At 71.3% G+C, this 57,671-nt stretch carries 46 protein-coding genes and 2 pseudogenes (1 of these 48 running past the window's edge); 23 read left to right on the top strand and 25 right to left on the bottom strand.

Features of this window, described 5'->3' with window-relative positions; genetic code table 11:
* From ABZ342_RS21915 to ABZ342_RS21900, 4 genes are all read left to right on the top strand, one after another.
* On the top strand, positions 1-1,081 hold the 3' portion of the coding sequence (locus ABZ342_RS21915; protein ID WP_360475864.1) for a hypothetical protein. 173 nt of this gene lie to the left of the window's left edge; only the last 1,081 of its 1,254 coding nucleotides appear in the window; the start codon falls outside the window, past its left edge; it ends in the stop codon at positions 1,079-1,081.
* A 59-nt stretch (positions 1,082-1,140) separates the two neighbouring features.
* Positions 1,141-1,761 carry a DUF998 domain-containing protein gene (locus ABZ342_RS21910; RefSeq protein ID WP_360475861.1) on the top strand — a complete coding sequence of 207 codons (621 nt, stop codon included), beginning with the start codon at positions 1,141-1,143 and terminating at the stop codon, positions 1,759-1,761.
* A gap of 128 nt (positions 1,762-1,889) precedes the next feature.
* Positions 1,890-3,080: a thiolase family protein gene (locus ABZ342_RS21905; RefSeq protein ID WP_155544355.1), complete on the top strand. Its 1,191-nt coding sequence runs from the start codon at positions 1,890-1,892 to the stop codon at positions 3,078-3,080.
* On the top strand, positions 3,080-5,191 hold the full coding sequence (locus tag ABZ342_RS21900) for a 3-hydroxyacyl-CoA dehydrogenase NAD-binding domain-containing protein (RefSeq protein ID WP_360475858.1): 2,112 nt from the start codon (positions 3,080-3,082) through the stop codon (positions 5,189-5,191). Before ABZ342_RS21905 ends, ABZ342_RS21900 begins: the two co-directional genes overlap by 1 nt.
* On the opposite strand, the gene ABZ342_RS21895 is transcribed toward ABZ342_RS21900, so the two are convergent.
* The gene (locus tag ABZ342_RS21895) at positions 5,188-5,616 is read right to left on the bottom strand and encodes a hypothetical protein (RefSeq protein ID WP_230862406.1); all 429 of its coding nucleotides are present in this window, start codon (positions 5,614-5,616) and stop codon (positions 5,188-5,190) included. The two genes, ABZ342_RS21900 and ABZ342_RS21895, sit on opposite strands and share 4 nt — an antisense overlap.
* A 69-nt stretch (positions 5,617-5,685) precedes the next feature.
* Here ABZ342_RS21895 and ABZ342_RS21890 point away from each other — a divergent pair, with 69 nt between their 5' ends.
* Together ABZ342_RS21890 and ABZ342_RS21885 are read left to right on the top strand one after the other, a co-directional pair.
* Entirely contained in the window at positions 5,686-7,218 is a 1,533-nt protein-coding gene (locus tag ABZ342_RS21890; RefSeq protein ID WP_360475855.1) for a twin-arginine translocation signal domain-containing protein, read from the top strand.
* A gap of 29 nt (positions 7,219-7,247) precedes the next feature.
* Positions 7,248-8,279 (top strand): alpha/beta hydrolase, encoded by a 1,032-nt coding sequence (locus ABZ342_RS21885; protein WP_360475852.1) that lies wholly within the window; start codon positions 7,248-7,250, stop codon positions 8,277-8,279.
* Between the two features lie 257 nt (positions 8,280-8,536).
* Here ABZ342_RS21885 and ABZ342_RS21880 read toward each other — a convergent pair whose 3' ends face one another.
* The 3 genes from ABZ342_RS21880 to ABZ342_RS21870 are packed head-to-tail and all read right to left on the bottom strand — an operon-like array spanning position 8,537 to position 11,876.
* Positions 8,537-9,661, bottom strand: coding sequence for a HAMP domain-containing sensor histidine kinase (locus tag ABZ342_RS21880; protein WP_155542300.1), 1,125 nt, complete (start codon positions 9,659-9,661; stop codon positions 8,537-8,539).
* Positions 9,658-10,335 (bottom strand): response regulator transcription factor, encoded by a 678-nt coding sequence (locus tag ABZ342_RS21875; protein WP_196425264.1) that lies wholly within the window; start codon positions 10,333-10,335, stop codon positions 9,658-9,660. The genes ABZ342_RS21880 and ABZ342_RS21875 overlap by 4 nt, the downstream gene beginning before the upstream one ends.
* A gap of 35 nt (positions 10,336-10,370) precedes the next feature.
* Positions 10,371-11,876, bottom strand: coding sequence for a PucR family transcriptional regulator (locus tag ABZ342_RS21870; protein WP_360475848.1), 1,506 nt, complete (start codon positions 11,874-11,876; stop codon positions 10,371-10,373).
* A 98-nt stretch (positions 11,877-11,974) separates the two neighbouring features.
* Here ABZ342_RS21870 and ABZ342_RS21865 point away from each other — a divergent pair, with 98 nt between their 5' ends.
* From ABZ342_RS21865 to ABZ342_RS21845, 5 genes are read left to right on the top strand one after another with little or no spacing between them, the layout of a single operon-like run.
* Positions 11,975-13,420 carry a sodium:solute symporter gene (locus tag ABZ342_RS21865; protein WP_360475845.1) on the top strand — a complete coding sequence of 482 codons (1,446 nt, stop codon included), beginning with the start codon at positions 11,975-11,977 and terminating at the stop codon, positions 13,418-13,420.
* Positions 13,413-14,357, top strand: a complete 945-nt coding sequence (gene speB, locus ABZ342_RS21860; RefSeq protein ID WP_360475842.1) for an agmatinase — start codon at positions 13,413-13,415, stop codon at positions 14,355-14,357. Before ABZ342_RS21865 ends, speB begins: the two co-directional genes overlap by 8 nt.
* Positions 14,354-15,997, top strand: a complete 1,644-nt coding sequence (locus ABZ342_RS21855) for a thiamine pyrophosphate-binding protein (RefSeq protein ID WP_360475839.1) — start codon at positions 14,354-14,356, stop codon at positions 15,995-15,997. The genes speB and ABZ342_RS21855 overlap by 4 nt, the downstream gene beginning before the upstream one ends.
* A complete protein-coding gene (locus ABZ342_RS21850; RefSeq protein ID WP_360475836.1) occupies positions 15,994-17,352 on the top strand; it encodes an aminobutyraldehyde dehydrogenase in 1,359 nt (452 codons plus the stop codon). Before ABZ342_RS21855 ends, ABZ342_RS21850 begins: the two co-directional genes overlap by 4 nt.
* Complete coding sequence (locus ABZ342_RS21845; protein ID WP_360475833.1) at positions 17,349-18,800, top strand: cytosine permease; 1,452 nt, start codon at positions 17,349-17,351, stop codon at positions 18,798-18,800. Before ABZ342_RS21850 ends, ABZ342_RS21845 begins: the two co-directional genes overlap by 4 nt.
* A gap of 197 nt (positions 18,801-18,997) precedes the next feature.
* Here ABZ342_RS21845 and dxs read toward each other — a convergent pair whose 3' ends face one another.
* The gene (gene dxs, locus ABZ342_RS21840; RefSeq protein WP_360475830.1) at positions 18,998-20,911 is read right to left on the bottom strand and encodes a 1-deoxy-D-xylulose-5-phosphate synthase; all 1,914 of its coding nucleotides are present in this window, start codon (positions 20,909-20,911) and stop codon (positions 18,998-19,000) included.
* 184 nt (positions 20,912-21,095) lie between these two features.
* On the opposite strand from dxs, the gene ABZ342_RS21835 reads away from it, so the two are divergent.
* From ABZ342_RS21835 to ABZ342_RS21820, 4 genes are all read left to right on the top strand, one after another.
* Entirely contained in the window at positions 21,096-22,565 is a 1,470-nt protein-coding gene (locus ABZ342_RS21835) for an aldehyde dehydrogenase family protein (protein ID WP_360475827.1), read from the top strand.
* Between the two features lie 108 nt (positions 22,566-22,673).
* A complete protein-coding gene (locus ABZ342_RS21830; RefSeq protein ID WP_155542291.1) occupies positions 22,674-23,111 on the top strand; it encodes a hypothetical protein in 438 nt (145 codons plus the stop codon).
* 116 nt (positions 23,112-23,227) lie between these two features.
* Positions 23,228-23,716, top strand: coding sequence for a MarR family winged helix-turn-helix transcriptional regulator (locus tag ABZ342_RS21825; protein ID WP_360475824.1), 489 nt, complete (start codon positions 23,228-23,230; stop codon positions 23,714-23,716).
* A gap of 2 nt (positions 23,717-23,718) precedes the next feature.
* Positions 23,719-24,171 (top strand): hypothetical protein, encoded by a 453-nt coding sequence (locus ABZ342_RS21820; protein ID WP_360475821.1) that lies wholly within the window; start codon positions 23,719-23,721, stop codon positions 24,169-24,171.
* Here ABZ342_RS21820 and ABZ342_RS21815 read toward each other — a convergent pair.
* From ABZ342_RS21815 to ABZ342_RS21805, 3 genes are read right to left on the bottom strand one after another with little or no spacing between them, the layout of a single operon-like run.
* Entirely contained in the window at positions 24,168-24,728 is a 561-nt protein-coding gene (locus ABZ342_RS21815; RefSeq protein WP_360475818.1) for a TIGR03086 family metal-binding protein, read from the bottom strand. The genes ABZ342_RS21820 and ABZ342_RS21815 overlap by 4 nt on opposite strands.
* Before the next feature lie 33 nt (positions 24,729-24,761).
* Positions 24,762-25,949 carry a TRAM domain-containing protein gene (locus tag ABZ342_RS21810; RefSeq protein ID WP_155542287.1) on the bottom strand — a complete coding sequence of 396 codons (1,188 nt, stop codon included), beginning with the start codon at positions 25,947-25,949 and terminating at the stop codon, positions 24,762-24,764.
* Positions 25,946-27,985 (bottom strand): APC family permease, encoded by a 2,040-nt coding sequence (locus tag ABZ342_RS21805; RefSeq protein ID WP_196425262.1) that lies wholly within the window; start codon positions 27,983-27,985, stop codon positions 25,946-25,948. The genes ABZ342_RS21810 and ABZ342_RS21805 overlap by 4 nt, the downstream gene beginning before the upstream one ends.
* Before the next feature lie 84 nt (positions 27,986-28,069).
* Here ABZ342_RS21805 and ABZ342_RS21800 point away from each other — a divergent pair.
* Positions 28,070-28,744: pseudogene (locus tag ABZ342_RS21800) on the top strand (TrkA family potassium uptake protein); the annotation flags it as partial.
* Positions 28,741-29,397: a TrkA family potassium uptake protein gene (locus ABZ342_RS21795; RefSeq protein WP_086676743.1), complete on the top strand. Its 657-nt coding sequence runs from the start codon at positions 28,741-28,743 to the stop codon at positions 29,395-29,397. The pseudogene ABZ342_RS21800 and the gene ABZ342_RS21795, both read left to right, overlap by 4 nt.
* 215 nt (positions 29,398-29,612) lie before the next feature.
* Here the strand turns inward: ABZ342_RS21795 and ABZ342_RS21790 are convergent, their stop codons facing one another.
* Complete coding sequence (locus ABZ342_RS21790) at positions 29,613-29,852, bottom strand: hypothetical protein (protein ID WP_360475813.1); 240 nt, start codon at positions 29,850-29,852, stop codon at positions 29,613-29,615.
* 526 nt (positions 29,853-30,378) lie between these two features.
* Here ABZ342_RS21790 and ABZ342_RS21785 point away from each other — a divergent pair.
* The gene (locus ABZ342_RS21785; RefSeq protein WP_360475810.1) at positions 30,379-30,768 is read left to right on the top strand and encodes a hypothetical protein; all 390 of its coding nucleotides are present in this window, start codon (positions 30,379-30,381) and stop codon (positions 30,766-30,768) included.
* A gap of 1,362 nt (positions 30,769-32,130) precedes the next feature.
* Here ABZ342_RS21785 and ABZ342_RS21780 read toward each other — a convergent pair.
* Together ABZ342_RS21780 and ABZ342_RS21775 are read right to left on the bottom strand one after the other, a co-directional pair.
* Positions 32,131-32,856 carry a DUF3159 domain-containing protein gene (locus ABZ342_RS21780; RefSeq protein ID WP_155542284.1) on the bottom strand — a complete coding sequence of 242 codons (726 nt, stop codon included), beginning with the start codon at positions 32,854-32,856 and terminating at the stop codon, positions 32,131-32,133.
* Between the two features lie 9 nt (positions 32,857-32,865).
* The gene (locus ABZ342_RS21775; RefSeq protein WP_072480405.1) at positions 32,866-33,246 is read right to left on the bottom strand and encodes an OB-fold nucleic acid binding domain-containing protein; all 381 of its coding nucleotides are present in this window, start codon (positions 33,244-33,246) and stop codon (positions 32,866-32,868) included.
* 106 nt (positions 33,247-33,352) lie between these two features.
* On the opposite strand from ABZ342_RS21775, the gene ABZ342_RS21770 reads away from it, so the two are divergent.
* Positions 33,353-34,066 carry an alpha/beta hydrolase gene (locus ABZ342_RS21770; RefSeq protein ID WP_360475806.1) on the top strand — a complete coding sequence of 238 codons (714 nt, stop codon included), beginning with the start codon at positions 33,353-33,355 and terminating at the stop codon, positions 34,064-34,066.
* Between the two features lie 44 nt (positions 34,067-34,110).
* Here the strand turns inward: ABZ342_RS21770 and ABZ342_RS21765 are convergent, their stop codons facing one another.
* Positions 34,111-34,779 (bottom strand): DUF3710 domain-containing protein, encoded by a 669-nt coding sequence (locus tag ABZ342_RS21765; protein ID WP_155542283.1) that lies wholly within the window; start codon positions 34,777-34,779, stop codon positions 34,111-34,113.
* A complete protein-coding gene (gene dut / locus ABZ342_RS21760; RefSeq protein WP_155542282.1) occupies positions 34,779-35,285 on the bottom strand; it encodes a dUTP diphosphatase in 507 nt (168 codons plus the stop codon). Before dut ends, ABZ342_RS21765 begins: the two co-directional genes overlap by 1 nt.
* Before the next feature lie 24 nt (positions 35,286-35,309).
* Between dut and ABZ342_RS21755 the strand changes: the two genes are divergently transcribed.
* On the top strand, positions 35,310-35,792 hold the full coding sequence (locus ABZ342_RS21755) for a DUF3093 domain-containing protein (protein WP_360475802.1): 483 nt from the start codon (positions 35,310-35,312) through the stop codon (positions 35,790-35,792).
* A 167-nt stretch (positions 35,793-35,959) separates the two neighbouring features.
* On the opposite strand, the gene ABZ342_RS21750 is transcribed toward ABZ342_RS21755, so the two are convergent.
* On the bottom strand, positions 35,960-36,268 hold the full coding sequence (locus tag ABZ342_RS21750; RefSeq protein ID WP_086676737.1) for a DUF4193 domain-containing protein: 309 nt from the start codon (positions 36,266-36,268) through the stop codon (positions 35,960-35,962).
* A gap of 514 nt (positions 36,269-36,782) precedes the next feature.
* Between ABZ342_RS21750 and cei the strand changes: the two genes are divergently transcribed.
* A complete protein-coding gene (gene cei / locus ABZ342_RS21745; protein ID WP_360475799.1) occupies positions 36,783-37,466 on the top strand; it encodes an envelope integrity protein Cei in 684 nt (227 codons plus the stop codon).
* Between the two features lie 292 nt (positions 37,467-37,758).
* On the opposite strand, the gene ABZ342_RS21740 is transcribed toward cei, so the two are convergent.
* The gene (locus ABZ342_RS21740) at positions 37,759-38,577 is read right to left on the bottom strand and encodes an inositol monophosphatase family protein (protein WP_360475796.1); all 819 of its coding nucleotides are present in this window, start codon (positions 38,575-38,577) and stop codon (positions 37,759-37,761) included.
* 67 nt (positions 38,578-38,644) lie between these two features.
* Here ABZ342_RS21740 and ppgK point away from each other — a divergent pair, with 67 nt between their 5' ends.
* Positions 38,645-39,409 carry a polyphosphate--glucose phosphotransferase gene (ppgK, locus tag ABZ342_RS21735; protein ID WP_196425430.1) on the top strand — a complete coding sequence of 255 codons (765 nt, stop codon included), beginning with the start codon at positions 38,645-38,647 and terminating at the stop codon, positions 39,407-39,409.
* A gap of 186 nt (positions 39,410-39,595) precedes the next feature.
* On the top strand, positions 39,596-40,990 hold the full coding sequence (locus ABZ342_RS21730; protein ID WP_360475793.1) for an RNA polymerase sigma factor: 1,395 nt from the start codon (positions 39,596-39,598) through the stop codon (positions 40,988-40,990).
* A 51-nt stretch (positions 40,991-41,041) separates the two neighbouring features.
* Here the strand turns inward: ABZ342_RS21730 and ABZ342_RS21725 are convergent, their stop codons facing one another.
* The 10 genes and pseudogenes from ABZ342_RS21725 to ABZ342_RS21680 all read right to left on the bottom strand — a co-directional run.
* Positions 41,042-42,232, bottom strand: coding sequence for a hypothetical protein (locus tag ABZ342_RS21725; protein WP_360475790.1), 1,191 nt, complete (start codon positions 42,230-42,232; stop codon positions 41,042-41,044).
* Positions 42,233-42,272: 40 nt separating this feature from the next.
* Positions 42,273-42,665: a hypothetical protein gene (locus ABZ342_RS21720; protein ID WP_360475787.1), complete on the bottom strand. Its 393-nt coding sequence runs from the start codon at positions 42,663-42,665 to the stop codon at positions 42,273-42,275.
* 230 nt (positions 42,666-42,895) lie between these two features.
* On the bottom strand, positions 42,896-45,103 hold the full coding sequence (glgB, locus tag ABZ342_RS21715; RefSeq protein WP_360475784.1) for a 1,4-alpha-glucan branching protein GlgB: 2,208 nt from the start codon (positions 45,101-45,103) through the stop codon (positions 42,896-42,898).
* Positions 45,104-45,107: 4 nt separating this feature from the next.
* A complete protein-coding gene (locus tag ABZ342_RS21710; protein ID WP_360475781.1) occupies positions 45,108-46,481 on the bottom strand; it encodes an aminoglycoside phosphotransferase in 1,374 nt (457 codons plus the stop codon).
* A gap of 5 nt (positions 46,482-46,486) precedes the next feature.
* Entirely contained in the window at positions 46,487-48,295 is a 1,809-nt protein-coding gene (gene treS, locus ABZ342_RS21705) for a maltose alpha-D-glucosyltransferase (RefSeq protein ID WP_155542273.1), read from the bottom strand.
* A 38-nt stretch (positions 48,296-48,333) separates the two neighbouring features.
* On the bottom strand, positions 48,334-50,316 hold the full coding sequence (locus ABZ342_RS21700) for a maltotransferase domain-containing protein (RefSeq protein WP_360475777.1): 1,983 nt from the start codon (positions 50,314-50,316) through the stop codon (positions 48,334-48,336).
* A 398-nt stretch (positions 50,317-50,714) separates the two neighbouring features.
* Positions 50,715-52,862, bottom strand: coding sequence for a glycogen debranching protein GlgX (glgX, locus tag ABZ342_RS21695; RefSeq protein ID WP_360475774.1), 2,148 nt, complete (start codon positions 52,860-52,862; stop codon positions 50,715-50,717).
* 51 nt (positions 52,863-52,913) lie between these two features.
* On the bottom strand, positions 52,914-54,626 hold the full coding sequence (gene treZ, locus ABZ342_RS21690; RefSeq protein WP_360475771.1) for a malto-oligosyltrehalose trehalohydrolase: 1,713 nt from the start codon (positions 54,624-54,626) through the stop codon (positions 52,914-52,916).
* Positions 54,623-56,899, bottom strand: a complete 2,277-nt coding sequence (gene treY, locus ABZ342_RS21685) for a malto-oligosyltrehalose synthase (RefSeq protein ID WP_360475768.1) — start codon at positions 56,897-56,899, stop codon at positions 54,623-54,625. The genes treZ and treY overlap by 4 nt, the downstream gene beginning before the upstream one ends.
* Positions 56,896-57,671: pseudogene (locus ABZ342_RS21680) on the bottom strand (glycogen debranching enzyme); the annotation flags it as partial. The gene treY and the pseudogene ABZ342_RS21680, both read right to left, overlap by 4 nt.

The raw sequence follows: 57,671 nt of genomic DNA, 5'->3' as shown, positions 1-57,671 counted from the left end.
CTGCGCGGATCGGGCCGACCAGGAGAGCTTCCCCGCGGGCTGGCAGGGCGAGCCCGAAACCCTGCTGCGGGACGGGGAACTCGGCGGACGCTGGTCGACGCGCCCCTGCCCGGTGCGGCCGGTGAACGACGGCTGCCTGGCGCCGATGCCCGGCGGCTGGCTCGCCCTCACCGAAGAAGGCTTCGTCCGGATCGACGAAGACGACCAGTGGCTCCTCGGGCCGGTCGAGCTGCCCGCGGAAACCTACGAAGACATCCGGGACATCCCGGACCGCCCCCGCCGCGGCCTGCACACTTCGCGGGACGGCCGGTACGCGGCGGTCGTCTCGGACTACGGCCAGTTCGCCACGGTCGTCGACCTGCGCGAGTGGCTCACCGTGCTCGACCTCGACCGGGACTGGAACGACAACGAGCTCACCCGGTTCCCCTTGGCCTTCCTCGGCGAAGGCGACGCGACCAGGGTCGTCGCGGGGACGGACTGGAACCGGCTCGACGTGTTCGCGCTGCCCGGCGGAGAGCTGCTGACCGACCGCGAAACCGCGGCGCCGGACCGCGGCGAAAAGGCTCCTGAGCACTACCTCGACTACTTCCAGGGCGCGCTCCACGTGAGCCCGTCCGAACGGTCGCTGGTCGTGGACGGCTGGGCTTGGCACCCGGTCGGCATGCCGACGGTCGTCGACGTCGAAGCGTGGCTGGGCGGCGACATCCACGCGGCCGAGCGGGGGCGGACCATCACCCCCGGCCGCGACGACTGGGATCAGCCGATCGCGTGGCTCGACGACACCACGGTCGCCGTCCAGCGCATGGGGGTCTCCTCGGACGAGATGCTCGACGGCGTCGAGCTGTACGACGCGGGAACCGGCCGCCGGACCGGGATGTTCGCGGGTCCGACGGGACCGATGTGGGGCCACCGCGGCCTGCTCCACGTCGCCGCCGAAGCCGGCTTCGAGGTCTGGGACCCGGCCGCCGGCGCGCGGATCGGGTTCGCCGAAGGCTTCCGCCCGACCGCGCACGACCCCGCGACCGGCGCGTTCGCCGAACTCCGTAACGATCAGCTGAGGATCTGGGCCGCCGTCGGATAACGACGCTCGTTCCGGGGCGGGAAACCGCCGATGACCTCGGTGAGACCCCGGAGGCGGCCATGACCACCACTACCCAGACCCCCCTCGTCCACTCCTACCTCTACCTGCGGCGCGCGATCGGGCTCATCGGCCTGGCGCTGCCGATCGTCCTGATCGTGGGCAAGCAGGTCGTCCAGGGCGGCGATCTCATCGGGTCGCTCAGCGGCTACTACTACAGCGACCTCGGGAACGTCTTCGTCGGCGCGATGTGCGCCGTGGGTGTGTTCCTGCTCGCGTACTACGGCCACGACTTCATCGACAACGTCGCGAGCACGGTGGCGGGCCTCGGCGCGATCGGGCTGGCGCTGTTCCCGACGACCCCGGACCGGGACGTCTCGTCGTGGGACCGCACTTCCGGCGTGCTGCACCTCGTGTTCGCGGCGGTGTTCTTCCTGATGCTGGCGTACTTCTGCCTGCGCCTGTTCCCGCACGACGGCGAACAGCCGCCTGGCACCGGGGTCGTCTACCGCGTGTGCGGCGTGGTGATCCTCGCCGCGCTGGTGCTCATCGCGCTGACGAGCTGGCTGCGTCTCGTCCCGGAATGGCACCCCGCGCTGTGGCTGGAGAGCGCCGCGGTGTGGGCGTTCGGCGTCGCCTGGCTCGTGAAGGGGCAGACGTTGACGCCCAAGAGTGTGCCGTAGCCCACTCGACCGGGCCACAGCACTGGTTACCGACGGGTAACAAGGGCTATCGTGCGGCTATCACCGTCTACCTCCATGGAGCATTCGTGGCCGCACCAGCAACGCCGCTCGCGCCGACCGCGCGGGGCGTGCGCACCGTCGCCTTCGTCGAGGGGGTACGGACCCCCTTCGGCAAGGCCGGCGACAAGGGCATCTACGCCGGGACCCGCGCCGACGACCTCGTTGTCAACGCCATCCGTGAGCTGCTGCGGCGGCACCCCGAACTGCCGCCCGAGCGCGTCGACGAGGTGGCCATCGCGGCCACCACGCAGATCGGCGACCAGGGCCTGACCATCGGCCGCACCGCCGCGCTGCTCGCCGGCCTGCCGAAGTCGGTTCCCGGCTTCGCCATCGACCGCATGTGCGCCGGCGCGATGACCGCCGTCACGACCGCCGCGTCCGGCATCGGCTTCGGCGCCTACGACATCGCCATCGCCGGCGGCGTCGAGCACATGGGCCGCCACCCGATGGGTGAAGGCGTCGACCCGAACCCGCGGATCATCGCCGACAAGCTCGTCGACCCGACCGCGCTCGTCATGGGCCAGACCGCCGAGAACCTGCACGACCGGTTCCCGGCGATCACCAAGCAGCGCACCGACGCCTACGCCGCGCGCAGCCAGGAGCGCTACGCCGAGGCCGTCAAGACCGGCAAGATCGGCCCCGAGCTGGTTCCCGTCGCCACCCGCTCGAAGGAGCTGGGCTGGGGCCTGGCCACCGAGGACGAGCCGCCGCGTCCGGGCACCACGCTGGAAACGCTCGCCGGGCTGAAGACGCCGTTCCGCCCGCACGGCCGGATCACCGCGGGCAACGCGGCCGGCCTCAACGACGGCGCGACCGCGTCGCTGCTGGCCGACGAGGAGACCGCCCGCGAGCTGGGCCTGCCGGTCGCGATGCGGCTGGTCGGCTACTCCTTCGCCGGTGTCGAGCCGGAGGTCATGGGCATCGGCCCGGTGCCGGCCACCGAGAAGCTGTTCAAGCGCACTGGCCTGTCCATCGACGACATCGGCCTGTTCGAGATCAACGAGGCCTTCGCCGTGCAGGTGCTGGCCTTCCTCGACCACTTCGGCATCGACGACGAAGACCCGCGCGTCAACCAGTGGGGCGGCGCGATCGCGTGCGGCCACCCGCTGGCGTCGTCCGGTGTCCGGCTCATGACGCAGCTGGCGCGCCAGTTCGCCGAGCGGCCCGACGTCCGGTACGGCATGACGACGATGTGCATCGGCATCGGCATGGGTGGCACCGTGATCTGGGAGAACCCGGCGTTCGAGGGGGCGAAGTAATGACTTTCACCGCTGAAGAAGCGAAGGCCGCGTTCCCGGACGAGGTCGTCACCAACGCCGTGACGCGGCTGGTCAAGGTGCCGGGGCTCGAGAAGCCGGTCGCCCTGATCACGCTCGACAACGGCCACGACCACACCCGGCCGAACACCTTCGGCCCGCAGGGGCTCGTCTCCCTGAACGCCGCGCTGGACAAGGCCTTCGAGGCCGAGCCGGCCGCGATCGCCGTCACGGGCAAGCCGTTCATCTTCGCCGTCGGCGCGGACCTCTCCGGCGTCGAGTCCGTCAGCGACCCGGAGCTGGCGCGCGAGATCGCCCAGACCGGCCACGACGTCTTCCGCCGCCTCACCGAGACGAAGATCCCGACCTTCGGGTTCATCAACGGCGCGGTCATGGGCGGCGGCCTGGAGCTGGCGCTGTCCTGCCACTACCGGACGCTCTCGGAGAACACCGCCGCGATCGCGTTCCCCGAGGTCTTCCTCGGCCTGTTCCCGGGCTGGGGCGGCACGCAGCTGCTGCCGAACCTCATCGGGCCGGACGCCGCCGTCACGGTGATCATCGAGAACGCCCTGGCGCAGAACAAGATGCTCAACGTCAAGCAGACGGCGGAGCTCGGCATCGTCGACGCGGTCTTCGGGTCCGCCGACTACCTCGAGCAGTCGCTGCTGTGGCTGGCGAAGGTGGTGAACGGCGAGATCACCCCGGAGCGCCGGGAGATCAACCGCGGCTCCGAGTGGGACGCCGCGATCGCCCGCGCCAAGTCCCTTGTGGACGGACGCACGCACGGCGCCTCGCCGGGCGCCACCAAGGCCGTCGAGCTGCTGGAGCTGGCCCGCGAGAACGATCTGGACCGCGGGTACGCGGCCGAGACCGACGGCCTGGCCGAGCTGCTCATGTCCGACGTCCTGCGCGCCGGGCTGTACTCGTTCAACCTGGTCAACAAGCGCGCCAAGCGCCCGGCCGGCGCGCCGGACAAGAACCTGGCGCGCAAGGTGAACAAGGTCGGCATCGTCGGCGCCGGCCTGATGGCCAGCCAGCTCGCCCTGCTGTTCGTGCGCCGCCTGAAGGTGCCGGTCGTGCTGACCGACGTCGACCAGGAGCGCGTCGACAAGGGCGTCGGGTACGTCCACGCCGAGATCGACAAGCTCCTGGCCAAGAAGCGCGTCTCCCCCGACGGCGCCAACCGGCTCAAGGCGCTGGTCTCCGGCTCGCTCGACAAGGCCGCGTTCTCCGACGCCGACTTCGTCATCGAAGCCGTCTTCGAGGAGCTGGGCGTCAAGCAGCAGGTGTTCGCCGAGCTGGAGCAGCACGTCTCCCCCGAGGCGATCCTGGCGACGAACACCTCGTCGCTGTCGATCACCGCGATGGCGTCGAAGCTGCAGCACCCCGAGCGCGTGGTCGGCTTCCACTTCTTCAACCCGGTGGCCGTGCTGCCGCTGCTGGAGATCGTCCGCGGCGAGCGGACCGACGACGCCTCGCTCGCGACGGCGTTCTCGGTCGGCAAGCAGCTCAAGAAGTCCAGCGTGCTGGTGAAGGACGCGTCGGCGTTCGTCGTCAACCGGCTCCTGCTGCGCTTCCTGGGCGAGGTGCTGGTGGCCGTCGACGAGGGCACGCCGTTCGAGGTCGCCGACGGCGCGCTCGAGCCGCTCGGCCTGCCGATGTCGCCGCTGACGCTGATGCAGCTCGTCGGCCCGGCCATCGCGCTGCACGTCGGCGAGACGCTGCACGAGGCGTTCCCGGACCGCTTCACCGTGTCCGACAACCTCGCCAAGTTCGTCAAGGCGGGCAAGAAGGGCGTCTGGGTCTGGGACGACAAGGGCAACCAGTCGCCCGACCCCGAGGTCGTCGAGCTGTGGACGCAGGGAGACTCTCCGTCCACTTCGGAGCAGGTGCGCGACCGGGCGCTGTCCGCCATCGCCGAGGAGATCCGGATCATGCTCGACGAGGGCGTGGTCGCCGAGGCGCAGGACATCGACCTGTGCCTGATCCTCGGGGCCGGCTGGCCGTTCTGGAACGGCGGCATCACGCCGTACCTGGACCGCTCCGGCGTGTCCGAGCGCGTGAACGGCAAGCCGTTCCTCGCCCCGGGCGTCGCCTCGGTCCCGGCGCGCTAGTACTCGCCCTCACGAGGGCACTTCGGCGGCGGCGCGGTGAGTTTCAGCTGCGCCGCCGTCGTGTCGGAGTCGATGACCGTCACCCGCTCGGCCTCGCGGAAGCGGGCGTGCAGCTCCTGCGCCCAGGTCTTCAGGTCGGTGCCGGGGACGGCGAGCAGGGAGAGGGACGGCGGGTCGACGAACACCCGCCGCGCCTTCGGGTCGGCGCGGACGGACGGCACCGCCGCCCGCATTTCGGCGTCGGCGGGGAAGACCACGATGACCGCCGCGCACAGCGTGTGGCCGGCCAGCGGTGCCGGGTTCGTGTCCACCGGCAGGTCCGGTGGGCGCTTCAGGGCCGCGACGCCGAAGGCCAGCCCCACTCCCGCGGCCAAGGCGAGCGCGACGGCCGGGGCGACCACGCGGACCAGGGGCTTCTCCTCCACGCCCAAGATCACAGCACACGTTGGCCGCCGGGACACCGCCCGTTCACCCCGGCGGCTTAGCGTCCCGCCGTGACCACCGACAGACGCCGGTTCCTCAAGGGTGCCGGGCTCGCGGCCGCCGCCGCGGGCATCCCCCTCCCCGATCTCGACGCCGACGTCGACCTGAGCCGGCTGTGCGGCCGCTACCAGTGGCTGGTCGGCGACCACCACACGCACAGCCAGTACTCCTACGACGCGATGTACCGGATCGACCAGATCGCCCGGGGCGGGCGGGCGCACGGCGCCGACTGGATCGTCTTCACCGACCACGGCCACGCCGAGCACGAGAAGGTGTCGGTCGAGCCGACCGAAGCGGACTTCCTCGCGGCCCGGCGGAAGTACCCGGACCTGCTGCTCTGGCACGGCATGGAATGGAACGTCCCGGGCGCCGAGCACGCGACGGTGTTCTTCCAGGCCGGTGCGGAGCAGGCGGCCAAGCTGCGCGAGTTCGAGCGGACCTTCGACTGGCGGCTGACGAACTCCGAGGCGTCGAGCCCGGCGAACGAGGCACTGGCGCTGAGGGCGTTGCGCTGGCTGGCCGCGGAAGAACGCGCGAAGCGGATCCACGCTCCGGTCGTGCTGATCAACCACCCGCTGCGCAACGGCCGCGTCGCCCCGCACGAGCTGCGCGCCTACCGCGACGCGGCTCCGGACATCGTGATCGGCATGGAAGGCGCACCCGGCGCGCAGGCGGACGGCTTCCCGAAACCGCTCGGCAACGGCGGCGCGCGCGGCGGTTACGCCAACAGCCCCGGCCCGAACTCCTGGCCGGGCTTCCCGGCCGAGGCGTACCGGACGTACGGCGGCTGGGACTGGGCGACGGCGAAGGTCGGCGGCCTCTGGGACTCGATGCTCGCCGAGGGCAAGCCGTGGTGGATCACCACGAACTCCGACTCGCACTACAACCGCGGCGACACGCTCGTGCGGCCCCAGGTCGCCGACGGCTGGTACGACACGCACGGGAAGTTCCCGGACCCGGTCGACACCGGCTCGCCGCAGCTGCTCGCGCCGTACGCGGACTTCTACCCCGGGGAGTTCAGCCGCACGTACGTCGGCGTGACGCGGCGAAGCCTCGAAGGCGTCCTGGAAGGCCTGCGGGCCGGGCGGATCTGGCTGACGCACGGCGGGCTGGCGCAGGACCTGCGGGTCGGCGCCCACGGCGGGGGTTCCTCGGCGACGCTCGGTGGCCGCCTGCGGGTGCGCCGCGGTTCGGACGTCACGCTGGTGATTTCGGCGCGGCTCGCGTCGCGGCCGAACGGCGGCGGCTCGGTGCCGCGGCTGGCGCGCCTCGACGTCGTCGCGGGGCCGGTCACCGGCCCGGTGGCCGATCCCGACACGATGACGGCGCCGGGTACCCGGGTCGTCGAGTCGTTCGAGCCGCGGTGGGCGCCCGGGCGGCAGGTGGTCTTCCGGCACACCTTCTGGAACGTGCGCTCGCCGTTTTACGCGCGGGTGCGCGGGACGAACCGGGACACCGAGCCCACACCGGACGTTATCGGGCAGGCGAACCCGTTCGAGGACTTGTGGTTGTACGCGAATCCGATATTCGTGGACGTGTGCTGAACAGGAGAGTGCTGCTCGTACGAGCGGTCATGGCCGGGTTGCGATGGCTGCTGAGCCTGCCTTCGCCGGTGCTGCGCGTCATCGCGGGCCGTCCGGTGGTGGTGGAGGGACGGCAGCCGGTGCCCACCGCCCGCGTGCTGATGCGGGTGTCGCGCCTGGCGCCGTTCGACGCGCCGCACCAGAACGGGAGCCTCGCGCGGGCCCGCACCGAGCTGAACCTGGCGGGTGCGCTCGCCGGTGCCGGGATCTGCCGCGGCGTCCGGACCCGCGACGCTTCGTGGCCCGGGCCCGGCGGGCCGCTGCCGCTGCGGCTCTACGAACCGGCCGGCGTCCCGGCGCGCGGCCCGGCGATCGTGTACTTCCACGGCGGCGGGTTCGTGCTCGGCAGCCTGGACACGCACGAGGGCGCGTGCCGGCTGCTGGCCGAGGAGGCCGGCGTGCGGGTGGTGTCGATCGGCTACCGGCTGGCGCCGGAGGACCCGTTCCCGGCGGCGGCTTCGGACGCGGTGGCGGCTTTCGCTTTCGTCCACGCGCAGGCGGCCGGCTTCGGCGTCGATCCTTCGCGGCTCGCGGTGGGCGGCGACAGCAGCGGCGGCAACCTGGCGGCGGTGGTGGCCCACGCGGCGGCCCGCGGCGAGCTGCCGAAGCCGGCGTTCAGCCTGCTGCTGACCCCGGCGACGGACGCGCTCGGCGAGTCGGCGTCCCACCGGCAGTTCGGCTCGGGTTTCCGGCTCGACCGGGACGAATGGGCCTGGTACCGCGACCAGTACGTGCGCGACCCGGCGCGGTACACGGACCCGCGGGCGTCCGTGCTCTACGACGACGCCCTCGACGGTCTCCCGCCGACGTACGTGGCGACGTGCGGCTTCGACCTGCTCCGCGACGAAGGCGAGGCCTACGCGGCCCGGCTGGCCGCCGCGGGAGTCCCGCTGGTGCACCGACGTCACGAAGGACAGCTACACGGCTTCGCGAACCGAGTCGGCATAGACCCGGACGCCCGAGCGGCCATGGTCCACGCGGCCGGAGTCCTCCGAGCCGGCCTCGCCCTGGCCCGCCCGTGATCCGAGGGGAATCTCGCGTGATCAGAAGGGCATCACGCGTGATCAGAGGGTCGACACGCGTGATCAGAGGGTCGACACGCGTGATTGAAGGGACGACACGGCAAAGCCCGCCCGGCCCCTCGTGTCGACCCCCCAATCACGCGTGTCGACCCTTCAATCACGCGTGATGCCTCCTCAATCACGCGTGATGCCTGTTCAATCACGCGTGATGCCTGTTCAATCACGGGTGATGCCCGCTCAGTCACGGGTGATGCCGGTCAGCGCACCGGGAGGTGGACCGTGACGCCGAGGCCGCCGCCCACGATCGGTTCCGCCGCCACGCTTCCGCCGTGGGCCGCGACCGCCGCGCGGACGATCGACAAGCCCAGGCCCGCGCCGTGGCGGGCCGTGCGGGCCACGCCCGCCCGGCGGAACGGTTCGAACAGCTCCGGCACCGCCGCCGGGTCGACCAGCCCACCCGACGAGCGCACCCGCAGCACCGACCACTGCGGGCCGGGCTGCGTCACGACCTCCAGCCAGCCGCCTTCGACGTTGTGGCGGACGGCGTTCTCCAGCAGGTTGCCCGCGATCCGCTCCAGCAGCGCCGGGTCGCCGAACGCCGGCGCCGGCACCACCGCGAACGTCGCCCGGATCCCGCGTTTCTCGGCTTCGAGACGCGCCGCGCGCCACGCCCGGTCGACGACGTTCGCCAAGTCGACCGGCTCGCGGACACCGAGCCCGGCGCCGTCGGTGCGGGCCAGCAGCAGCAGCGAGTTCACCAGCTGACCGGCACGCTCGGTCGCGTCGCGGACCACCCCGCCCATCCGGCGCAGCTCGGCCACGTCGGCGTCGTCGTCGGCGAGGGTGACGTCGAGCTCCGTGCGGATGACCGACAACGGCGTCCGCAGCTCGTGGCTCGCGTTCGCGACGAAGTGCCGCTGCGCGTCGAACGCGGACTGGAGCCGGTCGAGCATGTCGTCGAACGTGCCGGCCAGCTCGGCCAGCTCGTCGCGCGAGCGCACCTCGCCGATCCGCTCCCCCAGCGACTCGACCGACAGCCGCCGCGCGGTGCCGGTGATCTCGCGCAGCGGCAGCAGCACCCGCGAGGTGAACGTCCAGGCGAGGATCGCCGCGGCCGCGACCACCAGCAGGAACGCCAGCGACCCGAACAGCAGCATCCGGTTGCGGGCGTGCACGCGCAGGTGCTCGGCGAGCGTCGACGCGTCGACCTGGACGCCGTCCACGACGACCACGCTGCCCGGCGGCATCTGCGGGACGTTGTCGAGCGAGTCGCGGACCAGCGTCCAGGCCAGCCAGAGCAGCAGCAGGCTGACGGCGGCGACCAGCACGGTCGCCAGCAGGGTGATCCGGGCGCGGAGGCTGCGGGTGCCCGGCAGGTTCACGCGCGCGGCGAGCCGGGCTCCGGCACCCGGTAGCCGGAGCCGACGACGGTCTCGATGATCCCCGGCTCGCCGAGCTTCTTGCGCAGCGTCATGACGGTGACCCGGACGGTCGTGGTGAACGGGTCGGCGTTTTCGTCCCACACGCGCTCGAGCAGCTCCTCGCTGCTGACGACCGAACCGGCGGCCGAGAGCAGGACCTCGAGGACGCCGAACTCCTTGCGCGTCAGCTCGACCGGCCCGCTCGCGCGCCGGACCGTCCGCTTGGCCGGGTCCAGCTCGACGTCCCCGGCGGTGAGCAGCGGCGGCGCGGCCGGCGTGGCGCGCCGGCCCAGCGCCCGCACCCGGGCGACCAGCTCGGGGAAGGCGAACGGCTTCGCGAGGTAGTCGTCGGCACCGAGCGACAGCCCGTCGACGCGGTCGGACACCGAACTGCTCGCCGTCAGCATCAGCACCCGGGTCAGCTCCCCGGACGCGACGATCTCCCGGCACAGCTCGTCGCCGGACATCCCGGGCAGGTCCCGGTCCAGCAACACGACGTCGTACCGCGTGACGGCGGCCTTTTCATGCCCGTCGTCACCGGTGAGGGCGACGTCCACGGCCATGCCTTCCCGGCGCAGCCCGCGAGCGATCGCGTCGGCCAGGGGTTCTTCGTCCTCGACTACCAAAACTCGCACGAGACCACAATTCCATATTTTCCTGAGAGTGCCCTTTAAGGACTGTGTGTGACCGGTGAGAGCCAGCGCAGCGCGAACCACAGCCGCATCCGGACCTCCGGGTCGGCCAGATCCACCCCCAAGGCGCGCTCTACCTGGGCGATCCGGTGCCGGACGCTGTTGCGGTGCACCCCCAGCTCGGCCGCCGTCGGTTCCCAGGCGCCGTGGTGGGCGAGCCACGTCCGCAGCGTCAGCACCAGTGACCGGTCCCCCGCGTGATCCAGCGCCACCAACGGCTCCAGGGCCTTCGAAGCGAACCCCCGGGAAGCGTCCGGAGCCACCAAAGCGTCGAAATCCAGCGGCGAATCCCCCGCCACCACCGGGCGCCCCAGGGACCGAGCGCGTGCGAGCAGCAAGTCGACTTCGCCCTCGGACAGCCTGCCCGCCGGCGCCGGTGAGCCCACCGCCGCCAGCCAGCCGTGGGCGCGCAGGTCCTCCAGCACCGCGAGCGGCGGTGCGGACCCCGCGATCGCCACGAACCGGCCGGGCAGCACGGAGACCAGCGGGGTGTCCAGCCGCGCCCGGAGCCAGTCCGGGCGCCGGGCCACCTCGTCCGGACCGCGCCGGTGGGCCGCCCCGGCGACCAGCCGGACGACCTCGGACCCCAGCAACGACCCGGCCGCGTCCCCGGGGGCCACCCGGCCGAGCAGCAGCCCGGTGGCCGCCGCGCCCAGCTCGGCCGCGTCTGAGCCCGCGCGGCCGACCAGGCCCAGCAGGGCCGCGCCGACCGCGAGGATCGCCCGCTCGGCGCCGTCGAGCCGCCGGGGCCGGCCGACGACCACCAGGTGCGACGCCGTGGCCTGCGGGTACACCGGCTGGACGACGACGAAGCCGCCTTCGGCCTCGGTGGTCGCGCTCCGGATCCCGCTGCCCGCCCGCACGGTCGCCATCAGCTCCCGCACCGCCGCCGGCAGCGGCATGGGCGCCTCGTGCGCGGAGGCCAGCACGTCCCCGGCGCCGACCAGGGCCACCCAGGACCGCAGCGCCACCGCCAACGCCGACGTCAGCTCGCCGAGCCCGCCGCCCGCGGCGCGCGTGAGCGTCTCGCGCGCCGCGGTGATCCGCCGCTGTTCTCGCTGGCCGGCCTCGGTCAACGCCACCGAGACCGCCCGGTTGACCGCCAGGAACGGCGTGCGCGACGGCACCACCAGCAGCGGCAGCCCGCGTCGCGCGCACGCCCGGCGCAGGGGCTCCGGCAGCGTCTCGTGGACCGTCGGGGTGAGCCCGAACCCCAGCGCCGTGACGCCGGCGTCGCGCAGCCCGCGCACGTACCGGTCGATCTGCTCCGGCAGGTTGACCCCGGCGGTGAGGATCAGCTCGCCGCCCAGCAGGTAGGGCGCGGGATCCTGCAGCTCGCTCACGTGCGCCCAGCGCACCGGGGCGTCCAGCGCGCCCGGCCGCAGGGTTTCGGGGACGACGTCGAGCGCGAGCTCCCGGTTGCCGACCACGTCCCGTAACGGGACATTCACCTCCGTGGACAGTGAATCCGTGATCTGGGTCATTTCATCCCTACCGATGTCGACTTGAGGATCAATCGTCCCATGCCGGGAGGGTGGCGGGCGAATTTACGGTGGCCCGAAACCAACGTGAGGAGGACGCCGTGACCGGGGACTACGTGGTCATCGCCCTGTACATCGCGGGCATGCTCGGGGTCGGCTGGTACGGCCTCCGGCTCGCCAAGACGAAGTCCGACTACCTCGTCGCCGGACGGCGGCTGGGCTGGTTCATGTACTCCGGCACGATGTCGGCCGTCGTCCTCGGCGGCGCTTCCACCGTCGGCGGCGTGAAGCTCGGCTACACCTACGGCATCTCCGGCATGTGGCTGGTCGTCAGCATCGGGGTCGGCATCCTCGTGCTGCACGCGCTGTTCGCGCGGCGGCTGGTGCGGCTGAAGGTCTACACCGTCGGCGAAATGCTCGACCTGCGCTACGGCGGCCGCACCAGCGCGGTGTCCGGCGTCGTCATGTGGGGCTACACCCTGATGCTCACGGTCACCTCGACGCTGGCGTTCGCGACCATCTTCAAGGTGCTTTTCGACCTGCCGAACTGGGCGGGCATCGCGATCGGCGGCTCGATCGTGGTCCTCTACTCGGTCCTCGGCGGCATGTGGTCGATCACGCTCACCGACATCGCCCAGTTCGTCATCAAGACCATCGGCATCCTGGCGATCCTGCTGCCGGTGGCGATCTCTTCCGCGGGCGGCTTCGAAGGCATGAGCGAAAAGCTCGACGCGAGCTTCTTCAGCTTCACCTCGATCGGCACCGACACGATCATCACCTACTTCGTCATCTACACCTTCGGCCTGCTGATCGGCCAGGACATCTGGCAGCGCGTGTTCACCGCCCGCACCCCGGCGATCGCGACCTCCGGCGGCATCACCTCCGGCGTCTACTGCCTGGTCTACGGCCTGGCCGGCGCCCTCATCGGCACCGCGGCCCACACGCTGTACCCGGATCTGGCGAGCGCGCAGGACGCCTTCGCGACGATCGTCGAACGCCTGCTGCCCACCGGGGTCCGCGGGCTGGTGCTGGCCGCCGCGCTCTCGGCGATGATGTCGACCGCGAGCGGCGCGCTGATCGCCTGCTCCACCACCACGACGTCGGACCTGCTCACCAAGGTGGGCCTCAAGAAGGGCGGCGAGGTCAGCCGCAACCGGATCGCCACGCTCGTGCTCGGGCTGCTCGCGATCGGCATCGCGATGATCGTCGACGACGTCGTCGACGCCCTCACGATCGCCTACGACATCCTGGTCGGCGGCCTGCTCGTCGCGATCGTCGGCGCGCTGTTCTGGAAGCGCGGCACGCGGCAGGGCGCGTACGCGTCGATGATCGCCGGCACAGTGTCCGTGGTGGCCTTCATGATCATCGACGGCGTCGACGCCAACACCCCGATCTACTGGGGTCTCGGCGCGAGCCTGATCGTGTACCTGGTGGTCAGCTTCGCCACACCCCGCACCGCCGACTCGATCCTTTCCACCTGGACCCGCCGCCTCAGTGGCGAAGACACGTCCGTCCCGACCCGTGAACAGGAGCCCAGCAGTGCCTAACATCGGACCCCTCGACTCGTCTCGCGTTCCCCGGTTCGCCGGTTTCGCGACCTTCGCGCGGCTGCCGCGGATCGACCAGGTCGAGCACGCCGACGTCGCGGTCGTCGGGGTCCCGTTCGACTCCGGCGTGTCCTACCGGCCCGGCGCGCGGTTCGGCCCGGCGGCCGTCCGCGAGGCGAGCCGGCTGCTGCGGCCGTACCACCCGGAGCTGGACGTCTCGCCGTTCGAGGAGCGGCAGGTCGTGGACGCGGGCGACATCGCGGTCAACCCGTTCAACATCGGTGAGGCGATCGAGACGCTGCAGCAGGAAGCCGAAGCGCTGCAAGCGAACGGGACGCGGCTGGTGACGGTGGGCGGCGACCACACCATCGCCCTCCCGCTGCTGCGGGCCGCCGCGAAGCAGCACGGACCCGTGGCGCTACTGCACTTCGACGCGCACCTCGACACGTGGGACACCTACTTCGGCGAGCCGTACACCCACGGCACGCCGTTCCGGCGCGCGTCGGAGGAAGGCATCCTCGACACGAGCGCGCTGTCGCACGTCGGCACGCGCGGGCCGCTGTACGGCAAGCGCGACCTCGAGGAGGACCGGCGGCTCGGGTTCGGCATCGTCACCTCCGGCGACGTCCTGCGCCGCGGGGTCGCCGAGACCGTCGACGCGCTGCGGCAGCGCATCGGCGACCGGCCGCTCTACATCTCGGTCGACATCGACGTGCTCGACCCGGCCCACGCCCCCGGCACCGGCACGCCCGAGGCCGGCGGGATGACCAGCCGTGAACTGCTGGAAATCCTGCGCGGACTGCGCGATCTCAACCTGATCGGGGCCGACGTGGTCGAGCTGGCCCCGGCCTACGATCACGCCGAGATCACCGCCATCGCGGCTTCCCACGTCGCCTACGACCTGGTGAGCCTGCTGAGCCTCGGGAAGGGCGCATGACGCGCATCGGCGGCGACGTCGTCGTCGAAACCCTCCGCGCGCTGGGCGCCGACACCGTGTTCGGCCTGCCGGGCCAGCACGCGCTGGGCCTGTTCGAAGCGTTGCGACGCGCCGACGACGTGCGCGTGCTCAGCGGACGCGTCGAGAACAACCTCGCGTTCGCCGCCGACGGGTACGCCCGCGCGCGGCTCGCGACGGACCCCGACGGCCCGGTGCCGGTGACGCCGCTGATCGTCTCGACCGGCCCGGGCGCGCTGCTGACGCTCGCTTCCCTGCAGGAGTCCCGCGCCGCGTCGGTGCCGGTGCTCGGGATCTCCAGCCAGATCCCGGTCGCCGGGCTCGGCGGCGGACGGCACGGCTACCTGCACGAGCTGCCGGACCAGCGGGCGAGCTTCCGGGACGTCGTGAAGTCGGTGCACGTCGTGCGCCGCGCGAGCCAGATCCCTTCCGCGTTGCGGGAAGCGTGGACGTCGGCCGCGACCGCGCCGTACGGCCCGGTGTGGGTCGAGATCCCGCAGGACGTCCTGCTCGGCCCGGCCGGGGTCCCGCCGATCACGTCGGTGTCGGCCACTCCCCCGCCGCTGGAACCCTTGCCGGAGCTGGTCACCGCGGCCGCCGATCTGCTGGCCGCGGCGGCGAATCCGGTGATCCTGGCGGGCGGCGGCGCGCTGCGGTCCGGCGCGCACGCCGAGCTGACCGCCCTGGCCGAGGCGTTGCGCGCGCCGGTGATCTCGACGTTCGGCGGCAAGGGCGTCTTCGGCTGGGACCACGAGCTGTCCGGGCGGTCGTGGATGGAGGACTGGCACACCACGGAGTTCCTCGCCGCCGCGGACGTCCTGCTCGTGCTCGGCTCCGGCCTCGGCGAGCTGTCCAGCAACTACCGCGAGTTCGCCCCGCGCGGCCGCGTGATCCAGGTCGAGGCCGACCTGGGCAAGCTGGAGTCGAACTACCCGGGCCTCGGCATCCACGCCGACGTCAAGCTCACGCTGCAGGCGCTGCTGGAGTGGGTGCCGATGCGGCCTTCCGACGGACGGGCGGAGGCCGCCGTCTCTTCGCTGGTGGCGTCGGTGGAGTCGCGATTGGACGGTCAGGACCTGGCCGTCGAGCGCAAGCTGATCGACGACATCCGCGCGGCGCTGCCGGAGGGCACCCAGACGTTCTGGGACATGACGATCGCCGCGTACTGGGCCTGGTCGGCGTGGAACCCCGAGGGCGCGCCGATCCACACCGCGCAGGGCGCGGGCGGGCTGGGCTACGGCCTGCCGGGCGCGCTCGGGGGCGCGGCGGCCGGGGGCCCGACGCTCGCCGTGTCGGGCGACGGCGGCGCGATGTACGGCGTCGCCGAGCTGGCCACCGCCGTGCAGCACGGCCTCGACGTCACGTGGCTGGTCGTCGACGACGGCGGCTACGGCGTCCTGCGCGAGTACCTGACCGGCGCCTTCGGCCACACGACGGCCACCGAGCTGGCCCGCCCCGACTTCGTGGCCCTGGCCGAGTCGTTCGGAGTGCCGGCCACGCTGTCCTCCTCGGACTCCGTCGGCGCGGACCTGGCGAAGGCGTTGCGCACGCCCGGGCCGTCGGTGGTCGTCCTCCCCGCCCTGCTGAAGCTGTTCGCGCCGACCCACCTGGAGCAGGCATGACCCGCACGCTCGACCTGACCGACCCGGCGACCGGCGAGGTGTTCGGCACCAGCGCCGTCGCTTCCGAGTCCGATGTGGACAGTGCGCTGGCGGCCGCCGCGCAAGCGTTTGCGGTGTGGCGGCGCAGCACGCCCGCGCAGCGCCAGCTCGCACTGCTGAAGATCGCCGACGCGGTGGAGGCGCGCGCTTCCGAGTTCGCCGACCTCGAGGTGCGCGAGACGGGCAAGATCCGGTCCGTCGTGCTGGAAGAGGAGATCCCGGAGTGCGTGAGCGCGCTGCGGTTCTTCGCCGGCGCCGCGCGGCACCTGGAGGGCACGGCCGCCGGGGAGTACGCGCCGGGCCACACGTCGGTGATCCGCCGCGAGCCGGTGGGCGTCTGCGCGCAGATCGCGCCGTGGAACTACCCGCTGATGATGGCGGTCTGGAAGATCGCGCCGGCGCTGGCCGCGGGCAACACCGTGGTGCTCAAGCCGGCCGAGACGACCCCGTCGACGGCCGTGCTGCTGGCCCGGGTAGCCGCGGAGTTCCTGCCTTCGGGGGCCTTCACGGTCCTGACCGGCGACCGCGACACCGGCCGCGCGCTGGTCAAGCACCCGATCACGGCGCTGGTCTCGATCACCGGGTCGACGCGGGCGGGCATCGACGTCGCCACCGTCGCGGCCGCCGACCTCAAGCGCACCCACCTGGAGCTGGGTGGAAACGCGCCGTTGCTGGTGTTCCCCGACGTCGACCTCGCCGCGACGGCGGAGGGCATCGTGGGCGCCGCGTTCTACAACGCCGGGCAGGACTGCACCGCGGGCAGCCGGGTGCTGGTGCACGAGTCGATCCATGACGAGTTCGTCGCTTCGCTGGCGAAAACCGCCGCGGAGCAGACGCCGGGCGTCGACTACGGGCCGCTCAACAGCGCGGCGCAGTTCTCGCGCGTCGAGGGCCTGATCTCGCGGCTGCCATCGCACGCGCGGATCGAAACCGGCGGGACGCGGTTCGGCTCGAAGGGATTCTACTACGCCCCCACCGTGGTCTCGGGGCTGCGCCAGGACGACGAGATCGTCCAGGAGGAGATCTTCGGGCCGGTCATCACCGTCCAGTCCTTTTCGGACGAAGCATCGGGCGTGGCGCTGGCCAACGGCGTGCCGTACGGGCTGGCGTCGTCGGTCTGGACGAACGACCTCGGCGTCGCCGCGCGGGTGTCGGCCGAGCTGGACTTCGGGTGCGTGTGGGTCAACACGCACGGCCCGCTGGTCGCCGAGATGCCGCACGGCGGGTTCGGTCACTCCGGCCACGGCAAGGACCTCTCGTCGTACGCGTTCGCCGAGTACACCCGCGTCAAGCACGTCATGACGAGGTTCGCATGAGCGACAAGATCACCGAGGTCGAGCAGCACGGCATCGCGCCGATCCCGCCGGAGGAGCAGACGTCGCGCCCGCGTGACCTGTTCCGGATGGCGTTCGGCGGCGCGAACACGTTCGCCACGATCATCCTGGGCACACTGCCGATCGCGTACGGCCTGAGCTTCCGCGACGCGGCGCTGGCGACCGCGCTCGGCGTCGTCGTGGGCGGGCTGGTGCTGGCGCCGATGGCGCTGTTCGGGCCCCGCACGCGGACCAACAACGCGGTGTCGTCCGGCGCGCACTTCGGCGTGGTCGGCCGGTGCGTCGGGTCGTTCCTGTCGCTGCTGACGGCGATCACGTTCTTCGCGATCTCGGTCTGGGTGAGCGGCGACGCGGTGGCCGGCGCGGCACAGCGGCTCTTCGGCTTCGACGGCGGCGCGGTGCTGCGCGCGGTGGCGTACGGCGTGATCGCGATCGCGACGCTCGTCGTCTGCATCTACGGCTACCGGTTCATGCTGCTGGTCAACCGGGTGGCGGTGGTCCTGGGCACGGCGATCATGCTGCTGGGCGTGCTGGCGTACGGCGGCTCGTTCGACCCGGGGTACGCGGGCACGGGGACGTACGCGCTGGGCACGTTCTGGCCGACGTTCACCTTGGCGGCCCTGACGGCCCTGGCCAACCCGATCTCGTTCGGCGCGTTCCTCGGCGACTGGGCCCGCTACATCCCTTCCTCTTTCAGCAAACGTTCCTTGCTGGCGGCGCCGTTCCTGGCGCAGGTGGCGACGCTGCTGCCGTTCGGCTTCGGCATCGCGACGGCGACGCTGGTGGCGGACCCGGCCGACTACATCACGGGGCTGACGGCGGTTTCCCCGCTGTGGTACGCGATCCCGCTGATCGTGGTCGCCCTGATCGGCGGCCTGTCGACGGGAACGACGTCGTTGTACGGGACCGGGCTGGACTTCAGCTCGATCTTCCCGCGCCTGTCCCGGGTCCGGGCGACGCTGCTGATCGGAACGTTGAGCGTGGCGTTCATCTTCATCGGCAACTTCGCACTGGACATGGTGTCGAGCATCAACGCGTTCGCGACGCTGATCGTGCTGTGCACCTCGCCGTGGATGGTGATCATGATGATCGGCTTCGTCCAGCGCCGAGGTTTCTACGACGTGGCGGACCTGCAGGTGTTCAACGAGGGCCGCAAGGGCGGCCGCTACTGGTTCGCCCGAGGGGTGAACTGGCGCGCGATGGCGGCCTGGATCCCGGCGACGACGCTCGGGTTGCTGTGCGCGAACACACCGATGATCGCCGGGCCCCTGCGAGACATCGCGGGCGGCGTGGACGTCAGCCTGCTGGTGACGTTGGTGACCGCCGCGGTGGCGTACCCGGTACTGGTGAAGCTGTTCCCGGAGCCACCGGAGGTGTTCGCCTCAGCCCCCACCACCCAGCTGCCGGAAGCCCTCCCCGCAGAGGCCTGAGCCGGTGGTCATCCCGTCGCCTGAGGCCCCCAAAATCGCTTTGAGCCAGGCCCGCAACCCACGAACAAAGGCGAGAAGACAGCCCAAGCTTGCGGGCCTGGCTCAAAGTGATAGGCCTCGATCAGGCGAGGGGATGACCACCCGGCGACGCGAGGTCATCCCAGAGCCTGCCCGTCCGGCGAGGACATCTTTTTACCTCAACTGCGATTAGCATCCTTACGCGCAGGCTCCGAGGAAGCCCCAAGCCGCCCCGAAGCCCACTCGGTCACCCGCCGAGCCACATCCTGAGCCGTCAACCCGATACGCCCCAGGACCTCATCCCGGCTACCCAAGTCGTGGAACACCTGCGGCACCGCCAAATCCCTCAACGGCACATCACATTCGGCGTCCCGGAACACAGCCGCCAACGCCGACCCGAAGCCACCATGACGGCCACTGTCCTCGACGGTCACGACGAGCTTGTGCTGCGACGCCAGCGCCACCAGCTCGGCCGGCACCGGCAGCACCCAGCGCGGGTCCACCACGGTCACCCCGATGCCCTGGTCGGCGAGCCGATCGGCGGCCGCCAGCCCCAAAGCGGCAAACGGACCGACCGTCACGAGCAGGACGTCAGCACCTTCGACCGGGCGGCGCAGCACGTCGACCGTGCCCATCCGCTCGACCGCCGGAACATCCGTACCGACCTTGCCCTTGGAGAACCGCAACGCGGTCGGCCCATCGGACACGGCCACAGCCTCACGCAGCTCCTCGCGCAGCGTCGCCGGGTCACGCGGAGCGGCCACCCGCATCCCCGGCACCATGCCGAGCAACGACAGGTCCCACATCCCATGGTGGCTGGGCCCGTCCGGCCCCGTGATCCCGGCCCGGTCCAGCACCAGCGTCACCGGCAGCCGGTGCAGCGCGACATCCATCAACACCTGGTCGAACGCGCGGTTCAGGAACGTCGAATAGATCGCGACCACCGGGTGCTGCCCGCCCATCGCCAGCCCCGCCGCCGACGTCACGGCGTGCTGCTCGGCGATCCCGACGTCGTACCAGCGATCGGGGAACGCCTCGGCGAACTTGTCGAGACCGGTCGAGCGCAGCATCGCCGCCGTGATCGCGACGACGTCCTCGCGCTCGGCACCGATCTTCGCCAATTCGTCGCCGAACACGCCGGTCCAGCTCGGGCCCTTCACCGGCGGCAGGCCGGTCTCCGGGTCGATCGGGTCGGTCTGGTGCATCTGGTCGTGCTCGTGGTTGACCGCGGGCGCGTAGCCGTGGCCCTTTTCGGTCACCACGTGCACGATCACCGCTCCGCCAAAGCTGCGCGCGCTCTGGAACGCCTTCTCCAGCGCGGCGAGGTCGTGGCCGTCGACCGGGCCGAGGTACTTCAGGCCCAGGTCGGAGAACATCGCCTGCGGGCTCAGCGCGTCCTTCAGGCCGGCCTTCGCGGCGTGCAGCGCGGCGTAGATCGGCCGGCCGACGACCGGGGTGTGCTTGAGGAGCTCACGGCCGCCGTCGAGCAGCCGCTCGTAGCCGGGCTGCAGGCGCAGCGCCGCGAGGTGGTCGGCCAGGCCGCCGATGGTCGGCGAGTAGGAGCGGCCGTTGTCGTTGATGACGATGACGACCGGGCGCTCGCGGTGCGCGGCGATGTTGTTGAGCGCCTCCCAGCACATGCCGCCGGTGAGCGCGCCGTCGCCGACGACGGCGACCGCGTGCCGCTCGCCGCCGTCCAGGGCGAAAGCCTTCGCCAGGCCGTCCACATAGGACAGCGCGGACGAGGCGTGGCTGCTTTCGACCCAGTCGTGGTCACTCTCCGCGCGTGACGGGTAACCGGTGACGCCGCCGGTCTGACGCAGCCGGTCGAAGCCTTCCGCGCGGCCGGTGACGATCTTGTGCACGTAGGCCTGGTGCCCCACGTCCCAGACGATCGCGTCGCGCGGCGAGTCGAACACGCGGTGCAACGCGATGGTCAGCTCGACGACGCCGAGGTTCGGCCCCAGGTGCCCGCCGGCGCGGCGGACCTTGTCGACGAGGAAGTCCCGGATCTCGGCGGACAGTTCGCCGAGGTCCTCGACACTCATGCGCTTCAGGTCCGCCGGTCCGTTGACGGACTCCAGCAACGTCACTCGTCTCCACCTCACTTGGTCGGCACGCCTCGCGTCCGGCCAGTCTACGGAGGATGGCCACCGCCCTTCCGCCCGCCGCGTCCGGCGTCACAGGCGGAGCGCGACCGCCCGTCATCTCCTGAGGTGAACCTCGTCTCCCCGTCGTGCTGTGGCGGTCACGCGGGGTGGCCACGAGAATGGGCGCATGGCGGACTTCTTCATCGGCGGCGAATGGGTGGACGCGGTCGGCGGCGGCCGGCGGGAGATCCGCTGCCCCGCCGACGGATCCCTGGTCGCGACGGTCGCCGAGGGCACGGCCGCGGACACCGAAGCCGCCATCGCGGCGGCTCGCCGGGCGTTCGACACCGGCCCGTGGCCCGGCACGCCCGCGCACCTGCGCGGCGACCTGCTGCTGCGCACCGCGGACCTGCTGGACCGCGACGCGGAGGCGTTCGCCCGCGCCGAGTCGCTCGACACCGGCAAGCGCCTGGTCGAGAGCCGCTACGACATGGCCGACATCGCCGCCTGCCTGCGCTACTTCGGCAAGCTCGCGGCGCAGGACGCGGGCCGCGTCGTCGACACCGGCAGCCCCGACGCGTTCAGCCGGATCGTCCACGAGCCGGTCGGCGTCTGCGGGCTGATCACGCCGTGGAACTACCCGCTGTTGCAGACCGTGTGGAAGATCGCACCGGCGCTGGCCGCGGGCAACACGTTCGTGCTCAAGCCCAGCGAGCTGACACCGCACACGTCGATCCTGTTCCTGAAGCTGCTCACCGAGGCGGGCCTGCCCGCGGGGGCGGGCAACCTGGTCCTGGGCGCCGGCGCGGAGGTGGGCGCACCGCTTTCCGCGCACCCGGACGTCGACCTCGTGTCGTTCACCGGCGGCCTGACGACCGGCCGCGTCATCGCCGCGTCGGCGGCCGCGACGGTCAAGAAAGTGGCCCTGGAGCTGGGCGGGAAGAACCCGAACGTGGTCTTCGCCGACGCCGACTTCGAGACTGCGGTCGACTACGCGCTGACGGCGGTGTTCCTGCATTCGGGCCAGGTGTGCTCGGCGGGCACGCGGCTGATCGTGCAGCGGGAGTGGCACGACGAGTTCGTCGCCGAGCTGGTGCGCCGAGCCGAGCGGATCCGCCTGGGCGGGCCGTTCGACGAGCGCGCCGAGACCGGGCCGCTGATCTCCGCGGCGCACCGGGCGAAGATCGAGGCGTACGTGGCGGCCGCGCTGGCCGAGGGCGCGGTGCTGCGCACCGGCGGCAAGCGGCCGGACGACCCCGCGTTGCAGGACGGCTTCTACTACCTGCCCACCATCCTCGACCAGGTGAAACAGGGTTCGTCGGCGGTCATCGACGAGTCGTTCGGGCCGGTGCTGACGGTCGAGACGTTCACCGACGAGGACGACGCGGTCCGCATCGCCAACGACACCCACTACGGCCTGGCCGGCGCGGTGTTCACGAACGACGCCTCGCGGGCGCAGCGGGTGGCCGGCCGGCTGCGACACGGGACGGTGTGGATCAACGACTTCCACCCGTACCTGCCCCAGGCCGAGTGGGGCGGCTACAAGCAGTCCGGGTTCGGCCGCGAGCTGGGCCCGACGGGGCTCGGCGAGTACACCGAGATCAAGCACATCTACCAGAACTTGAGGCCGGCGCCGCAGCACTGGTTCGCCGGCTGAGCCGGGTCCTTCGATCGGGATCCACCGAACGGCCCAGCACCGGAAACGTGCTCGGAAAGCCGTTTCCCGCGTTTTATGCTGCCTCCACCGCGACGCAGGGAGGCCGCAGTGGACGAGCAGCGACCGGGGAAGCGGCTCCGGGGCCCGCGCGCCGTGGCGGTGGGGGTCGCGGGCCTGGGGGTGATCGCGGGACTGACCCTGCGCACGGCGGACTACCCCGGGATGCTGCCGCCGGGAACGCCGGACCCGGAGCTGGACCTGGGATTGCGCCTGGTCTGCGCGGCGGCGGTGCTGATCGCGGGCACGCTGGCGTACCTGACGTTCGCCCGCCACCAGGACGAGCCGCTGGCGATGGCCTCCCTCCCGGGTCTGGTGGTGACGGGCGTGGTCCTGCGCCACCTGGTGGTGACGCTCCCGGGGGTGACACGCATCCAACCGGCGGCCCGGGTGGTGCCGGGCGCGGGGTCCTGGGTGCTGCTGGCGTCCGGGTTGGCGATGACGGCGGCCGGTTTGGCGGCGGCGTTCGCGGCGCGCCGGGCGGCGTGAACCCTGGCTCAAGCCCCAGCACACAGCCGACCCGCACCAGAGCAGGGTCTGAGCCGGATCGGCGGGCTCGCAGCCTGAACCAATCGGCGACGTGCGAACCCTGCTAAACTCGTTTCATGCCGCAACGAAATGAAGCTTCCGAGCTGGCGAGGGCCGTCATGGAGCTCATCGACCAGGGACACCGGCAGATCTCGCGGCGGATCGACCTCACCCGCGTGCGCGTACTCGGGCTCGTGTCCGCCCGCGGGCCGCTGCGGCCGCGGGACATCGCCGCGGAGCTCGGCCTCACCGCGTCCGCGACCAGCCGGCACCTCAGCGCGCTCGAGCGGGACGGCCGGGTCGGCGTCGAGGCGGATCCGGCCGACTCGCGCACCTTCCTCGTGCGGGTCGCCGCGGACGGGCAGGCCGAGATCGACGCCACCGTCGAAGCGGGCGCCGCGGTGTTCGCGCAGGTCGTCGCCGACTGGCCGGACGAGGACGTCGCCACCGCGCGGGTCCTGATCGGCCGCCTCAACGAGGCCTGGGCCCGGCGCCACGCCGCCTCGGACGGCGCCGCCTCACCGACCGGCCCGCGCTGGCAGCGGGCCCGCATGCAGGAGGACTGACCGTGGCCACGACCACCCGGACGAAGACCGTGCCGAAGCCCGTCCAGGCCGCCCGGGCGCTCCTGGCCCTCCTCGGCCTCAGCCACCTCGTCATCCCGGTCGTCCTGGGTTTGCGCGAGGACGCCCTGCGCGACCAGGTCGCCGCGCAGCACCCGGACTTCGGCGCCGCCGAAGTCGCGCGGTCGGCCGACGTCGCCGTGGTCTCCGGCGCCGTCTTCCACGGCCTGCTGCTCCTGCTCTGCCTCCTCCTGGTCGTCAAGCTGGCCTCGGGCCGGCCGTGGACGCGCCGGCTCACCACCGTCTCCCAACTGCTGTCCGTGGTCTTCGGCTTCTTCTCGTGGTCGTCGTCGCCGATGTTCCACGCCGTCATCCCGGTGGCCGCCGCGGCGCAGCTCGCCGTCGTCGTCCTGGTGTGGGCGCCCCGCTCGTCGAGGGACTTCTTCGCGAAGCGCTAGCCGTTCACCGCCTTCCGGCCCAGGAACGCCGCCAGCCGGTCGGCCGCCGTCGCTCCCGGAGGGGCCTCCGCCTCCGGCCCGAACGGCCCGCCCGGCGGCCGGGCCGCCGACCCGAACCGGGACCGCCACTGCGCCAGCGCCCCCTCCGCCAGGTCCGGCAGCAGGTCGGTCGACGCACCGGTCGCGTCCGCGAGGTCCCAGCCGTGGGCCAGGTACTCGTTCACGCGCATGTGAACCAGGAACACGCCCGGCACCTCACCCAGCGGGGTCGTCACCTGCCGCGAGAACAGCCCCGGCTCGGCCAGCACCGCCCGCGCCGCCGCGACCGACGCCACGAAGGCGGAGGCCGGCGAAGCGCCCAGGTAGTCGCCCTCCGGGGCCGGTGGGCCGGCGCCGGCCCAGAACGCCACTTTCGCGTTGCCGTGCGCGAGGTGGTTGACCACCGCGCGGACATCCCAGTCCGCGCACGCCGTCGGCAGGGTCCACTGGTCGCCACAGAGAGCGGTGACCAGGGAAGTCACCGTCGAGGCCGCGCGATCGAAGTCGTCGAGAGTCATGCCCGCAGTGTGCCGACCACCACCGACAAAAACTCAGGACAGCAGCGCCACGCACTCCACGTGGTGGGTCATCGGGAAGGCGTCGAACGCCCGCAGAGCGGTCAGGCCGTAGCCGTGCGAAGCGAAAGTTGCCAGGTCACGGGCCAGTGCCGCGGGATCGCACGCCACGTACACGACCCGATCAGGTGAACCCGCCACGATCGACTCGACGACCGCCTTGCCCGCGCCCTTGCGGGGCGGGTCCAGCACGACGACGTCCACCGGCTTCTCGGCCTCCGCCAGCACGTGCTCGACGCGCCCGGCCTGCCAGGACACCTGCGGCAGGTCGGCCAGGTTCTTCTCGCCGTCGGCGACCGCGCGCCGGCCGGACTCGATCGCCAGGACCCGGCCGGACGAGCCGACCTGCGAAGCCAGCACCGAAGCGAACAGCCCGACCCCCGCGTAGAGGTCCCAGGCCGATCCGCCCACGGGCGCCTCCGCCCACTCCGCCACGACCGCGGCCAGCGTCGACGCCGCCGCCGGGTGGACCTGCCAGAAACCGTGCGCGTCGAGCCGCCAGTCGCGGCCCGCCGCGTGCTGCACCGCCACCCCGCCGGTCAGCTGACGGGCCCGGACCTTGCCGCGCACCGTCGAGAGCTCCCGGACGTGCACCCCGCCGTCGCCGTCCTGGGTGACCTCCAGCTCGCTGCCCGGCCGCCAGCGCCGCGCCAGGACGTCGTCGAGCTCGCCGGGGACGGCGATCGGGCAGTCGTCCAGGGCCACCACCCGGTGGCTGTGGTGGGCGCGCAGGCCCGCCCGCCCCTCGCGGTCGGCGACCAGCCGGACGCGGCTGCGCCAGTCCAGCGGACCGCCTTCGAGCGCCTCCACGACGACGTCCCGCTCGATGCCGGCCAGCCGCTTGAGCTGCTCCGCCACGACGGTGGCCTTCAAGTCTCGTTGGTACGCCGGGGAAGCGTGCTGCCAGTCGCAGCCGCCGCAGCCGCCCGGCACCGCGAGCGGGCACGGCGGCGGAACCCGGTGCGGCGACGGGACGAGCACCTCGACGGCGTCGCCGCGGCAGAACGAACCGCCGTTGTCCTCGGTGATCTCGACGCGGACCTGCTCACCCGGCAGCGCGTGCCGGACGAACACGACGCGGCCGTCGGCGCGCGCCACGCAGTGGCCACCGTGTGCCACCCCGCCGACCTCGACCTCGAGGACCCGGCCCAGCCAGCTCGTCATTCGGCAGGCTCCTTGGGCTTCGGCGCGCCGGCGCCGGCGGGCTTCCCGTCGGGCGAGAAGCCGCGACGGACGTCACCGGCCGCGGGCCGCTCGGTGCGGACGCGCGCGGCCGCCTTGGCCGACGACTCCAGCTGCCACGGCACGCTCGCCACGATCACGCCGGACTGGAACAGCAGCCGGCCCTTGAGCCGCAGCGCGCTCTGGTTGTGCAGGACCTGTTCCCACCAGTGACCGACCACGTACTCCGGGATGAACACGGTCACGACGTTGCGCGGGTTGTCCCCGCGCACGCGCTTCACGTAGTCGAGGACCGGCTTCGTGATTTCGCGGTAGGGCGACTCGACGACCTTCAGCGGCACCTTGAAGTTGTGCGCGTCCCACTCGGCGGTGAGCCTCCGCGTGTCGGCATCGTCCACATTGACCGTCACGGCTTCGAGGACGTCCGGGCGCATCGCCTTGGCGTAGGCCAGCGCGCGCAGCGTCGGGCGGTGCAGTTTGGACACCAGCACGATCGCGTGGTTGCGCGACGGCAGCACGGTCGGGGTGTCGCCGAGGTCCTTCAGCTCGTCGGCGACGCGGTCGTAGTGCCGCCGGATCGCCGTCATCAGCACGAAGATCGCGACCATCGCCGCGATCGCGATCCACGCGCCGAGCAGGAACTTGGTGATGAGCACGATCACCAGCACGACGCCGGTGCAGGTGAGGCCGACCGCGTTGACCGTCTGCGAGCGCCGCATCCGCCGCCGCTTGGCCGGGTCGGTTTCCTTGGCCAGCAACCGGTTCCAGTGCCGGATCATGCCCGCCTGGCTCACCGTGAACGACACGAACACGCCCACGATGTAGAGCTGGATGAGCCGGGTCACCTCGGCGTCGAACGCGATGATCAGCACCAGCGCGAACGCGGCCAGGAACAGGATGCCGTTGGAGAACGCGAGGCGGTCGCCGCGGGTGTGCAGCTGCCGCGGCAGGTAGCGGTCCTGCGCCAGGATCGAGCCCAGCACCGGGAAGCCGTTGAACGCGGTGTTCGCGGCCAGCAGCAGGATGATGCCGGTGGAGAAGGAGATGTAGTAGAACGCCGGGGGGAAGTCGGCGAACACCGCGTGCGCGATCTGCGCGACGATCGTCTTCTGCTGGTAGCCCGCGGGCGCGCCGGCGAGCTGCTCCGCGGGGTCTTCGGCGAACTTGACGTCGGTGATCGAGGCCAGCGTGATGATGCCGACCAGCATGGTCACCGCGAGCAGGCCCATCATCAGCAGCGTCGTCGCCGCGTTCTTCGACTTGGGCTTCTGGAACGCCGGGACGCCGTTGCTGATCGCCTCGACCCCGGTCAGCGCCGCCGCGCCGGAGGAGAACGCCCGCAGCACCAGGAACGCGTAGGCCACGCCCGCGAAGGTCCCCTCGGCGTTCAGGGTGAACCCGGCGCTCTCGGCCTTCATCTCGGTGCCGGTGGCCGCCTGCGCCAGGCCCCACACGACCATGACCAGGATGCCCAGGATGAACCCGTATGTCGGGATCGCGAAAGCCTTCCCCGACTCCCGGATGCCGCGCAGGTTCAGCGACGTCAGCACGACCACGATGACGATCGAGGCCAGCACCTTGTGCTCGGCCACCCACGGCACCGCCGACCCGATGTTCGCCACACCGGACGAAGTGGACACCGCGACCGTCAGCACGTAGTCGACGAGCAGCGCGCTCGCCACGGTCAGCCCGAACTTCCCGCCCAGGTTCGTGTTGGCGACCTCGTAGTCGCCGCCGCCGCTCGGGTACGCGTGCACGTTCTGCCGGTAGGACGCGACGACGACGAGCATCACCAGCGCGACCATGATGCCGATCCACGGCGCCAGCGCGTACGCGGAGAGACCCGCGACGCTCAGCGTCAGGAAGATCTCTTCCGGCGCGTACGCCACGCTCGAGAGCGCGTCGGACGCGAAGATGGGCAGCGCGATGCGCTTCGGGAGGAGCGTGTGAGCGAGCCTGTCACTGCGGAACGGACGTCCGAGGACCAGGCGTTTCAGCACGGTCGGGAACTTCGACACCACGGAAGCCTAACCGGAGGGGGGCACGGTAGGTTCGGCGCTGGCATGTCGGGGTAGGTACGGACGGGTTAACCGCCGAAGAGGAGGCAGGGCGTGCACGTGGTGATCATGGGATGCGGCCGGGTAGGCGCGTCCCTGGCCGCTGCGCTGGAGCGGCTCGGCCACGAGGTGGCCGTCATCGACAAGAGCCAGCAGGCGTTCCGGCGGCTGGGCAGCGACTTCCACGGCCAGCAGGTCGTCGGCGTCGGGTTCGACCGCAAGGTGCTGATCGAAGCGGGCATCGAGCGGGCCGGCGCGTTCGCCGCGGTGTCCAGCGGAGACAACTCGAACATCATTTCCGCGCGGGTCGCGCGGGAGAACTTCGGCATCGAACACGTCGTCGCGCGCATCTACGACCACAAGCGCGCGGCCGTGTACGAGCGGCTGGGGATCCCGACGGTGGCGACCGTGCCGTGGACCACCGACCGGTTCCTGCGCACGCTGCTGCCGGACGGCGTCGCGTCGGCGTGGCGGGATCCGTCGGGCAACATCGCGCTGCTGCAGCTGCCGCTGCACGAGGGCTGGGTCGGGCACTCCGTCCGGTCCCTGCAGGAGGCGTCCGGCGCGCGGGTGGCGTTCATCATGCGCTTCGGCACGCCGGTGCTGCCGGACGGCAAGACGATGGTGCAGGACGGCGACGACGTGTGGGTCGCCGCGCGCTCCGGCACCGTCAGCGACGTGACCAGTGTGGCCAACCGCGAACCGGAGGACGAGGCATGAGGGTCGCGATCGCCGGGGCGGGCGCGGTGGGACGCTCGATCGCCAACGAGCTGATCGACGGCAGGCACCAGGTCATGCTCATCGAGCGGGAGGCCGACCAGTTCGAGCCGCAGACCGTCGAGCAGGCCGACTGGGTGCTGGGCGACGCCTGCGAGGTGTCGATCCTGGAGGAGTCCGGGATCGAGCAGTGCGACGTCGTGATCGCCGCCACGGGTGACGACAAGGCGAACCTCGTCGTGTCGCTGCTGGCGAAGACGGAGTTCGCGGTGCGGCGCGTGGTGGCGCGGGTGAACAACCCGGCCAACGAGTGGCTGTTCACCGACGCCTGGGGCGTCGACGTCGCCGTCTCGACCCCGCGGATGCTCGCGGCGATGGTCGAGGAGGCGGTCAGCGTCGGCGACCTGGTCCGGCTGATGACGTTCCGGCAGAGCAACGCGAACCTCGTCGAGCTGACGCTGCCGGCGGAGACCCCGCTGGCCGGCAAGCCGGTGAGCGACCTGACGTTGCCGCGCGACGCGGCGCTGGTGACGATCCTGCGGGGCGACCGCGTGATCGTGCCGCAGCCGGAGGACCCGCTGGAGCCGGGCGACGAGCTGCTGTTCGTCGCGACGGCGGACGTCGAGCCGGAGATCCGGACGGCTTTGGGTTACTGAGTCCACCCGTGGCGGTCTCCCTGCCACGGGTGCCTTCCATCCCGCTATCCACGAGCAGCGGACTCCGGGACGGAGCGACGTGCTTGGGGCGGCCCTCGGGACATGCTCCCGGCCGCTTGCCGGGCGTCTCGTCGCGGTCAAACGAGTGTCCCGGCACCTGAGGCGCCGGGACACTCTTCACGACGTTCATTTTTTCCTCACAGAACTTCGAAGATCTAAAAGATCTTCAGCTCTTTCGGGTGGGACTCGCCGGCAGCATTGACCAGGACGGCTCCGCCGGACGCCAGAACCTCCTCGACGTACGCGTAGACGCTGATCGCGCGGTTGATGGTGTCGGTCTTCGAATCGCCGGTCAGCCCAACCACCTGTTCCAGGGCACGTGCCGCCCGGGGACTCAGATTGAACGTGACCCTGCCCTGACCACCGCTGCCAGCACCCACGTTCTGGTCGATCACACTCGCAGAATTCTTCTGCACCATTCCATTACCTTCCCCGATGCGTGGATCTCCGTGACCTAAGCGACTCTGCGAGTTGCAGCCCGAGGAGTCAGGCCCAGACACACAAAACAGGCCGCATCGTTACCGTTGCGGACCCGTTCGCGTTGTCATCAACTTGTTCTTCAGGTCAACCAACGCCGGTCCGTGGTACTTACGATCAGGTTCGTCTCCGGCCAAGGAATTCGAGTTCCATGATCACCACCTCGCCGTTAGCTTTGGTGCCCGATCACTCCTCCCGGGGCGATCTGACGACAAGCATGCGCCTCTCATCACCACGATGTCAAGCCGACCGCTGTAACTCATCTGGCGGATCCATGCGCATAGCTATCACAGTAGCGTGACGTCGCACGCATCATGTAATGATCAAATACAGTCAATGTCATCATCTTGTCCATCTCATGAGCGCATCCGCAGTGTAAGGTCACCTGCGGAAGAGCGGGTCGCGGATGCGACTACGCATTGGGACGGGTGACAAGGAAAACGCGTGCCGAAAGAACCTGGGTCCTCGAAGGACCAAAAGAAGCAGGAACCGACCACCGGCTGGGAACTGGATCTCACGAAGCTGGAGCCGGGCAAGCCGACTCCGCGGGCCGACCCTGTCATCGTCGAACTCGAGTGGAGCTGGGGTCTCAGCGGACTCAAGGGACTGCTGACCGCAAAAGGCCCCTCGGGGGGCATCTTCGCCATCGCGCTCGGCGGGGTACTGATCCTCGCGGGCGGCGCGGGGTTCGGTGCGGCGGTCGCCGCGATCTGCGCCTTAGCAGGCGTAGCGGGATGGGTGATCTGCGTTCTCGGCGTGTCCGCAGCAGCAGCCGGCGTCGGCCTTGTCCTATTCCTGCTGCGGCCGCGACGGATGGACGACAAGCCGAAGTAGTCCCGACCTCCTGTCCCCCAAAGCCCTGAGGTGCTCACGGAAGCCCGTGACACCTCAGGGCTTTTGCGTGGTCGCCGCGCCCGATCCCACCCAGCGGCACCCTGGCGGACACCAAAGAGACCGCCGACATAGTACCCCGACCAGGGCCCCTGAACAGGCTGTTGTCGGCCGATAACAGACACGCGGACGAACTGGTCGACCTGGATTGACTACGACGCTTTACCGCGCGAAGGATTTCTGTCTACAGTGACGGGGCAAGCCCGGTTTCACCCATCGGCAGTAAGGGCTGGCCTGTAACACCCTCAGAAGCAGTAACGACTCGCTTAGGGTCAGACCTGGCGGATGGGAGGCTCGGCCCCAGCTGCAACTGGAACCGAGACCTATGTCGGCTACTCCCTCGGGGAAAGAGGCAGGCCGACACGCCATCCGCGCTTGGCTAGAGCAGCAGACCGGCCCCGCATCGAGAACGAATCCCTGCTGAGATCCCAGCCGGGCGCCCAAGGCTCCCGGCTCTTCTCGACTTCGGGCTACGCCCAACAGTCAGCGTAGCCCCCGTCGCCGCTTTTGCGGAGACGAGCCCGATCGCCAGGCACCCATACGGGATCCCCAGCACGTGTTGACTAGCGACGGTACGTAATGGGAGCGCAGCAATCCCACCTCCTCGCATGTGATCTGCGTCACACAACACCCCGTTAGACGAGAACTAGCAGGTCAGACGCGGTCGCCAAGTCCTGCAATCGCGGAAGTTCCTTTCAAAAAGTGTCGAACTTCGGCGCGCCTAGAGCAGCATTGGCCTCGTGGAGAATTGCCGATCATGGCAAGAGGGCGTGTTTTTACCACATGATCTCATTTTTAGGAATGCCTACCCGTGAGTCCACTGCCGCTTTCACTTTGCGTATCCGTAATCGAATATCAACTAACTCGCGCACCTGCATGTGCACGTGCATATCTCACTGTCTGTGCTGGTAACCCTTGTTCAGACAGGAGCGAATCCGGCGCGCCCGCCGGATACTGCCGTCCTGCCCCAAAGCCTCACAACCACTCGATCGTCGTCTTGCCGCGATGCCAAAGAGTCATCAGTGGTGACAGCTCGTAGCGGCGCCGGGCAGACGCAAGAGCCGTTGTTTCCTGCCCCCGTTCGGAGCTGGGCCGGCGGAACGTCCGAACCGGCCCCCGTGGGCTGGCCGATCGGTTGCTGGCTTCTACCAGCATCTGAGAGGCGCAGAGCTTCGGGCTCCGTTGAAAGGGGGGTCCGGTCAGCCGGTATCGCCCGGGGAGTTGCTCGCGCCGCGCGGCGCGTGAGCTACCGACGACATGAGAAAAGGCCCCCGCCGAACTCGTTGGGGGCCTTTCTTCAAGGTCTCAGGCTTCGGGAGCCTGGGCGTACTTCTCGCGCAGCCGGGCCTCGACCTCGGCGTCGGTCTCCGGCTTGGGCTCGTCCTCGGCCTGGGCCTTCAGCCGCTTGTCCGACCGGCGCACCGCCCAGACCACCACCAGCAGGCCCAGCGCGTACAGCGGGTACCCCATCGCGATCTTCGCGAAGGCCAGCCAGCCGGTGTAGTCCTCCTGGTAGAGCCACCGCTGGACGACGAACCGGGCCGCGAACACGGCCGCCAGGGCCAGCGTCGCGATGTCGTAGCCGTAGCGGGACGGCTTGTCCTTGCGCCACGCCTGCCCGGTGCCGTTCAGCACGTTCCAGACGACGCCCGCGATCGGCCAGCGCACGACCACCGACAGCACGAAGATGCCGCAGTAGACCAGGCTCGCGTAGATCCCGAAGAGGAAGAACCCCTTCGCGGACCCGGTGCGGTAGGCGATGAACGCCGCGATCGCGACGCCGAAGAAACCGGAGATCGCCGGCTGCAGGGGCTCCTTGCGGACCACGCGCAGCACGGTGATCGCCACCGCGCTGCCCACCGACGTCCAGATGGCCGCGGTCAGGCCGAAGAAAGCGTTCGCCAGGACGAAGACGATCACCGGCACCGACGAGTAGACCAGGCCGGACACGCCGCCCATCTGCTCGAGCAGGGTCGGCTGCGGTTCTTCTTCCGCGTCGGTCTTCTTCTCGCTCGGGGCGGGTTCAGTCACGATGGGTGATCAACTCACTGGGCTCTGGAGCTCGTAATAGGGGTTGTACAGCACCTTCTGGCCGTCACGCTCGGCCATCCGGCCGCGCACCTTGATCGTCCGGCCAGGCTCGATGCCCGGGATCCGGCGGCGACCGAGCCAGATTAGCGTCACGCCCTGTGTCCCGTCGAACAGCTCCGCCTCCAGCGTGGCGGCCTCGTTCGTCGGGCAGAGCTCCACGCTGCGGAGTCTCCCCATCACGGTGACCTCTTCGCCGGAACGGCAGTCGCAGGCCCGCTGCGCGCCCTCGGCGCCGGACCTCATCGACATTTCGTCGGCGTCGAGCTCATCGACGTCGCTGGTCAGCTTGCGTACCAACCGGCTGAAGTAGCCGCCGTCTTTGGCGGACATAGGTGCTCCTGTGCTCCGGGGCCCCCGACATAAGTGCTTGCGGCCCGTGCGATTCCAGCGTACTGCGGTCCCCGCCAGGGAAACGCCTTTGCGCAAAGATCGCAACGTGACGTCCGCTATCAGAGTTCCCGCCGCGGTCCTGCTGCCCGGCACCGGCTCGGACGAGGTCTTCGTCCGGGCGGTCTTCGCCGGCCCGCTGCGCGCCCTCGGTGTCCCGCTCATCGCGCCACCGCCGCCCTCCGGTGCGGCCTTGGCCGACGCCTACCTGGCGACCCTGGACGCGCTGGCGGACGAACACGGCGAACTGCTCGTAGGCGGCATTTCGTTCGGCGCCCACCTCGCCGCCGAGTGGGCCGTGGCCAATCCGGACCGTTGCGGGGGCCTGCTGGCCGCGCTCCCGGCTTGGAACGGCCGTCCGGGCCAGGCACCCGCATCGCTCGCCGCGACGCTGTCCGCGGATCTGGTGGCCGGCTCCGGGGTCGAAGCGGCGCTGGCGCAGACGGCGGGCAGCCCGGACTGGCTGCGGGCGGAACTCGACCGGGCGTGGCGCCGCCACGGCGACGGGTTGGCGGCGTCCCTGCGCGTCGCCGCGGGCCGGCCGTCCCCGACCCTCGCGGAGCTGACGCGACTGGCGGTCCCGGCCGGGATCGGCACCTGCACCGACGACCCGATCCACCCGACGAAAGTCGCATCGGAGTGGGCCGGGGCACTCCCCCGCGCGGCGCTCGGCGAGACGACCCTGGCCGCGCTGGGCGCCGACCGCGAGTCCCTCGGCCGGGCGACCGTCCTGGCCTTCCTCCGGGCCCTCGAAAAGCCGTGAAGGCCGCCTCGGGGCTCCCCCGGGCGGCCTTCACGGACCGAGCGTCAGCCTTGCTGCTGCTGGGCCGCGATGTGCTCGGCGACAGCCTCGGGCAGCGTGATCGTGAGCGGGGTGCGGACCGGCATCGGCGCGTCGCCGCGGTCGACGATCGTGCGGCGCACGATCCCCCGCAGCACCTCGACGGCCGCCGCGGCCTCGGACTGCGGCCCGGCGATGACGCCGCGCAGCATCCAGCGCGGCCGGTCGATGCCGACGAAGCGCAGCGAGACGTCGCCGACGATGGCCGAGATCTCCAGGCCCCACACGCCGCGGCCGATGTTGACCTTGGCGCCGTCGGCCCGCAGCTGCTCGGCCAGTTCGGTGCTCACCTCGCGCCAGAGGCCGCCCGAGCGCGGCGCGGCGTAGGCGCTGACCGTGATCTGGCCCTGCTCGGTGACGACGTGCACGGCGCGCACGCCCCCGGTTTCGGGGTCCATCTCGACCTGGACCTGGGATCCGTCGGGCACCGGCACCTTCACCGAGCCGAGGTCGATCCGCGGGACGCCGTCGTCCTCGAAGTCCGCGACGTCGAACGGGCCGTCGGAGACGTCCGACAGCTCGTCGCCCTCCTCGCCCTCGTACCCGTCGTCCTCGATCGTGTCGTCGGCCTCGGGCGCGGCGTGCCTGCCGGCGGACTCGCCCTCGGTCCGCCGCTTGCGTCCGAAAATCCCCACTACTTCTCCGTTCCTTCCCCCGCGCCGGCGCTCGCGCCGAGCGCCTGTGCTGCTCCCAGTGTGGCGTGTCCACCCGTGGAGCCGTAGCCTCCGTCGCCCCGTTCGGTGGCGTCGAGCTCGTCGACCTCGACGAACTCGGCGTGCTCCACCCGCTGCACGATCAGCTGGGCGATGCGGTCGCCGCGCGCGAGCTTCACCGGGTGCACCGGGTCGTGGTTGATCAGGCAGACCTTGATCTCCCCGCGGTAGCCCGCGTCGATCGTGCCCGGCGTGTTCACCACCGAGAGGCCGACCCGGGCGGCCAGGCCGGACCGCGGGTGGACGAACCCCGCGTACCCGGGTGGCAGCGCGATCGCGACGCCGGTGCCGACGACGCCGCGTTCACCGGGTTTCAGGACGATATCCGAGGTGGTGACGAGATCGGCCCCCGCGTCGCCCGGCCGGGCGTAGGCGGGCAGCGGGACATCCGGGTCGAGCCGGGAGAGGAGTACCTGAACGCTGGACACGGGCGGCGAGATTACTCTCTACCCGTGGGTGAATCTGCGAAGACGGCCGCGAGTGCCGCGGTCCGGCACTCCGAACGGCTGTACGTGCCGTGGTGGGGCTGGCCGCTGCCGGTGCTGGGCGCGATCCTGCTGGCCGCCGAGGTCGACATGGGCTACCCGGGCGTCCGGGCGTGGCTGCCGTACGTGATCGCGCTGCCGGTCGTGGTCGGGCTGATGCTCTCGCTGGGCCGGGCGAAGATCCGCGTGACCGGCGGTGACGAGCCGGAGCTGTGGGTGGGCGACGCGCACCTGCCGCTGCGCTACGCCGGGACGGTCGAGATCTTCGACAAGGACGCCAAGCGCAAGGCACTGGGCCGCGACGGGGACCCGGCCGCCTACGTGCTGCACCGCGGCTGGGTGGGCCCGGTGGTGCGGATCACGCTCACCGACCCCGCCGACCCGACGCCGTACTGGCTGTTCAGCACCCGGCACCCCGAGCGCGTCGCCGAGCTGGTCAAGGGCGCCTGACCCCGGCTCTGCCCCCTCGAGACATGCCCCCTCAAGACATGGGAAGGGGGCCGGCCTGCCGGCCGGCCCCCTTGTCCCCAGCGCTTCGAGCCTCCCCCTTGGTGCCCTCGAGGCTCTCCGCGTCTGTTCGTCCCCTGTAGCGAAGCCCTGTCCGAGATCCCGCGCGATCAGGCGCAGTCGCGGCAGATCAAGCGTCCACCGCTCTCCTCGGCCAGCCGGCTGCGGTGGTGCACCAGGAAGCACACGGAGCAGGTGAACTCGTCCGCCTGCTTCGGCACCACCTTCACGGTCATGTCCTCCCCGGAAAGCCCGGAAAGGTCGGCACCCGGCAGCTCGAAGTTCTCGGCGGTCGCGTCCTCGTCGACGTCGACGACGCCGGACTGGTTCTCGTTCCGCCGGGCCTTGAGCTCCTCCAACGAGTCTTCGGCCAGCTCGTCGGCTTCGCTGCGGCGCGGAGCGTCGTAGTCGGTAGCCATGTGTCCCTCACCCCTGCGATCAGCTTGTGTAGTCGTTTTCCCGAACCCTCGGATGCGCCCGTGAGTCCGCCGTGCCGCTGGTCAACGTTCCAGGGCCCTCGTTTGTGCCCGACGGCCGAAGTGACCGAGGTCTCTTCTTTATGGGCCTCTTCCTGCGGCCGGAGCCCGGGAAGGGTAGCTCACGCCCGCGACGGTTCTGCAACGAGTCAGACATTGCCGGGAAATCGTCACCCGACAGGGGGAACCCGCAGGTAAGACGCGTTGTCGTCCATTCGGGTTGCCCGCGGGTGGAGAACCTCACCGGCGGCCCGTGTCCGCTTGCCCCGGCCGACCCCGCCGTGGTGCGATCGCCGCACGGGGATCGGTCGCGGGCGGGGTCCCGCGACGACGGGCGGCGCACCGGGAGAACCGGGCCCCCGGGACGGTGGGCGCGGGTCGCAGCGCCTAGGCTCATCGGCCACGACGGTGCCGGGTTCGCACCGGCCGGGTTCGGTGTTCGGGAAGGGACGGGCAGGTGGCGTCGGGGAACGGCATCGGGGACCGTGGGGCGCGGCCGTATCGCAAGCACAAGCCGCTGCCCGCGCTGATCGTCATCGGTGTGCTCGCGCTGGGCGCGATCATCGTCTGGATCAACGCGGCCGTCGGCAAGGGGGACGTCGACGAGGCCGTGAAGTGCGACCCGGCCGCCAGCCCGCCGCCGGGCGTCACGTTCAGCACCCTCCCCCACAACGCCCTCGACGACCGCGCGCCGGTGCCGCCGGACAAGGTCGCGGTGAAGGTGCTCAACGCCTCCGGCTCCCGCGGCCAGGGCGGCATCACGACCACCGCGCTCAAGGAGCTGGGCTTCACCGGAGCGGGTGAGCCGGCCAACGACCCGGCCTACGAGGGCCGTGCGGCCAAGTGCCGCGGCCAGATCCGCTTCGGCGAGAACGGCCTCACGGCGGCCCGCACGCTCAGCCTCGTGGTCCCGTGCGCCGAGCTGGTCCAGGACAACCGCAAGGACGCGAGCGTCGACCTGGTCACGGGCACCCTCTTCGGCGACCTCCGGCCCCGCGCCGAGGCCCGCCAGGTCCTCACCCAGCTCGCCGACTGGTCCAAGGCCCACCAGGGCGGCGGCACGAACGAGCAGTCCGCGGGCGCGAAGGCCCCGGTCATCGACCAGACGCTGCTGGCATCGGCCCGCGACGTCGGCTGCTGAGCCGGCGCGCACCACCCGCACAGCCCGCACCCAAGCCGCACCCCGCGCGCGTGGGGGCGCCCCCGATCTTCACGCTACCGGGGAGCACCGACAATTCCGGGCGCTCGCGTCGCGAGCGGCCCGTTCGCGACGCCTGAGTTCCCCGGACGAGTCGCCGGAGTTCCCCGGACGACGTGTTCGCGGACGACGTGTTCGCGGCGGAGGCCGGACGAGGTGTTCGCTACCTTCGCCCGCACCGTCTCGCCGTAGACCGCCGCGGCGGAAACGCCGTGTTCTCCCGGATTGGGCGCCGTCAGACCTCGGCGGCGCCGCAGTCGGCCAGGACCTTCCGCAGCGGGTCCGCGATCGACGGTGCCGCCGCGTACGTCGCGTCCGCGCCCAGCTCCGGTGCCGACCCCGGCAGGTGCACCCGAGCGCCCGCCTCCGCCGCGATCAGTGCCCCCGCCGCCCAATCCCAGCGGTGCAGCCCGTGCTCCACGTACGCGTCGAGCCAGCCCGCCGCCACCGCGCACAGGTCCAGCGACGCCGCCCCGTTGCGCCGGATGTCCCGGACCCGCCCCAGCAGCTCCGCCGCGAACCGTGACTGCCGCGTCCGGCGCTCCGCCGAGTACGCGAAACCGGTCCCGACCAACGTCAGCTCCAGCCGCGAAGGCGCCGACACCGCCAGCCGGCGGCCGTCCAGGAACGCGCCCTGCCCGCGCGCGGCCGACCAGACCCGGCCGCTCGCCGGCTCCACCACCGCGCCGGCCACCGACTCGCCGCCGACCTGCGCCGCCACCGACACCGCGAACCACGGCAGCCCGTAGAGGAAGTTGACCGTCCCGTCGATGGGGTCGACGACCCAGGTCACGCCGTCGCCGGCGGCGCCGCCGCCCTCCTCGCCCAGCACCGGCTCCCCGGGCCGCAGCGAGGCCAGCCGCGCGCGCACCAGCTGCTCCGACTCGTGGTCGACGGCGGTGACGACGTCGGTGTCCGCGGACTTCGTGTCCACGGCCACCGAGCGCCCCCGCGCCATCCCCTCCCAGGCCTCGCGGACCAGCTCGGCGGCGTCCGTCGCGACCTGCACCGCGACGCTTTTCAGCAACGACTCGTCAACTCCCACGTCCGACATGTCACCACATCCGGTTAAAGTCTCCGAGGCAGGCTTCTGAATCGTGCGAGAAGGGACCACGTCCGTGGTGGAGGCGACCCGCCGAGGTTTCGGCATCGACATCGGCGGCAGCGGGATCAAGGGGGCCTTGGTCGACCTGGACAAGGGGCAGCTCATCGGCGACCGGATCCGGATCGAGACGCCGAAGCCGTCCACGCCGTCGGCGGTGGCGGACGTCGTCGCCGAGATCGTGACGCAGGCGGGCTGGGACGGCCCGGTCGGCGTGACGCTCCCGGCGGTCGTCAAGAAGGGCGTCGCGCACACCGCGGCCAACATCGACAAGCAGTGGATCGGCACCGACGCCGACGCCCTCTTCGCCAAGCGCCTCGGCCGCGGCGTCGACCAGGTCGCGATGCTCAACGACGCCGACGCGGCGGGCATGGCCGAGATCCGCTTCGGCGACCCGGTCGCGCGCAAGGGCGTCACCGCGCTGCTCACCTTCGGCACCGGCATCGGCAGCGCGGTGTTCCAGGACGGCAAGCTCGTCCCGAACACCGAGTTCGGCCACCTGGAGATCGACGGCCACGACGCGGAGAAGCGCGCGGCCGCCTCCGTGAAGGACAACGAGGGTCTCTCGTACCCCGAATGGTCCAAGCGCGTGCACCGTTATCTGACCGTGCTCGAAAACCTGATCTGGCCCGACCTGTTCATCGTCGGCGGCGGGGTCAGCAAGAAGGCCGAAAAATGGGTGCCGCTGCTGGACCTCCGCACGCCGGTCCTGGTGGCGACGCTGCAGAACAACGCCGGGATCGTGGGTGCCGCGGCGGCCGCGAGCGAGGGCATCCAGCACTAGATCCGGGCGCCGGAGCGGGCCGGAGGGTGATCGCTTCGCGACGCATGCGCGTACCGTCGTTACAATGGAACACGGCCCACGGCTGCGGAGGCGAAAACCGCAGGCCGAGGCGTGATCCCCGAATGTGAGGCAGCAGTGGCACCCGTGCCGTTGCTCGTCATGATCGACCGCTGCGAAAGGGCGTAAGTGGCAGCCGCAAGAACCGCAACCCGAGGCGGGACGAAGACAGCGACCGCAGCCGGCGAGCCGGCCGAAGAGGCAGCCACCGGGACGGCGAAGCCTGCGGCCCGCAAGACCACCACCGCGAAGAAGGCTCCGGCCAAGAAGGCGCCGGCGAAGAAGCCCGCGACCAAGGGCGAAGACGGCGACCCCGAAGGCCCCGAGGGTCTCGAGGAAGGCGAGCTCGACTCGCCCGACCTGTCGGACCTGGAAGAGGTCGAGGTCGACGTCGTCGACGAGACGGTCACCGAAGAGCCGGACGCCGCCTCGGCGGATGACGACGACGATGACGATGACGACGAGGAGACCCCGGCGCAGCGCCGTCGTGGTGCCGCGGCCGACAAGGCGGCGGCCGCCAAGAGCTCCGACAACCCGGACTTCGTTTGGGACGAGGAAGAGTCGGAGGCCCTGCGCCAGGCGCGCAAGGACGCCGAGCTCACCGCGTCGGCCGACTCCGTGCGTGCCTACCTCAAGCAGATCGGCAAGGTCGCGCTGCTGAACGCGGAGGAGGAGGTGGAGCTGGCCAAGCGGATCGAGGCCGGGCTCTACGCCGCCGAGCGCGTGCGCACCGCCGAGGAGGAGGGCGAGAAGCTCGTCACCCAGATGCGCCGCGATCTCAAGTGGATCGTGCGTGACGGCGAGCGCGCCAAGAACCACCTGCTGGAGGCGAACCTCCGGCTCGTGGTGTCGCTGGCCAAGCGCTACACCGGTCGCGGCATGGCGTTCCTGGACCTGATCCAGGAGGGCAACCTCGGCCTGATCCGCGCGGTGGAGAAGTTCGACTACACCAAGGGCTACAAGTTCTCGACGTACGCCACGTGGTGGATCCGCCAGGCGATCACCCGCGCGATGGCCGACCAGGCCCGCACCATCCGCATCCCGGTGCACATGGTCGAGGTCATCAACAAGCTCGGCCGCATACAGCGCGAACTCCTGCAGGACCTCGGCCGCGAGCCGACGCCCGAGGAGCTCGCCAAGGAAATGGACATCTCCCCGGAGAAGGTCCTGGAGATCCAGCAGTACGCGCGTGAGCCGATCTCGCTCGACCAGACGATCGGCGACGAGGGCGACTCGCAGCTCGGTGACTTCATCGAGGACTCCGAAGCGGTCGTCGCGGTGGACGCGGTGTCGTTCACGCTGCTGCAGGACCAGCTCCAGTCGGTGCTGCAGACGCTGTCCGAGCGTGAGGCGGGCGTGGTCCGGCTGCGCTTCGGCCTCACGGACGGCCAGCCGCGCACGCTCGACGAGATCGGCCAGGTGTACGGGGTGACCCGTGAGCGCATCCGGCAGATCGAGTCGAAGACGATGTCGAAGCTGCGCCACCCGTCGCGGTCGCAGGTCCTGCGGGACTACCTGGACTGAGTCGTACTCACGGAAGAACCCCGTCACCTCGGTGGCGGGGTTCTTCCGCGTTCAGGGCCGGCCGGTGAGCGTCGTCCACGGGACGTGCACCACCACGCGCTCCCGGAGCTGCTCGTTCAGCAGCCACAGCTCCCCCGTCGCCGGCCAGTAGGACAGGTTCTGGCTGTTGACCGGCGCCTGCCCGGCCAGCCTCGACGTCGAGACGCCGCCGACCCCGCCGTGCAGGCACGACGGGTGGTCGCCGGCCGCTCCGGCGTACTCCGGGCAGACTCCCGTCAGGACGAAGTAGCCGTTCCGCGCCACCGCGCCCTGCATCCCCCACACCGGCGACGAGAACCCTTCGACGGCGTGCACCTGACCGTCGGCCGAGGTCTTCAGGCGGCCCGTCGAGGCGTCGAACGGCCAGCGCAGGACCCGGCCGCCCGCCTCGGCCGCGTGCTCGGCCGTCACGAACGTGGAATCGCCGTGGTCGAAGGAGAGCGTCGACAGGCACGGCCGCGCGCCGGTCCCCGTCGTGCACGCGCCGCCGCCGGGGTACCAGTAGGCGCCGATCTGCGGCATCGCGTAGTCGTAGTACGCCGCGTGGTACCGGCCGTCGGTGCCGAGGCCGACCGTCGCGGAGCTGTCGTCGACCTGCCAGAAGTGCGTCGTGTCGAAGACGCGGATCAGGCCGCCGGTGGTCGCGACGTAGAGCAGGTTCCCGGACCACGTCATGCCGTGCCCGTGTCCGGCGACGACCGCGAAATCGGTGTCGGACGTCGGTTCCACGAGCAGGACGTGCCGGTAGCCGAGGCCGTTGGCGTCCACAAAGGACAGCCGGACCATGGTGTCGCCGGGGGTGTGCCACGACGTCGCGATGACGCGCTTGCCGCCGACGGTCCCGGTCACCGGGTCTGCGTCCCCCGAGCCGGTGAGGCCCTGGGGGATCCAGTCGTTGGTCTTGTCGTCGTTCGCGTCTTCCCAGCAGAAGCCGGCGGGCTTCAGCGCGGCCGCGAGGTACGTGCCGTGGCAGAGCGGCCGGGCCGTGCGGTTGGCGTCGCCGAGGAGCTGCGGCAGGCCGCGCGGCGGGAGCTTCTGGTCGAGGGCGGCGATCCGGCTGCCGTAGGTGGCGAAGGAGCCGCCGGGGGTGAGCCGGTAGCCGTCGACGGTCGCCGCGTCGAGGCGGGGGAAGTTCGCGGCGGCCTGGGCCGTCGTCGTCAGGCCGAGCAGCAGCAGCGTCACGAGGCCGAGCACAAGTCGCATGGCGGCAGCGTGACGGGGCCGCGTACACGGCCCGTACAAGTCAGGGCACGGCCAGGCCGCGCTCCCGCAGCGACTCCTCGACGCGCAGGCGTTCGATCTCGCGGTCCATGCCCTCGGGCAGCTCGGCGAGCCGGTGCGGGACGTCCACCTGGCGGCAAGCCTGGGCGAGCAGCTCGTCGTACGCCTGCCGCGTGCCGAGGCGCCGGGCGGCCGGCGTCCCGGACGGGTAGCCGGCGAGCAGGCGGTGCACCCGCCGCAGATCCGCGGCGACGCGTTCGATCGGCGGACCCGCGGGTTGCGGCTTCGCGCGCTTCTCGAGAAGACGGCGAAGCAGCTTCGGGGCGCGCAGCGCGCACCAGAAGAGCACCGTGGGAGCGATGCAGACCACGGCGAACAGGATCAGGTTCACGAGGACGCCGCCGGCGCCGGTCATGCACTGATGGTAAGCCCGCGACGCCCACCCGGCGGACCCATTTTCACCCCGCCGGGCGTGATCGACGAGGTGACTCGCGTGTTCGGAAGGGCATCACGCGTGACGGGAGAGGCATCACGCGTGATTGAAGGGACATCACCCGTGATTGGAGGGTCGACACGAGCGTGGTCGCCGTGTCGACCCTTCAATCACGCGTGTCGACCTCAGGATCACGCGTGTCGACCCTTTGGTCACGTCAGGTCGGGGTCCGCGGGGGTCTCTTCGGCCAGCCAGAGGACTCCGGCCGGGGGGAGCTGGAGGACGGCCGAGGCCGGCTGGCCGTGCCACGGGTCCTCCGTCGCCTCCACCGCGCCCAGGTTGCCGACGCCCGAGCCGCCGTAGGCCTCCGCGTCCGTGTTGACCACCTCGAGCCAGCGGCCCGCCGACGGCAGGCCGACCCGGTAGTCGTGGTGCGGCACGCCCGAGAAGTTCGCGACGCAGGCCAGCCGGGATCCGTCGGTGCCGATGCGCAGGAAGCTCAGGACGTTGCCGCTCGAGTCGTTCGCGTCGATCCAGCGGAAGCCGTCCGGTGACGTGTCCTGGCTGAACAGCGCGGGCGAGGACCGGTACACCGAGTTCAGCGACCGCAGCAGGTCCTGCACCCCGCGGTGCAGCGGCTCGTCCAGCAGGTGCCAGTCCAGCGACCGCTGCTCCGACCACTCCGACGGCTGGCCGAACTCGCCGCCCATGAACAGCAGCTGCTTGCCCGGGTGCGCCCACATGAACGCCAGCAGCGAACGCAGCCCGGCCGCCTTGTTCCAGGCGTCGCCCGGCATGCGGCCCCACAGGGATCCCTTGCCGTGCACCACTTCGTCGTGCGAAAGCGGCAGCACGAAGTTCTCGCTCCACGCGTACACGAGTGAGAACGTCATCTCGTTGTGGTGGTAGGCGCGGTGGATCGGCTCGTGGGACAGGTACCGGAGCGTGTCGTGCATCCAGCCCATGTTCCACTTGAAGCCGAACCCGAGGCCGCCCAGGTGCGTCGGGCGCGTGACGCCCGGCCACGCCGTCGACTCCTCGGCCACCATCACGACGCCGGGGTGTCGCTTGTAGACGGTCGCGTTCAGCTCCTGCAGGAACTTCACCGCGTCCAGGTTCTCGCGGCCGCCGTACTGGTTCGGCAGCCACTCCCCGTCCTTGCGGGAGTAGTCGAGGTAGAGCATCGAGGCGACCGCGTCGACTCGCAGGCCGTCGAGGTGGAACTCCTCGATCCAGTACAGCGCGTTGGCGACGAGGAAGTTGCGGACCTCGTTGCGGCCGAAGTCGAACACGAGCGTGCCCCAGTCGGGCTGCTCGCCGCGGCGCGGGTCCGCGTGCTCGTACAGCGCGGTGCCGTCGAACTTGGCCAGCGCCCAGCTGTCCTTCGGGAAGTGCGCGGGCACCCAGTCGACCAGGACGCCGATTCCCCGCTGGTGCAGGCGGTCGACGAAGTAGCGGAAGTCGTCCGGGGAGCCGAAGCGGGACGTCGGCGCGTAGTACGACGTCACCTGGTAGCCCCACGAGCCGCCGAACGGGTGCTCCGACACCGGCAGCAGCTCGACGTGGGTGAAGCCGGTCTCGAGGACGTAGTCGCCGAGCTGGTCGGCCAGCTCGCGGTAGTCGAGCCCGGGCCGCCACGAGCCCAGGTGGACCTCGTAGACGCTCATCGGCGCCGCGGACCACTCGGTGGCCTCGCGCTGGGCGACCCACGCGTCGTCCTCCCACAGGTGCCCGGAGGTGGTGACGACCGACGCCGTCGCGGGCGGGTGTTCCGTGCCGAACGCCATCGGGTCGGCCTTCTCGCGCCAGTTGCCGTCGGCGCCGAGGATCCGGAACTTGTAGCAGGAGCCGGCGCCGACACCCGGCACGAACAGCTCCCAGACCCCGGACGAGCCGAGCGAGCGCATCGCGTGACCGCGGCCGTCCCAGCCGTTGAAGTCGCCGATCACGCGGATGCCGCGGGCGTTCGGCGCCCAGACCGCGAACGACGTCCCGTCGACGACGCCGCCCGGCGTCTCGTACGCCCGGACGTGCGCGCCGAGCACCTCCCACAGCCGCTCGTGCCGGCCTTCGCCGATCAGGTGCAGGTCCAGCTCGCCGACCGTGGGCAGCCAGCGGTACGGGTCGTCGGCAGTGACGGAGTGCCCGTCGTAGTCGATCTCCAGCCGGTAGTCGCCGGGGTGCTCCGGCACCGCGACGGCGAACAGCGCGTCGATGACCGGCTCCATCGGGTACCGGTGCTCGCCGCTGAGCAGCGCGACGGCTTTGGCGCCGGGCAGCAGCGCCCGGGCCACGAAGCCCTTCCTCACCGCGTGCACGCCCAGCACCGAGTGCGGGTCGTGGTGCGAACCGGCCAGCAGCCGGTCGATGTCCGCGGCCGCCGGGGCGGCGGCCGGGAGTCCTTCCGGAACCGCGTTCACGGCGTCATCCCTCTCCGTCGGTGATCCGGGCGATCGAAGCGAGCGGCACGCCGAGCCAGTCCGGCCGGTTCGCGTGCTCGTAGCCCACTTCGTAGACCGCCTTGTCCAGTTCGAAGGCGCGCAGCAGCTCGCCCTGGTCACGCGGGTCGGCCGCGACCGCGGCATAACCCTCGCAGAACGCCGCCCGGTTGCGGTGCGACCACTCCTGGGCCCGCGCGGCCAGCGCCGAGTCGTCCAGGTGGCCGACCAGCATCTGCTGGGCCGCGTAGTCGAACGACCTCAGCATGCCCGCCACGTCGCGCAACGGCGACCGAAGCGCGTGACGCTCCTCCACCGGGGCCGCCGGCTCGCCCTCGAAGTCGATCAGCAGCCACCCGGTGACGGTCCGCAGCACCTGGCCCAGGTGCAGGTCTCCGTGGATGTACTGCATGGTCACGGCGCCGGCGGGCAGCGTGCGCAGCTTCTCGAACGCCGCCCGCAGCGCCGGGGCGTGCGCGGCCAGCTCCGGCACCCGCCCGGCGATCGTGTCGAGCCGCTCGAGCATCGCCTTCGTCGAGCGCTCCAGCTCGCCGGCGTCGACCGGCTCGGTGCCGAGGGCCTCCGCCAGGTCCGCGTGCACCTCGGCCACCGCGCGCCCGAGCCGCTCGGCCTCGCCGGCGAAGTCGCCGCCGACCTCCTCGGCGTGCAGCTCCGGGGCGGCCATCAGGTCGCGGACGCTGGTAGTGGCCATCGCCCAGCCGTCGACCGCGTCCGCGACGAACTGCTGGAGCATGCCGACCGTGGTCGGCTCGCCGTCGAGGTCGCCGGTGATCGAGCCGAGCACCGGCGCGATGTGCTTGCTGTCGACGCCCTGCAGCGCCCGGTGCAGCAGCAGGTCCTTGTTCTTGCCCGGCGTCAGCTTCCGGAACAGCTTGAGGATGTACTGCCCGCCGTAGACCAGCGACGTGTTGCTCTGCTCCGAGGTGATCGGCCGGGCCCGCAGGCCGGTGTCCAGCTCGACGCCGGGCTCGTGCTCGAAGACGAGGGAGCCGACGCGGCCCTCCCGCGCCATCAGGTCCAGCAGCACACCGGTGACGTCGAGGTCGCCGGACGCCTCGTAGGCGTTGAGGTCGCCGACGGCGCCGATCCAGCTGGCCGACGAGATCTCCGGCGGGTGCGTCCGCCGGCCCACGAGCAGCTGGTACGGCTCGCGCCGGTCGCCCTGGGCGACCTCGACGACCACGTGCAGCAGCTGCGGGTCGCCTTCGACCAGCTCGGTCACGCCGAGCGGCCGGACGCCGGTCACCGGCCGGTCCTTGCCGGCGAACCAGCGCTGCTCCGGCAGCCAGTGCTGCAGGTCGCCGATCAGGTCGTCCACCAGCTCACGCGGGTCGGACAAGGGACTCACCTCGCTTCGCCTTCGTCTCCCGGGCTCGTCAGCTGGAACCAGTAGAAGCCGTGTCCCGGCAGCGTCAGCAGGTACGACAGGTCCCCGATGCTGGGGAACTGCACGCCACCGGTGAGCTCCACCGGCGTGCACCCGCGGTGCGCGGACAGATCCAGCTCCACCGGCTGCGGGAACCGGGAGAGGTTGTTCACGCAGAGCACGACGTCCTCGCCGCCGTCCGGGCGCCGCCACTGGCGCTTGTAGGCCAGCACGCTCGGGTTGGACCCGCCGAGGTCGACGAACTCGCCTTCCGCGAACGCGTGGTGCTCCTTGCGCACCTCGATCATCCGCCGGGTCCAGTTGAGCAGCGAGGACGCGTTGTTCGACTGCGCCTCGACGTTCAGGCCCTGGTAGCCGTACACCGGGTCCATGATCACCGGCAGGTAGATCCGGCCGGGGTCGCAGGAGGAGAAGCCGGCGTTGCGGTCCGGGGTCCACTGCATGGGGGTGCGGACCGCGTCGCGGTCGCCGAGCCAGATGTTGTCTCCCATGCCGATCTCGTCACCGTAGTACAGAACGGGCGAGCCCGGCAGCGACAGCAGCATCGCGGTGAAGAGCTCCTGCTGGTTGCGGTCGTTGTCCAGCAGCGGGGCCAGCCGGCGGCGGATGCCGATGTTGGCCTTCATGCGCGGGTCCTTGGCGTACTCCGCGTACATGTAGTCGCGCTCGTCGTCGGTGACCATCTCGAGGGTCAGCTCGTCGTGGTTGCGCAGGAAGATGCCCCACTGGCTGCCGCTGGGGATCTCCGGGGTCTGGGTCATGATCTCCGAGATCGGGAACCGCGACTCGCGGCGCACGGCCATGAAGATCCGCGGCATCAGCGGGAAGTGGAACGCCATGTGGCACTCGTCGCCGCCGACCGCCGGGTCGCCGAAGTACTCGACGACGTCCGAGGGCCACTGGTTGGCCTCGGCGAGCAGGATCCGGCCCGGGTACTCGTCGTCGACGACCTTGCGGCAGCGCTTGAGGAACTCGTGCGTGCGCGGCAGGTTCTCGCAGTTGGTGCCTTCCTGCTCGAACAGGTACGGCACGGCGTCGAGGCGGAACCCGTCGATGCCCAGGTCCAGCCAGAACCGCAGGGTGTCGATCATCGCGTTCTGGACGTCGGCGTTCTCGAAGTTCAGGTCGGGCTGGTGCGAGAAGAACCGGTGCCAGTAGAACTGCCCGCGCACCGGGTCGTAGGTCCAGTTCGACGACTCCGTGTCGACGAAGATGATCCGCGCGTCGGCGTAGCGGGAGTCGTCGTCGCTCCACACGTAGTAGTCGCCGTACGGGCCGTCCGGGTCGCTGCGGGACTGCTGGAACCACGGGTGCGCGTCCGAGGTGTGGTTGAGCACCAGGTCGGTGATCACCCGGATGCCGCGCCGGTGGGCTTCGTTCAGCAGGAACACGAAGTCCTCGACGCTGCCGAACTCCGGCAGCACCGCGCGGAAGTCGCTGATGTCGTACCCGCCGTCGCGCAACGGCGACGCGTAGAACGGCGGCAGCCAGAGGCAGTCGATGCCGAGCCAGGCCAGGTAGTCGAGCCGGCCGGCCAGGCCGCGCAGGTCGCCGGTGCCGTCGCCGTTCGAGTCGGCGAACGCGCGCACCAGCACCTCGTAGAACACCGCGCCCTTGAACCACTCCGGGTTGCTGGGCGCCTGTTGCGCCGAGCGGAAGTCCCCGGCCTGGGGCTCCACGAGCATCCCGTCGGCCGTCATCGCCTCACCGGTGTGCGGCACACCGTCCAGCCCGAGTGCCGCGTCGGGGCGGGCTTCCTCCGCCATGTGTTCCACCTCAGTCCCTCGATCCGTTCCTTCCCCCGCTAACCGGCCAGCCGCCGCCGGACCGACACCACGTGCGCCACGGCCCGCCAGGGCTCGAGCCGCACGAAGTTCGCCGGACCCCAGTCCCAGGTGTCGCCGGTGACCTCGTCGTGCGCGATCAACCGTTCGTGCGCCTCGAACCCGAGGGCCGCCGTGTCGAGCCACAGGGTGCCCTCCTGCGGCGCGTACGGGTCGAGGGTGACGACGGTGACCACGGTGTCACCGGTGGCCGGGTCCTGTTTGGAGTACGCCAGCAGCGCGTCGTTGTCGACGTGGTGGAAGTGCAGGGTCCGCATCTGCTGCAGCGCCGGGTGCGCGCGGCGGACGGCGTTGAGCTTGGCGATCCACGGCTCCAGCGACCGGCCCTCGGCCAGCGCGCGCTCGAAGTCGCGCGGACGCAGCTGGTACTTCTCGGAGTCGAGGTACTCCTCGCTGCCCTCGCGGACCGGGACGTGCTCGAACAGCTCGTACCCCGAGTAGACGCCCCACGTCGGCGCGATCGTCGCGGCCAGCGCGGCCCGCAGCGCGAACATGCCGGGCCCGCCGCGCTGCAGCGACTCGTGGAGGATGTCCGGGGTGTTGACGAACAGGTTCGGCCGGCCTTCGTGCCAGTGCTCGCGCAGGTCGATGGCGAAGTCGATCAGCTCCTGCTTGCCGGTGCGCCAGGTGAAGTACGTGTAGCTCTGGGTGAAGCCGAGCCGGGCCAGGCCCCACAGCCGCGCCGGGCGCGTGAACGCCTCGGCCAGGAACAGGACGTCCGGGTGGGCGTCCTTCACGGACTGGATGAGCCAGGCCCAGAAGTCCGGCGGCTTGGTGTGCGGGTTGTCGACCCGGAAGATCTTCACTCCGTGGTCGATCCAGACCGTGATGACCCGCAGCATCTCCTCGTAGACGCCCTTGGGGTCGTTGTCGAAGTTGATCGGGTAGATGTCCTGGTACTTCTTCGGCGGGTTCTCCGCGTAGGCGATCGAGCCGTCCGGGCGGGTGGTGAAGAACTCCTGGTTCTTCAGGACCCACGGGTGGTCGGGCGCGGCCTGCAGCGCGAAGTCCAGCGCCACCTCCATGCCCAGCTCTTCCGACCGGGCGACGAAGGCGTCGAAGTCCTCGAAGGTGCCGAGGTCCGGGTGGATGGCGTCGTGCCCGCCTTCGTCGGCGCCGATGGCCCACGGCGAGCCGACGTCCTCCGGCTTGGCGTCGAGGGTGTTGTTGGGGCCCTTGCGGTTCACGCGGCCGATCGGGTGGATCGGCGGCAGGTAGACGACGTCGAAGCCCATCTTCGCGACCCGGTCGAGCGCGGCGGAGGCGGTGGTGAAGGTGCCGTGCACCGGCTTGCCCTCGGCGTCGACCCCGCCGGTGGAGCGGGGGAACAGCTCGTACCAGGAGCCGAACGCGGCCCGGCGGCGGTCGACCCACATCTTGTGCGGCTTGCCCTTGGTGATCAGCTCGCGCACCGGGAACTCGTGCATCAGCTGGCGGACCTCGGGCGAGAGCGCGGGCCCGACCCGCTCGGCGAGGCTGCGCCCGGTGTCACGCAACGCGGTCAGCGCGCCGGTCAGCAGCGCCTTCTCCGCGCGGCGGTCCGGGCGGCGCGAGACGCGCTCCAGCAGCCGGGCGCCGTTCTCGAGGTCGTTGGCGAGGTCTTCGGGGCCCTGCCCGGCGGCCACCTTCACCTCGACGTTGTGCTCCCACGTCGCCCAGGGGTCGCCCCACGCGTCGATGCGGTAGGTCCACATACCGGTGGTGTCCGGGACGATCACCGCGGCGAACTCGTCGGGGTGGTCGGGACCGCGCGGCACCATGCGCGCCTGGCGGGTCAGCCGGTCGCCGGGGCCGCGCCACGCGACGGTGGCGGCGACCGCGTCGTGACCTTCCCGCCAGACGGTCGCGGTGACCGGGATGTGTTCCCCCACAACGGCTTTGGCCGGGTACCGGCCGCAGCTCACGCTGGGGGAGACGTCGTCGATGCCGAGCCGGCCGGTCATGGGCAACGCCCCTCGAAGTGTCGGATTGTGCGCAGGCGTCGTCAGTCTGCCCGACTCGATCACGCACGATCGAGGCAGGTCTCTCTTGTTCTGTACCCACCCGGGCGAAGGTGAAACGCTTTCCTCGCAACGAATTTCCGGCAGATGTCCGGCAGGTTAACCGCGCGCCGGTGACCCACCGCCCGGCAGCGGCGGTGAACACCCGTACCCGAATGGACGACAGGCGGACCGGCCGGCTCGCGTGATCGGAAGGTCGACACGCGTGATTGAGGAGTCGACTCGCGTGATTGGGGAGTCGACACGATGCCGGTCGCCGTGTCGACCCTCGGATCACGCGTGTCGACCTCCTGATCACACGTGTCGACCCTTGAGGCACGTGTCGTCCGGTGCGGTACGCGTCAGTAGGGTTCGGGCGCGGGGTCCGCGGCCAGGCGCGGGGCGCGCAACAGGAGCAGCGAACGCGACCGCAGCGTCACCCGGCTCTTGGCCTCCAGCGGGCCCGGGTCGGCCGGGCTGCCGTCCGACGTGCTCGTGTCGAGCGTCGGCTTGAACGTCTCGCCGTACTCGCGGCCCGGCAGCACCACTTCGGCCGGCTCCTCCCCCGCGTGCAGCCACATCAGCCACGAGTGGTCGGGCACCAGCTCGCCGTCGCGGTTGCGGGCCTGGCTGTTCGAGCCGTCGACCCACATGCCGAGGGTGTGCCGGTCCTCGAACCAGTCGGTCTCGCCGAACTCCTCGCCATCGGGGCGGAACCAGACCAGGTCCGGCTTGCCGGTCGGCGTCGTCCGGCCTTCGAAGAACTCCGGCTGCCGCAGCGCCGGGCTGTTCGCCCGCAGCCGGACGACCCGCCGCGCGAAGGTCAACATGGCCTCCGCCTCGGGGTCCTCCGGTGTCCAGTCCAGCCAGGACGTCTCGTCGTCGAGGCAGTAGGCGTTGTTGTTGCCGCGCTGGGTCCGCCAGAACTCGTCGCCCGCGGTGATCATCGGGGTGCCGGTGGACAGCAGCAGCGTGGCGAACATGTTCCGCACCTGCCGCGCGCGCAGCTCGCGGATCTCCGGGTCGGCCGTGTCACCCTCGACGCCGTGGTTCCACGAGCGGTTGTCGTTGCCGCCGTCGCGGTTGTCCTCGCCGTTGGCTTCGTTGTGCTTTTCGTTGTAGGACACCAGGTCCCGCAGCGTGAAGCCGTCGTGGGCGGTGACGAAGTTGATCGACTGCCACGGACGGCGCAGGTTGTGGTCGTAGAGGTCCGACGAACCGGACAGCCGGTAGGCGAGGTCGCGCACGCCGGTCGCGCCGCGCCAGAAGTCGCGCACCGTGTCGCGGTAGCGGCCGTTCCACTCCGCCCACTGGGCGCCGAAGCCGCCGACGCGGTAGCCCTCGCCGGTGGCGTCCCACGGCTCGGCGATGAGCTTGCAGCGCGAGAGCACCGGGTCCGTGGTGATCGCGGTGAGCAGCGTCGACGCGGGGTCGAACGGGCCGCCGCGGGCCCGGCCGAGCGTGCTGGCCAGGTCGAACCGGAAGCCGTCGACGCCCAGCTCCTGCGTCCAGTACCGCAGCGAGTCGGTGACCAGCCGGACCACGGTCGGCGAGCCGGCCTCCAGGGTGTTGCCGCAGCCGGTGATGTCGGCCATGTGGCCGCGCTCGGTGTGCAGGTAGTACACGGGCGCGTTCAGCCCGCGGAAGCTCAGCGTCGGGCCGTCGGGGCCACCCTCGCAGGTGTGGTTGAACACGACGTCGATGATCACCTCGATGCCGGCCGCGTGCAGGGCCGCCACCATCAGCCGGAACTCCTCGACCTCGTGGCCGGGCTCGCTGGCGTAGGCCGCGTGCGGCGCGAAGAAGCCGAGCGGCGAGTACCCCCAGTAGTTGTGCCGCCCGGCCCGGACCAGCGACGGCTCGTCGAGGAACGTGTGCACCGGCAGCAGCTCCACCGACGTGACGCCGAGCCGGGTCAGGTACTCGATGGCCACCGGGTGGGCCAAGCCGAGGTAGGTGCCGCGCAGGGCCTCCGGGATGAACGGGTGCCGCTGGGTGAACCCCTTGACGTGCAGCTCGTAGACCACCGCCTCTTCGAACGGGACCTCCGGCTTGACCCCGGTGTCCGGCCCGCCCGGCGAGGACACGACCGACAGCGGCACGCTGCCCAGGGAGTCCACTGTGGACATCGGCCCGCGCTCGGGGTCGCCGGTGAAGCCCTGCGCCGCGGTCAGGTCGGTGAGCCCGCCGGTGATCTGCCGGGCGTACGGGTCGAGGAGCAGCTTGTGCGGGTTGCAGCGCAGGCCGCGGGCCGGGTCGTACGGGCCGTGGACCCGGTAGCCGTACCGCTGCCCCGGCGTCACCCCGGGCACCAGGCCGTGCCACACGCCGAACGTGCGTTCGGTGAGCGCGATCCGGCGCTCCGACCCGTCGGCGTCGATCAGGCACAGGTCGACCGCGTCCGCGACGGCGGAGGTGATCGCGAACCGGACGCCGCCCGCCTCGGCGTGGGCGCCGAGCGGGAACGGGCGTCCGGCGAGGACGTGCTGGGTCGAGGGTCGTGTGGCCATTCCTGAATCGTCCCAGATCCGGCCCGCTTCGCGCGCGGGGTGCCGCCGGAGTTACCGGGTTTCCACCAGAACGAAACTGTCCGGGGCCAGCTCGGCGGCACCACCGTCCACGGTGGCCCCGGCCCAGGTCAGCAGGGCCGTGGTGGCCCCCAGCGGGAGCGTGACCGGGCCGGGACCGAAGTTGACGGCCAGGCGCAGCCCGCCGCGGTGCAGTACGAGCCACGAGCCGTCCGGCGCGGTGTCGACCCGCAGGTCGGCGAGCCACGGACCGGCCAGCTCGGGCCGCTCGCGGCGCAGCCGGATCAGCGTCCGGTACAGCTCCAGCATCTCCCGGTGGCCGGGCGTGTCCACCTCGGTCCAGTCGAGCCGGGAACGCTCGACCGTCGCCGGGTCCATCGGGTCGGGCACGTCGGACTCGCCCCAGCCGTGCCGGGCGAACTCGCGACGGCGGCCCGTGCGGACCGCGTCGGCCAGCTCCGGGTCCGGGAAGGAGGCGAAGAACTGCCACGGCGTGCTCGCCGCCCACTCCTCCCCCATGAACACCATCGGCGTGAACGGCGAGCAGAACAGGATCGCCGCGCCGCAGGCCAGCCGGTCCGGCGAGACCGTCGCGGAGAGCCGGTCGCCGGTGGCGCGGTTGCCGATCTGGTCGTGGTCCTGCAGGTAGGCGAGGAAGCGGTGGCCCGGCACGGTCCGGGTGTCGACCGGGCGGCCGTGGGTCCGCTCGCGGAACGACGACCAGGTCCCGGCGTGGAAGAACACCCCGCGCAGGACCCGCTCGACGGCGTCCTGCGCGGCGAAGTCGGTGTAGTAGCCCGACTCCTCGCCGGTGAGCTTGACGTGCAGCGCGTGGTGGAAGTCGTCCGACCACTGCGCGTGGAGGCCGTACCCGCCGCGCTCACGGGGCGTGACCAGCTTCGGGTCGTTGAGGTCGGACTCGGCGATCAGCGTCAGCGGCCGGTTCAGCGCCGCGGACAGGGCCTCGGTCTCGGTGGCGAGCTGTTCGAGCAGGTGGACGGCCCGCCGGTCGAGCAGCGCGTGCACCGCGTCCAGGCGCAGGCCGTCGACGTGGAAGTCGCGGAACCAGCTCAGCGCGTTGTCCACGACGTACCGGCGGACCTCGTCCGAGCCGGCGCCGTCGAGGTTCAGCCCGGGTCCCCAGTCGTTCTGCCCGGCGAAGTACGGCCCGAACCGGTCGAGGTAGGCGCCGGAGGGCCCGAGGTGGTTGTAGACGACGTCGAGCACGACGGCCAGGCCGCGCGCGTGGGCCGCGTCGACGAACCGCTTGAAGCCGTCGGGCCCGCCGTAGGGCTCGTGGACCGCGCCCCAGAGGACGCCGTCGTAGCCCCAGCCCGCGGTGCCGTCGAAGGAGTTGACCGGCAGCAGCTCGACGTGGGTGATGCCCAGTTCGACGAGGTGGTCGAGCCGGTCGATGGCCGCGTCGAAGGTGCCGCCCTCGGTGAACGTCCCGATGTGCAGCTCGTAGACGACCCCGCCCGGGAGCTGCCGGCCGTGCCACGCGTCGTCGGTCCACTCGAACTCGCCGTGGTCGTAGACGCGCGACTCCCGGTGGACGCCGTGGGGCTGCCACCGCGACCGCGGGTCGGGCAGGCGGTCGTCGGAGTCGTCGAGGACGAAGGCGTAGTTGATGCCGTCGGCCTCGGCGTGCCACCAGCCGCCGTCGCCGGCGGTCATCTCGTGCACGCCGGCGTCGACGGTCACCCGGACCCGGCGGGCGGACGGCGCCCACACGCTGAACCTCATGCGTCTCCTCGCACCAGCAACGCGACGGGGTACCGCTCGAACAGGACGGCGGGCTCGCCGGTGACGTCGCGGCCGGTCAGGACGTCGGTCCAGACGCCGGCCGGCAGCGGGAGCACGGTGTCGCGCCAGCCGCCGGCGGCTTCGAGGCCGATCGGCAGCCGCGTCACCGCGACCGCCAGGTCCGCGCTCCGGGTGAAGGCCAGGCAGTGCTCGGCCGCGGCTCCTTCGGCCCGCAGCGGCCGGTAGCCGCGGAACAGCGCCGGGTGTTCGCGGCGCAACCGCAGCGCCTTGTGCACCACGAGCAGCTTCGCCGCGCCCGACGCGTCGATCTCCGGCAGCTCGCCGTCGAGGACCCGCGCCAGGATTTCGCGCCGGACCGCGTAGTCGACCGGGCGGCGGTTGTCCGGGTCGACCAGGGAGAAGTCCCACAGCTCGGTGCCCTGGTAGACGTCCGGGACGCCGGGCGCGGTCAGCTGCACCAGCTTCTGGCCGAGCGAGTTCGCGTAGCCCGCCTTTTCGATGCGCGCGACGAACGCCTCGACGTCGGACGCCAGCTCGGCGTCGCCGAGGACGTCTTCGGGCCAGGCGGCGACGTCGGCCTCGAACGCCTCGTCGTGGCTGGTCCAGCTGGTCCGGAGCTTGGCCTCCTTGGCCGCCTTGTCGAGGTAGTCCCGCAGCCGGGCCGGCTCGATGGGCCAGGTCGACACCAGCGTCTGCCACGCCAGGAGGTTCAGCGACGGCTCGTCGATGCCGCGTCGCGCGGTCCACCGGCGGACGGCCTCGGCGAACTCGCCGGGCACCTCCGCGAGCACGGCCATCCGCGCGCGGGTGTCCTCCGAGCGCTTGGTGTCGTGCGTGGTCAGCGTCGTCATCGAGGCCGGGTGCCCGGCTTCGCGCTCGGCCGCCAGGCGGTGGAACTCCTCGACGCCGAGGCCGAACCGGTCCGGGTTGCCGCCGACCTCGTTCAGCGCGGCGAAGCGGGTGTAGCGGTAGAACGTCGTGTCCTCGGTGCCCTTGGCCACGACCATGCCGGACGTCTGCTGGATCCGGGTGGCCAGCTCGCTCTCGGGGTTCTTGCGCACGTAGGCGTCGAGGATGAGCAGCGCGTCGGCGAGGTCGGGCCGCGCCTGGCGGGCCCCGTCGATCGCGGCCGCCCAGTTCGCCGCGCCTTCGGGCAGGTAGGAGCGGTAGACGGGGAAGGCGACCATGGTCTCGGCCACGGCTTGCCGGGCCTGCTCCGGGTCGATGTCGGGCAGCAGCGCGGCGATCCGCCGGACCTCGGCGACCAGGATGTGCTCGGTGACCAGGCGCCGGGCCTCGGCCTCGACGCGGTGGTAGCCGGTCTTCACGCCCAGCTCCGTGGCCAGCGCGGTGAAGTCGGGCTCGGCGGCCGGGTCGACGAAGACGCCGGCGATCTCGCGCAGGGCGTCGTAGCCGGTGGTGCCGTCGACCGGCCAGCTCTGCGGCAGCGGCTCGCCGGGGTGCAGGATCTTCTCCGCCACGATCCACGCGTTCGGCGCGTTCTCCCGCAGCCGCCGGAAGTAGCCGCCCGGGTCGGCGAGGCCGTCCGGGTGGTCGACGCGCAGGCCGGTGACGTCGCCGTCGGCGACCCAGCGCAGGACCTCGCCGTGCGTCTCGGCGAACACCGTCGGGTCTTCGACGCGGACCGCGGCCAGGTTCGTGATGTCGAAGAACCGGCGGTAGGTCAGCTCCGCGTTGCCGCGTTGCCAGCCGATCAGGCGGTAGTGCTGGCGCTCGTGGACCTCTTGCGGCGTCCCGCTTCCCGTGCCGGGGGCGATCGGGAAGCGGTGGTCGTAGTACACCAGCTCGTCGCCCTCGACGGTCAGCTCCGAGACGGCGTCATCGTCGCCGAGCACCGGCAGCAGGAGCGGCCCGCGCGCCCAGTCGACGTCGAAGAAGGACGCGAACTCCGAGTCGCGGCCGTGCGTGAGGACGTCCCACCACCACCGGTTGACCTTCGGCACCTCGACCGACATGTGGTTCGGCACGATGTCGACGACCAGGCCGAGCCCCAGCTCCTTCAGCTTCTCGCTCAGCGCCGCGCGAGCCGCCTCGCCGCCCAGCTCCGGCCGCGCGCGCGTCGGGTCGACGACGTCGTAGCCGTGGGTCGAGCCGGGTGCCGCGTCGAGCACCGGCGACGCGTAGAGCGCGCCGGCGCCCAGGTCGCGCAGGTAGCCGGCGATCTCCGCCGCTTCGCTGAAGGGGAACTCCGGGCGCAGCTGCACCCGGTAGGTCGACTCCGGCACCGTCATGCGGGCTCCGTTCGCTGCAGCACGATCAGGGACCGGGCGGGCAGCGTGAACTGGCCGCCGCCTTCGATGGACTTCGGTTCGCGCGGCTCGACCTCGCCCGTCGCGGTGTCGATGACGACCGTCCAGGCCTGGCCGTAGCCGTTGCCCGGGAGCTTGGCGTCGATGTCCTCGTAGTGGGCGTTGAACGCGAGCAGGAACGAGTCGTCCTCGACGTGCATCCCGCGCGGGTCGAGGTCGGGGATCGCCTGGCCGTTGAGGAAGACGACGACCGCCTTGCCGAAGCCGTCGTCCCAGTTCTGCTCGGTCATCTCCTCGCCGGCCGGGGTGAACCAGGCGATGTCGCCGAGCTTGTCGCCCTTGCCGACCGGGCCGCCCTGGAAGAACCGGCGGCGGCGGAACACCGGGTGCTGGTGCCGGAACGCGCTCACCCCGCCGGTGAACCGCACCAGGTCGGCGTGCTCGGTGGCCAGCTCCCAGTCCATCCAGGACAGCTCGGAGTCCTGGCAGTAGACGTTGTTGTTGCCCTGCTGGGTGCGGCCGAACTCGTCGCCGTGCAGGACCATCGGCACGCCCTGGGACAGCAGCACCGTGGCCAGCATGTTGCGCTGCTGGCGGATGCGCAGCTCGTTGACCTCCGGGTCGTCGGTCTCGCCCTCGACCCCGCAGTTCCACGACCGGTTGTCGTCGGCGCCGTCGCGGCCGTCCTCGCCGTTGGCCTCGTTGTGCTTTTCGTTGTAGGACACCAGGTCCCGCAGCGTGAAGCCGTCGTGGG

Origin of the sequence: Amycolatopsis sp. NPDC005961 (assembly GCF_040629235.1) — a bacterium.
Taxonomy (GTDB): domain Bacteria; phylum Actinomycetota; class Actinomycetes; order Mycobacteriales; family Pseudonocardiaceae; genus Amycolatopsis; species Amycolatopsis camponoti.
Note: the sequence above shows the minus strand (reverse complement) of the source record. Positions and strands in the feature narration are given on the sequence as shown.

What these genes read in the sequence shown, in the direction of transcription:
- ABZ342_RS21910 (WP_360475861.1), top strand. Translation starts at nt 1,141, where the DNA reads ATGACCACCACTACCCAGACCCCCCTCGTCCACTCCTACCTCTACCTG.
- ABZ342_RS21900 (WP_360475858.1), top strand. Translation starts at nt 3,080, where the DNA reads ATGACTTTCACCGCTGAAGAAGCGAAGGCCGCGTTCCCGGACGAGGTC.
- ABZ342_RS21885 (WP_360475852.1), top strand. Translation starts at nt 7,248, where the DNA reads ATGGCCGGGTTGCGATGGCTGCTGAGCCTGCCTTCGCCGGTGCTGCGC.
- ABZ342_RS21870 (WP_360475848.1), bottom strand. Translation starts at nt 11,876, where the DNA reads ATGACCCAGATCACGGATTCACTGTCCACGGAGGTGAATGTCCCGTTA.
- ABZ342_RS21855 (WP_360475839.1), top strand. Translation starts at nt 14,354, where the DNA reads ATGACGCGCATCGGCGGCGACGTCGTCGTCGAAACCCTCCGCGCGCTG.
- ABZ342_RS21850 (WP_360475836.1), top strand. Translation starts at nt 15,994, where the DNA reads ATGACCCGCACGCTCGACCTGACCGACCCGGCGACCGGCGAGGTGTTC.
- ABZ342_RS21845 (WP_360475833.1), top strand. Translation starts at nt 17,349, where the DNA reads ATGAGCGACAAGATCACCGAGGTCGAGCAGCACGGCATCGCGCCGATC.
- ABZ342_RS21835 (WP_360475827.1), top strand. Translation starts at nt 21,096, where the DNA reads ATGGCGGACTTCTTCATCGGCGGCGAATGGGTGGACGCGGTCGGCGGC.
- ABZ342_RS21825 (WP_360475824.1), top strand. Translation starts at nt 23,228, where the DNA reads ATGCCGCAACGAAATGAAGCTTCCGAGCTGGCGAGGGCCGTCATGGAG.
- ABZ342_RS21815 (WP_360475818.1), bottom strand. Translation starts at nt 24,728, where the DNA reads ATGACTCTCGACGACTTCGATCGCGCGGCCTCGACGGTGACTTCCCTG.
- ABZ342_RS21810 (WP_155542287.1), bottom strand. Translation starts at nt 25,949, where the DNA reads ATGACGAGCTGGCTGGGCCGGGTCCTCGAGGTCGAGGTCGGCGGGGTG.
- ABZ342_RS21795 (WP_086676743.1), top strand. Translation starts at nt 28,741, where the DNA reads ATGAGGGTCGCGATCGCCGGGGCGGGCGCGGTGGGACGCTCGATCGCC.
- ABZ342_RS21775 (WP_072480405.1), bottom strand. Translation starts at nt 33,246, where the DNA reads ATGTCCGCCAAAGACGGCGGCTACTTCAGCCGGTTGGTACGCAAGCTG.
- ABZ342_RS21750 (WP_086676737.1), bottom strand. Translation starts at nt 36,268, where the DNA reads ATGGCTACCGACTACGACGCTCCGCGCCGCAGCGAAGCCGACGAGCTG.
- ABZ342_RS21740 (WP_360475796.1), bottom strand. Translation starts at nt 38,577, where the DNA reads ATGTCGGACGTGGGAGTTGACGAGTCGTTGCTGAAAAGCGTCGCGGTG.
- ABZ342_RS21725 (WP_360475790.1), bottom strand. Translation starts at nt 42,232, where the DNA reads ATGCGACTTGTGCTCGGCCTCGTGACGCTGCTGCTGCTCGGCCTGACG.
- ABZ342_RS21720 (WP_360475787.1), bottom strand. Translation starts at nt 42,665, where the DNA reads ATGACCGGCGCCGGCGGCGTCCTCGTGAACCTGATCCTGTTCGCCGTG.
- treS (WP_155542273.1), bottom strand. Translation starts at nt 48,295, where the DNA reads ATGGCGGAGGAAGCCCGCCCCGACGCGGCACTCGGGCTGGACGGTGTG.
- ABZ342_RS21700 (WP_360475777.1), bottom strand. Translation starts at nt 50,316, where the DNA reads ATGACCGGCCGGCTCGGCATCGACGACGTCTCCCCCAGCGTGAGCTGC.
- glgX (WP_360475774.1), bottom strand. Translation starts at nt 52,862, where the DNA reads ATGGCCACACGACCCTCGACCCAGCACGTCCTCGCCGGACGCCCGTTC.
- treZ (WP_360475771.1), bottom strand. Translation starts at nt 54,626, where the DNA reads ATGAGGTTCAGCGTGTGGGCGCCGTCCGCCCGCCGGGTCCGGGTGACC.
- treY (WP_360475768.1), bottom strand. Translation starts at nt 56,899, where the DNA reads ATGACGGTGCCGGAGTCGACCTACCGGGTGCAGCTGCGCCCGGAGTTC.